The organism is Acetobacter senegalensis, assembly GCF_001499615.1.
Classification (GTDB): domain Bacteria; phylum Pseudomonadota; class Alphaproteobacteria; order Acetobacterales; family Acetobacteraceae; genus Acetobacter; species Acetobacter senegalensis.
This window is the reverse complement of the sequence record NZ_LN606600.1, coordinates 1,721,519-1,772,273: the sequence shown is the minus strand read 5'-3', so window position 1 is coordinate 1,772,273 and position 50,755 is coordinate 1,721,519. Positions and strand designations below refer to the sequence as shown.

77 protein-coding genes (3 of these 77 running past the window's edge) are annotated in these 50,755 nt (G+C 55.5%); 27 read left to right on the top strand and 50 right to left on the bottom strand.

Going from position 1 to position 50,755, the window contains the following annotated elements; translation table 11 throughout:
• The 9 genes from ASN_RS08035 to ASN_RS07990 form a co-directional block, all read right to left on the bottom strand.
• Positions 1 to 1,517 carry the 5' portion of a hypothetical protein gene (locus ASN_RS08035; protein WP_058987854.1) on the bottom strand. It extends 160 nt beyond the left edge of the window, so only the first 1,517 of its 1,677 coding nucleotides appear in the window; the start codon lies at positions 1,515 to 1,517; its stop codon lies off the left edge, out of view.
• A 5-nt stretch (positions 1,518 to 1,522) separates the two neighbouring features.
• Positions 1,523 to 2,272, bottom strand: a complete 750-nt coding sequence (locus ASN_RS08030) for a hypothetical protein (RefSeq protein ID WP_058987853.1) — start codon at positions 2,270 to 2,272, stop codon at positions 1,523 to 1,525.
• 12 nt (positions 2,273 to 2,284) lie between these two features.
• Entirely contained in the window at positions 2,285 to 2,815 is a 531-nt protein-coding gene (locus ASN_RS08025) for a phage fiber-tail adaptor protein (RefSeq protein ID WP_058987852.1), read from the bottom strand.
• Positions 2,812 to 3,237 carry a hypothetical protein gene (locus ASN_RS08020; protein WP_058987851.1) on the bottom strand — a complete coding sequence of 142 codons (426 nt, stop codon included), beginning with the start codon at positions 3,235 to 3,237 and terminating at the stop codon, positions 2,812 to 2,814. Before ASN_RS08020 ends, ASN_RS08025 begins: the two co-directional genes overlap by 4 nt.
• Positions 3,238 to 3,421: 184 nt before the next feature.
• Positions 3,422 to 4,176 (bottom strand): IS5 family transposase gene (locus ASN_RS18675; RefSeq protein ID WP_099048343.1). Its coding sequence is split into 2 segments (ribosomal slippage): positions 3,422 to 3,846 and positions 3,846 to 4,176, totalling 756 coding nucleotides; the frame shifts between segments, so codons are not numbered across the junction.
• Positions 4,177 to 4,236: 60 nt separating this feature from the next.
• The gene (locus ASN_RS08005) at positions 4,237 to 5,100 is read right to left on the bottom strand and encodes a hypothetical protein (protein ID WP_058987850.1); all 864 of its coding nucleotides are present in this window, start codon (positions 5,098 to 5,100) and stop codon (positions 4,237 to 4,239) included.
• Positions 5,097 to 5,675, bottom strand: a complete 579-nt coding sequence (locus tag ASN_RS08000) for a DUF2612 domain-containing protein (protein WP_058987849.1) — start codon at positions 5,673 to 5,675, stop codon at positions 5,097 to 5,099. The genes ASN_RS08005 and ASN_RS08000 overlap by 4 nt, the downstream gene beginning before the upstream one ends.
• 1 nt (position 5,676) lies before the next feature.
• Positions 5,677 to 6,903 carry a baseplate J/gp47 family protein gene (locus tag ASN_RS07995; RefSeq protein WP_058987848.1) on the bottom strand — a complete coding sequence of 409 codons (1,227 nt, stop codon included), beginning with the start codon at positions 6,901 to 6,903 and terminating at the stop codon, positions 5,677 to 5,679.
• Entirely contained in the window at positions 6,890 to 7,246 is a 357-nt protein-coding gene (locus ASN_RS07990) for a hypothetical protein (protein WP_058989231.1), read from the bottom strand. The genes ASN_RS07995 and ASN_RS07990 overlap by 14 nt, the downstream gene beginning before the upstream one ends.
• Positions 7,247 to 7,378: 132 nt before the next feature.
• Here ASN_RS07990 and ASN_RS19930 point away from each other — a divergent pair, with 132 nt between their 5' ends.
• Positions 7,379 to 7,720, top strand: coding sequence for a hypothetical protein (locus tag ASN_RS19930; protein ID WP_167541305.1), 342 nt, complete (start codon positions 7,379 to 7,381; stop codon positions 7,718 to 7,720).
• A gap of 38 nt (positions 7,721 to 7,758) precedes the next feature.
• Here ASN_RS19930 and ASN_RS07980 read toward each other — a convergent pair whose 3' ends face one another.
• A complete protein-coding gene (locus ASN_RS07980; RefSeq protein WP_058987846.1) occupies positions 7,759 to 8,511 on the bottom strand; it encodes a DNA/RNA non-specific endonuclease in 753 nt (250 codons plus the stop codon).
• A 151-nt stretch (positions 8,512 to 8,662) separates the two neighbouring features.
• Here ASN_RS07980 and ASN_RS07975 point away from each other — a divergent pair, with 151 nt between their 5' ends.
• Positions 8,663 to 9,145 (top strand): hypothetical protein, encoded by a 483-nt coding sequence (locus ASN_RS07975; RefSeq protein WP_058987845.1) that lies wholly within the window; start codon positions 8,663 to 8,665, stop codon positions 9,143 to 9,145.
• A 293-nt stretch (positions 9,146 to 9,438) separates the two neighbouring features.
• On the opposite strand, the gene ASN_RS07970 is transcribed toward ASN_RS07975, so the two are convergent.
• The 4 genes from ASN_RS07970 to ASN_RS07955 are packed head-to-tail and all read right to left on the bottom strand — an operon-like array spanning position 9,439 to position 12,058.
• Complete coding sequence (locus ASN_RS07970; protein ID WP_231948437.1) at positions 9,439 to 10,080, bottom strand: baseplate assembly protein; 642 nt, start codon at positions 10,078 to 10,080, stop codon at positions 9,439 to 9,441.
• A complete protein-coding gene (locus ASN_RS07965) occupies positions 10,070 to 11,026 on the bottom strand; it encodes a baseplate hub protein (protein ID WP_058987844.1) in 957 nt (318 codons plus the stop codon). The genes ASN_RS07970 and ASN_RS07965 overlap by 11 nt, the downstream gene beginning before the upstream one ends.
• Positions 11,016 to 11,324, bottom strand: a complete 309-nt coding sequence (locus ASN_RS07960) for a phage baseplate plug family protein (protein ID WP_058987843.1) — start codon at positions 11,322 to 11,324, stop codon at positions 11,016 to 11,018. Before ASN_RS07960 ends, ASN_RS07965 begins: the two co-directional genes overlap by 11 nt.
• Positions 11,324 to 12,058, bottom strand: a complete 735-nt coding sequence (locus ASN_RS07955) for a hypothetical protein (RefSeq protein ID WP_058987842.1) — start codon at positions 12,056 to 12,058, stop codon at positions 11,324 to 11,326. The genes ASN_RS07960 and ASN_RS07955 overlap by 1 nt, the downstream gene beginning before the upstream one ends.
• Positions 12,059 to 12,169: 111 nt before the next feature.
• Between ASN_RS07955 and ASN_RS07950 the strand changes: the two genes are divergently transcribed.
• Together ASN_RS07950 and ASN_RS07945 are read left to right on the top strand one after the other, a co-directional pair.
• On the top strand, positions 12,170 to 12,550 hold the full coding sequence (locus ASN_RS07950) for a LexA family protein (RefSeq protein WP_058987841.1): 381 nt from the start codon (positions 12,170 to 12,172) through the stop codon (positions 12,548 to 12,550).
• Positions 12,547 to 13,806 carry a Y-family DNA polymerase gene (locus ASN_RS07945; protein WP_058987840.1) on the top strand — a complete coding sequence of 420 codons (1,260 nt, stop codon included), beginning with the start codon at positions 12,547 to 12,549 and terminating at the stop codon, positions 13,804 to 13,806. Before ASN_RS07950 ends, ASN_RS07945 begins: the two co-directional genes overlap by 4 nt.
• 751 nt (positions 13,807 to 14,557) lie before the next feature.
• Here ASN_RS07945 and ASN_RS07935 read toward each other — a convergent pair.
• From ASN_RS07935 to ASN_RS07925, 3 genes are read right to left on the bottom strand one after another with little or no spacing between them, the layout of a single operon-like run.
• Positions 14,558 to 14,743 (bottom strand): hypothetical protein, encoded by a 186-nt coding sequence (locus ASN_RS07935; RefSeq protein ID WP_058987838.1) that lies wholly within the window; start codon positions 14,741 to 14,743, stop codon positions 14,558 to 14,560.
• Positions 14,744 to 14,787: 44 nt separating this feature from the next.
• Positions 14,788 to 15,621, bottom strand: a complete 834-nt coding sequence (locus ASN_RS07930) for an antA/AntB antirepressor family protein (RefSeq protein ID WP_058987837.1) — start codon at positions 15,619 to 15,621, stop codon at positions 14,788 to 14,790.
• Positions 15,618 to 15,947 (bottom strand): hypothetical protein, encoded by a 330-nt coding sequence (locus ASN_RS07925; RefSeq protein WP_157765150.1) that lies wholly within the window; start codon positions 15,945 to 15,947, stop codon positions 15,618 to 15,620. Before ASN_RS07925 ends, ASN_RS07930 begins: the two co-directional genes overlap by 4 nt.
• Positions 15,948 to 16,270: 323 nt before the next feature.
• On the opposite strand from ASN_RS07925, the gene ASN_RS07915 reads away from it, so the two are divergent.
• The 4 genes from ASN_RS07915 to ASN_RS07900 all read left to right on the top strand — a co-directional run bounded on the left by ASN_RS07915 (position 16,271) and on the right by ASN_RS07900 (position 18,249).
• Entirely contained in the window at positions 16,271 to 16,900 is a 630-nt protein-coding gene (locus ASN_RS07915) for a toxin-antitoxin system HicB family antitoxin (RefSeq protein ID WP_058987834.1), read from the top strand.
• Positions 16,901 to 16,981: 81 nt separating this feature from the next.
• The gene (locus tag ASN_RS07910; protein WP_058987833.1) at positions 16,982 to 17,245 is read left to right on the top strand and encodes a BrnT family toxin; all 264 of its coding nucleotides are present in this window, start codon (positions 16,982 to 16,984) and stop codon (positions 17,243 to 17,245) included.
• Positions 17,229 to 17,537 (top strand): BrnA antitoxin family protein, encoded by a 309-nt coding sequence (locus ASN_RS07905; RefSeq protein ID WP_058987832.1) that lies wholly within the window; start codon positions 17,229 to 17,231, stop codon positions 17,535 to 17,537. The genes ASN_RS07910 and ASN_RS07905 overlap by 17 nt, the downstream gene beginning before the upstream one ends.
• Positions 17,538 to 17,724: 187 nt before the next feature.
• Positions 17,725 to 18,249 (top strand): hypothetical protein, encoded by a 525-nt coding sequence (locus tag ASN_RS07900; protein WP_058987831.1) that lies wholly within the window; start codon positions 17,725 to 17,727, stop codon positions 18,247 to 18,249.
• Between the two features lie 651 nt (positions 18,250 to 18,900).
• Here the strand turns inward: ASN_RS07900 and ASN_RS07890 are convergent.
• Together ASN_RS07890 and ASN_RS07885 are read right to left on the bottom strand one after the other, a co-directional pair.
• On the bottom strand, positions 18,901 to 20,073 hold the full coding sequence (locus tag ASN_RS07890; protein WP_058987829.1) for a phage tail tip lysozyme: 1,173 nt from the start codon (positions 20,071 to 20,073) through the stop codon (positions 18,901 to 18,903).
• A gap of 32 nt (positions 20,074 to 20,105) precedes the next feature.
• Positions 20,106 to 20,813 carry a hypothetical protein gene (locus ASN_RS07885; protein WP_058987828.1) on the bottom strand — a complete coding sequence of 236 codons (708 nt, stop codon included), beginning with the start codon at positions 20,811 to 20,813 and terminating at the stop codon, positions 20,106 to 20,108.
• Positions 20,814 to 20,890: 77 nt separating this feature from the next.
• Here ASN_RS07885 and ASN_RS19615 point away from each other — a divergent pair, with 77 nt between their 5' ends.
• Complete coding sequence (locus tag ASN_RS19615) at positions 20,891 to 21,202, top strand: hypothetical protein (RefSeq protein ID WP_157765149.1); 312 nt, start codon at positions 20,891 to 20,893, stop codon at positions 21,200 to 21,202.
• 127 nt (positions 21,203 to 21,329) lie between these two features.
• Here ASN_RS19615 and ASN_RS07880 read toward each other — a convergent pair whose 3' ends face one another.
• The 20 genes from ASN_RS07880 to ASN_RS19925 all read right to left on the bottom strand — a co-directional run bounded on the left by ASN_RS07880 (position 21,330) and on the right by ASN_RS19925 (position 35,118).
• Positions 21,330 to 21,833 (bottom strand): hypothetical protein, encoded by a 504-nt coding sequence (locus ASN_RS07880; protein ID WP_058987827.1) that lies wholly within the window; start codon positions 21,831 to 21,833, stop codon positions 21,330 to 21,332.
• Positions 21,833 to 22,270, bottom strand: coding sequence for a phage tail fiber protein (locus ASN_RS07875; protein WP_058987826.1), 438 nt, complete (start codon positions 22,268 to 22,270; stop codon positions 21,833 to 21,835). Before ASN_RS07875 ends, ASN_RS07880 begins: the two co-directional genes overlap by 1 nt.
• Before the next feature lie 2 nt (positions 22,271 to 22,272).
• On the bottom strand, positions 22,273 to 23,424 hold the full coding sequence (locus ASN_RS07870; RefSeq protein WP_058987825.1) for a DUF3383 family protein: 1,152 nt from the start codon (positions 23,422 to 23,424) through the stop codon (positions 22,273 to 22,275).
• Positions 23,425 to 23,427: 3 nt separating this feature from the next.
• A complete protein-coding gene (locus tag ASN_RS07865; RefSeq protein ID WP_058987824.1) occupies positions 23,428 to 23,994 on the bottom strand; it encodes a phage neck terminator protein in 567 nt (188 codons plus the stop codon).
• Positions 23,940 to 24,335, bottom strand: coding sequence for a hypothetical protein (locus ASN_RS07860; protein ID WP_058987823.1), 396 nt, complete (start codon positions 24,333 to 24,335; stop codon positions 23,940 to 23,942). The genes ASN_RS07865 and ASN_RS07860 overlap by 55 nt, the downstream gene beginning before the upstream one ends.
• Positions 24,325 to 24,915 carry a hypothetical protein gene (locus tag ASN_RS07855; RefSeq protein ID WP_058987822.1) on the bottom strand — a complete coding sequence of 197 codons (591 nt, stop codon included), beginning with the start codon at positions 24,913 to 24,915 and terminating at the stop codon, positions 24,325 to 24,327. The genes ASN_RS07860 and ASN_RS07855 overlap by 11 nt, the downstream gene beginning before the upstream one ends.
• Complete coding sequence (locus ASN_RS07850; RefSeq protein WP_058987821.1) at positions 24,906 to 25,328, bottom strand: DUF4054 domain-containing protein; 423 nt, start codon at positions 25,326 to 25,328, stop codon at positions 24,906 to 24,908. Before ASN_RS07850 ends, ASN_RS07855 begins: the two co-directional genes overlap by 10 nt.
• Position 25,329: 1 nt before the next feature.
• Positions 25,330 to 25,665: a hypothetical protein gene (locus ASN_RS07845; RefSeq protein ID WP_058987820.1), complete on the bottom strand. Its 336-nt coding sequence runs from the start codon at positions 25,663 to 25,665 to the stop codon at positions 25,330 to 25,332.
• 3 nt (positions 25,666 to 25,668) lie between these two features.
• The gene (locus tag ASN_RS07840; protein WP_082666623.1) at positions 25,669 to 26,706 is read right to left on the bottom strand and encodes a major capsid family protein; all 1,038 of its coding nucleotides are present in this window, start codon (positions 26,704 to 26,706) and stop codon (positions 25,669 to 25,671) included.
• The gene (locus ASN_RS07835; RefSeq protein ID WP_058987818.1) at positions 26,706 to 27,455 is read right to left on the bottom strand and encodes a structural cement protein Gp24; all 750 of its coding nucleotides are present in this window, start codon (positions 27,453 to 27,455) and stop codon (positions 26,706 to 26,708) included. The genes ASN_RS07840 and ASN_RS07835 overlap by 1 nt, the downstream gene beginning before the upstream one ends.
• Before the next feature lie 4 nt (positions 27,456 to 27,459).
• Positions 27,460 to 28,818, bottom strand: a complete 1,359-nt coding sequence (locus ASN_RS07830; protein ID WP_058987817.1) for a DUF2213 domain-containing protein — start codon at positions 28,816 to 28,818, stop codon at positions 27,460 to 27,462.
• Entirely contained in the window at positions 28,815 to 29,612 is a 798-nt protein-coding gene (locus ASN_RS07825; RefSeq protein ID WP_058987816.1) for a phage minor head protein, read from the bottom strand. The genes ASN_RS07830 and ASN_RS07825 overlap by 4 nt, the downstream gene beginning before the upstream one ends.
• Positions 29,612 to 31,069 (bottom strand): DUF1073 domain-containing protein, encoded by a 1,458-nt coding sequence (locus ASN_RS07820; protein WP_231948435.1) that lies wholly within the window; start codon positions 31,067 to 31,069, stop codon positions 29,612 to 29,614. The genes ASN_RS07825 and ASN_RS07820 overlap by 1 nt, the downstream gene beginning before the upstream one ends.
• An 82-nt stretch (positions 31,070 to 31,151) precedes the next feature.
• Positions 31,152 to 32,597, bottom strand: coding sequence for a phage terminase large subunit (gene terL / locus ASN_RS07815; protein WP_058987815.1), 1,446 nt, complete (start codon positions 32,595 to 32,597; stop codon positions 31,152 to 31,154).
• Positions 32,560 to 33,084: a terminase small subunit gene (locus ASN_RS07810; protein ID WP_082666620.1), complete on the bottom strand. Its 525-nt coding sequence runs from the start codon at positions 33,082 to 33,084 to the stop codon at positions 32,560 to 32,562. The genes terL and ASN_RS07810 overlap by 38 nt, the downstream gene beginning before the upstream one ends.
• The gene (locus ASN_RS19610; protein ID WP_157765148.1) at positions 33,065 to 33,397 is read right to left on the bottom strand and encodes a hypothetical protein; all 333 of its coding nucleotides are present in this window, start codon (positions 33,395 to 33,397) and stop codon (positions 33,065 to 33,067) included. The genes ASN_RS07810 and ASN_RS19610 overlap by 20 nt, the downstream gene beginning before the upstream one ends.
• 68 nt (positions 33,398 to 33,465) lie before the next feature.
• Complete coding sequence (locus ASN_RS07805; RefSeq protein WP_058987814.1) at positions 33,466 to 34,032, bottom strand: hypothetical protein; 567 nt, start codon at positions 34,030 to 34,032, stop codon at positions 33,466 to 33,468.
• 404 nt (positions 34,033 to 34,436) lie between these two features.
• Positions 34,437 to 34,631, bottom strand: a complete 195-nt coding sequence (locus tag ASN_RS07790) for a hypothetical protein (protein WP_058987811.1) — start codon at positions 34,629 to 34,631, stop codon at positions 34,437 to 34,439.
• Between the two features lie 2 nt (positions 34,632 to 34,633).
• Positions 34,634 to 34,798, bottom strand: a complete 165-nt coding sequence (locus ASN_RS19605; RefSeq protein ID WP_157765146.1) for a hypothetical protein — start codon at positions 34,796 to 34,798, stop codon at positions 34,634 to 34,636.
• The gene (locus ASN_RS19925; protein ID WP_058987810.1) at positions 34,783 to 35,118 is read right to left on the bottom strand and encodes a hypothetical protein; all 336 of its coding nucleotides are present in this window, start codon (positions 35,116 to 35,118) and stop codon (positions 34,783 to 34,785) included. Before ASN_RS19925 ends, ASN_RS19605 begins: the two co-directional genes overlap by 16 nt.
• A gap of 202 nt (positions 35,119 to 35,320) precedes the next feature.
• On the opposite strand from ASN_RS19925, the gene ASN_RS07780 reads away from it, so the two are divergent.
• On the top strand, positions 35,321 to 35,881 hold the full coding sequence (locus tag ASN_RS07780) for a hypothetical protein (protein WP_157765145.1): 561 nt from the start codon (positions 35,321 to 35,323) through the stop codon (positions 35,879 to 35,881).
• Between the two features lie 194 nt (positions 35,882 to 36,075).
• On the opposite strand, the gene ASN_RS07775 is transcribed toward ASN_RS07780, so the two are convergent.
• The 7 genes from ASN_RS07775 to ASN_RS07745 form a co-directional block, all read right to left on the bottom strand.
• Positions 36,076 to 36,855: a hypothetical protein gene (locus ASN_RS07775; protein ID WP_058987808.1), complete on the bottom strand. Its 780-nt coding sequence runs from the start codon at positions 36,853 to 36,855 to the stop codon at positions 36,076 to 36,078.
• Position 36,856: 1 nt separating this feature from the next.
• Positions 36,857 to 37,699 (bottom strand): YdaU family protein, encoded by an 843-nt coding sequence (locus ASN_RS07770; RefSeq protein WP_058987807.1) that lies wholly within the window; start codon positions 37,697 to 37,699, stop codon positions 36,857 to 36,859.
• Complete coding sequence (locus tag ASN_RS07765; protein ID WP_058987806.1) at positions 37,696 to 38,289, bottom strand: HNH endonuclease; 594 nt, start codon at positions 38,287 to 38,289, stop codon at positions 37,696 to 37,698. The genes ASN_RS07770 and ASN_RS07765 overlap by 4 nt, the downstream gene beginning before the upstream one ends.
• A gap of 14 nt (positions 38,290 to 38,303) precedes the next feature.
• Positions 38,304 to 38,984, bottom strand: coding sequence for a hypothetical protein (locus ASN_RS07760; RefSeq protein WP_197603347.1), 681 nt, complete (start codon positions 38,982 to 38,984; stop codon positions 38,304 to 38,306).
• Positions 38,981 to 39,511: a RuvC family protein gene (locus ASN_RS07755; RefSeq protein WP_231948434.1), complete on the bottom strand. Its 531-nt coding sequence runs from the start codon at positions 39,509 to 39,511 to the stop codon at positions 38,981 to 38,983. Before ASN_RS07755 ends, ASN_RS07760 begins: the two co-directional genes overlap by 4 nt.
• Positions 39,480 to 39,767, bottom strand: a complete 288-nt coding sequence (locus ASN_RS07750) for a DUF2312 domain-containing protein (RefSeq protein ID WP_058987804.1) — start codon at positions 39,765 to 39,767, stop codon at positions 39,480 to 39,482. The genes ASN_RS07755 and ASN_RS07750 overlap by 32 nt, the downstream gene beginning before the upstream one ends.
• Before the next feature lie 276 nt (positions 39,768 to 40,043).
• Positions 40,044 to 40,496, bottom strand: a complete 453-nt coding sequence (locus ASN_RS07745) for a hypothetical protein (RefSeq protein ID WP_061488033.1) — start codon at positions 40,494 to 40,496, stop codon at positions 40,044 to 40,046.
• A 35-nt stretch (positions 40,497 to 40,531) separates the two neighbouring features.
• Between ASN_RS07745 and ASN_RS07740 the strand changes: the two genes are divergently transcribed.
• Positions 40,532 to 40,783 (top strand): hypothetical protein, encoded by a 252-nt coding sequence (locus tag ASN_RS07740; protein ID WP_058987802.1) that lies wholly within the window; start codon positions 40,532 to 40,534, stop codon positions 40,781 to 40,783.
• A 5-nt stretch (positions 40,784 to 40,788) separates the two neighbouring features.
• Here ASN_RS07740 and ssb read toward each other — a convergent pair whose 3' ends face one another.
• Genes ssb through ASN_RS20525 form a run of 3 tightly spaced genes read right to left on the bottom strand, consistent with a single transcriptional unit; the run spans position 40,789 to position 42,043 of the window.
• Positions 40,789 to 41,304, bottom strand: coding sequence for a single-stranded DNA-binding protein (gene ssb, locus ASN_RS07735; RefSeq protein WP_058987801.1), 516 nt, complete (start codon positions 41,302 to 41,304; stop codon positions 40,789 to 40,791).
• Positions 41,301 to 41,822, bottom strand: coding sequence for a hypothetical protein (locus ASN_RS19920; RefSeq protein WP_058987800.1), 522 nt, complete (start codon positions 41,820 to 41,822; stop codon positions 41,301 to 41,303). Before ASN_RS19920 ends, ssb begins: the two co-directional genes overlap by 4 nt.
• Positions 41,822 to 42,043: a Cro/CI family transcriptional regulator gene (locus tag ASN_RS20525; RefSeq protein ID WP_058987799.1), complete on the bottom strand. Its 222-nt coding sequence runs from the start codon at positions 42,041 to 42,043 to the stop codon at positions 41,822 to 41,824. Before ASN_RS20525 ends, ASN_RS19920 begins: the two co-directional genes overlap by 1 nt.
• A gap of 81 nt (positions 42,044 to 42,124) precedes the next feature.
• Here ASN_RS20525 and ASN_RS07720 point away from each other — a divergent pair, with 81 nt between their 5' ends.
• The 3 genes from ASN_RS07720 (at position 42,125) to ASN_RS19915 (ending at position 44,094) form a co-directional block, all read left to right on the top strand.
• Positions 42,125 to 42,802 (top strand): LexA family transcriptional regulator, encoded by a 678-nt coding sequence (locus ASN_RS07720; RefSeq protein WP_058987798.1) that lies wholly within the window; start codon positions 42,125 to 42,127, stop codon positions 42,800 to 42,802.
• 21 nt (positions 42,803 to 42,823) lie between these two features.
• Positions 42,824 to 43,336 (top strand): hypothetical protein, encoded by a 513-nt coding sequence (locus ASN_RS07715; RefSeq protein ID WP_058987797.1) that lies wholly within the window; start codon positions 42,824 to 42,826, stop codon positions 43,334 to 43,336.
• 329 nt (positions 43,337 to 43,665) lie between these two features.
• On the top strand, positions 43,666 to 44,094 hold the full coding sequence (locus tag ASN_RS19915; RefSeq protein ID WP_167541304.1) for a hypothetical protein: 429 nt from the start codon (positions 43,666 to 43,668) through the stop codon (positions 44,092 to 44,094).
• 26 nt (positions 44,095 to 44,120) lie between these two features.
• Here the strand turns inward: ASN_RS19915 and ASN_RS07705 are convergent, their stop codons facing one another.
• Positions 44,121 to 44,378: a hypothetical protein gene (locus ASN_RS07705; RefSeq protein WP_058987795.1), complete on the bottom strand. Its 258-nt coding sequence runs from the start codon at positions 44,376 to 44,378 to the stop codon at positions 44,121 to 44,123.
• A gap of 141 nt (positions 44,379 to 44,519) precedes the next feature.
• Here ASN_RS07705 and ASN_RS07700 point away from each other — a divergent pair, with 141 nt between their 5' ends.
• A complete protein-coding gene (locus ASN_RS07700; RefSeq protein ID WP_058987794.1) occupies positions 44,520 to 45,257 on the top strand; it encodes a KilA-N domain-containing protein in 738 nt (245 codons plus the stop codon).
• Positions 45,258 to 45,268: 11 nt separating this feature from the next.
• On the top strand, positions 45,269 to 45,523 hold the full coding sequence (locus ASN_RS07695; RefSeq protein WP_058987793.1) for a hypothetical protein: 255 nt from the start codon (positions 45,269 to 45,271) through the stop codon (positions 45,521 to 45,523).
• Positions 45,523 to 45,966: a hypothetical protein gene (locus tag ASN_RS07690; protein WP_058987792.1), complete on the top strand. Its 444-nt coding sequence runs from the start codon at positions 45,523 to 45,525 to the stop codon at positions 45,964 to 45,966. Before ASN_RS07695 ends, ASN_RS07690 begins: the two co-directional genes overlap by 1 nt.
• A 72-nt stretch (positions 45,967 to 46,038) precedes the next feature.
• A complete protein-coding gene (locus tag ASN_RS07685) occupies positions 46,039 to 47,097 on the top strand; it encodes a coiled-coil domain-containing protein (RefSeq protein WP_058987791.1) in 1,059 nt (352 codons plus the stop codon).
• Between the two features lie 74 nt (positions 47,098 to 47,171).
• Entirely contained in the window at positions 47,172 to 47,477 is a 306-nt protein-coding gene (locus ASN_RS07680) for a hypothetical protein (RefSeq protein WP_157765144.1), read from the top strand.
• Positions 47,474 to 47,935 (top strand): siphovirus Gp157 family protein, encoded by a 462-nt coding sequence (locus tag ASN_RS07675; protein WP_157765143.1) that lies wholly within the window; start codon positions 47,474 to 47,476, stop codon positions 47,933 to 47,935. Before ASN_RS07680 ends, ASN_RS07675 begins: the two co-directional genes overlap by 4 nt.
• 1 nt (position 47,936) lies before the next feature.
• A complete protein-coding gene (locus tag ASN_RS07670; RefSeq protein ID WP_058987788.1) occupies positions 47,937 to 48,770 on the top strand; it encodes a recombinase RecT in 834 nt (277 codons plus the stop codon).
• Positions 48,767 to 49,354 (top strand): 3'-5' exonuclease, encoded by a 588-nt coding sequence (locus ASN_RS07665; RefSeq protein ID WP_058987787.1) that lies wholly within the window; start codon positions 48,767 to 48,769, stop codon positions 49,352 to 49,354. The genes ASN_RS07670 and ASN_RS07665 overlap by 4 nt, the downstream gene beginning before the upstream one ends.
• Positions 49,351 to 49,722: a hypothetical protein gene (locus ASN_RS07660; RefSeq protein ID WP_058987786.1), complete on the top strand. Its 372-nt coding sequence runs from the start codon at positions 49,351 to 49,353 to the stop codon at positions 49,720 to 49,722. The genes ASN_RS07665 and ASN_RS07660 overlap by 4 nt, the downstream gene beginning before the upstream one ends.
• Positions 49,719 to 49,907 carry a hypothetical protein gene (locus tag ASN_RS07655; RefSeq protein ID WP_058987785.1) on the top strand — a complete coding sequence of 63 codons (189 nt, stop codon included), beginning with the start codon at positions 49,719 to 49,721 and terminating at the stop codon, positions 49,905 to 49,907. The genes ASN_RS07660 and ASN_RS07655 overlap by 4 nt, the downstream gene beginning before the upstream one ends.
• On the top strand, positions 49,904 to 50,590 hold the full coding sequence (locus tag ASN_RS07650) for a hypothetical protein (RefSeq protein ID WP_058987784.1): 687 nt from the start codon (positions 49,904 to 49,906) through the stop codon (positions 50,588 to 50,590). Before ASN_RS07655 ends, ASN_RS07650 begins: the two co-directional genes overlap by 4 nt.
• On the top strand, positions 50,587 to 50,755 hold the 5' portion of the coding sequence (locus tag ASN_RS20520) for a Lar family restriction alleviation protein (RefSeq protein WP_082666619.1). 8 nt of this gene lie beyond the right edge of the window; 169 of the gene's 177 nt are visible here — the first part of the coding sequence; the start codon lies at positions 50,587 to 50,589; its stop codon lies beyond the right edge, outside the window. The genes ASN_RS07650 and ASN_RS20520 overlap by 4 nt, the downstream gene beginning before the upstream one ends.
• Positions 50,733 to 50,755, top strand: the 5' portion of a protein-coding gene (locus ASN_RS07645) for a hypothetical protein (RefSeq protein WP_058987783.1). 472 nt of this gene lie beyond the right edge of the window; only the first 23 of its 495 coding nucleotides appear in the window; it begins with the start codon at positions 50,733 to 50,735; the stop codon falls past the right edge of the window. Before ASN_RS20520 ends, ASN_RS07645 begins: the two co-directional genes overlap by 31 nt.

The following is a 50,755-nucleotide window of genomic DNA, read 5'->3' as shown; positions in this document are numbered from 1 at the left end:
CCCTCATTTGCTGGTGTGTAAGCGAAGGGCGATGCTGTGACCGTCAGAGGGGCCAATTGCTCCTTGAACCCAGTGATGCTTTTAAATAGCAACGTGGGATAAGCAGCATTTGCCAGCGGATATGTGCCCGTAAACCCGTTAATCTGATAGGTCAGATTGCCTTGCATCAGGCCACCAGCATCCTGCACCAACCCCTTAAATGGTGTCCACCAGCCTGTTGCAGACCCAGATGCCTCGATTTTGAGGTTGCCGACAACCCGCGTCACGTTGATGTTGTTGGATGATTTAGCCGCAGAAAAGACCCACAGGCATTCCTGCACCAGCACATTGTTAAATACACACATATAGTTTCCGCCGAGTGGCGTAAACGCATGCACACAATACTGCATAAATACATTGTTGAGTTGCACATGCTCGCAGAGCGTGCTGCCGCTATAGTAACCGGCAATATATACATTGTCCAAAATGACAACGCCATAATTGTTGATTACGGGAGTGCGGATAGCGTTGATAGACGCGATAGACGGCATCGGGCAGTTGACGATAGGCACATCAATGTCAAACGATACGTTGTTGATCCGGGAATTGCCCACGTATTCGAAATTCAGCGCCGTGAGTGACGGCCCAACAGTTCCTACCGTCTGCCTGATGATCATGTTGCTGACATTGATCGTAATCGGATTGAGATGGGTGCTGTAATCGTTAAAAGGCTGGTCAATATGCTGGCCGTAAAAAATGGATGAGCCGTATTGGGTCGCAGTCAGTTTTGTGCTGAGCACAACACCATTGTTCGGGATGACCTGAGGTTTTTCGCTGTAACCAATCTGGGCGTAGTTATACCCCACCAGATCAACCGTGACAGGCTGCACCCACGGGCCAATATCGGGGCAACGCAAGATGGTGAACCCATCTGCGCTAACAGTAGTATCGGATGCTCCTTTATTAATATTGTATGTGCCAGACGGAAAATACGCCCGACCACCACCATTATTTGTCAAATAAGCGAAACAGGCGTTCAGCGCGTCAGTCTCGTCGTGGAGCACCTGAGCACCTGTTACCGTGGTATCAGCAGGCGCATCCAGAGTGATATTCAGCCCGTCAATACTCTCAATGGTCGCGACCAGATACCCACAGATCGAGGCAGCGCTTGCGCCCGCAACGGATACCGCATCACCAACGGCAAAATCCTCAATACTGGCAACCGTCAGTATAGATGTCCCTGCCGTGATCGTCCCCGTAGTCTGCGCCGCTGATCCAGTCGCGCCAAACTCGCGCACAGATACGTGCAGGTCACGCCAACGCATCATATCCGACACTGCACGGCTGCCTACGGTCCGAATGAGAGACATCGCAGTGACGTAGCCATCATCATTGAGGCCCGCTATACCGCCCGCCTCGTTAATCAGGCTCTTTGGGATAGCAGCCTTAGCCTGATCCAGCAGGCTGCCAAGCGTGTCGTCGCCCAGACCAACCGGTGTCGTGCCCGGAAGACCACCGGGGGGAATAAACTGTGCCATATTTATTAATTCCTTACTGCAACACCGGAGTTGTTGAGCCACTGTCCGGTTGTGTCTGTCGGGATTGCACCGTTGGGCTGGGCCAGACCGGCGATAAATTCACACCACAGTGCGTCAGTGATCTGTGTCTGGACTGTAATTGTGGTCGGCAGCCCTGCCGATGACAGCGTTGGTATGCCCGCGTTGTCGTACCATGAGCCAGGTGTAACTGGATCAATCTCTGGCAGGTTGTTAAACCACCAGTTCATTTGCGCGGGCCGAATTCCCCCGACCACAAGGGCTGGCTGTCCTATTCCTGCAGCGGAAACTGTTATTATCCCCGCATTATTCCAGCAGGTTCCAATTTCGTTTTTGTCTGTAGTCGGCAGACCAAACAGATAGGCTGTCACGTCTGCGTCCGTGATGGCTATTGGCTGTACGGTAACGACAATATTGGCAATCTGCTGGCCCTGTTGCATGACACGTCGCTCGGTCGCCTGCGCCGATGCATTGGCAATTTTGGCATCTGCTGCATCTTTTGCCGCTTGATTAGCGTATTGGCCGAGTGACGAATCAGACAAAGCCGCATTCAAATCGTCAGTTTTGACGATGTCGTCTGGCATGCCTGCGGCAACAAGGGTTCTGGGGTCAGCGAGTTTAGCCTCACCACCAAAAACACCAAAAACACCGTCAGTCGCTGCCACATCTTGAGCGGATGGCAACGACGAAATCGGCACACCACTCTGTGTGGTTGCCGTTGAGTTGGTCCCAGACATGGGCACTCCGATTTATGCGATGAGATAGGGCAGCCCGTCGTCGCCGGTCAGGATCGAGGCGCTCGGGAGTTGGATAGCATTAGGCGGGACTGGTACCCCGCCACTCATGGTAGGCGCAGGAGTTGGCACAGTAGCTGCTGTTTCGCTCGTGACCGCCAGCAGCACTTTTGGTGCCAATCTACGCCCTTGCTGAGTCACAACGTAGACAATGACCTCTTCCGTCTCGCCCGGTGTGCCGCCGCCCAGCATGATGCAGGCCAACCCATTAACGATGCTGGACCACAGTACCGTCAGTTGCGTTGGGTCTCCAGATGCAGTCGGGATATCCACGCGCTCGATGAACGCAATATGATCGCCGGTGGCATCCAAGATTTCAGACATATCAAGAGAGAAATCAAAATGGTCAGCGCTTGATTTGGGGGCCCATGATAACGTGACGATCTCTGGAACAAGCCCGCGCGTGCGCAAATTGGCAGGAGCGGCAATCGGGATAACCCGCGCGGCTGCGGGCTGCCACGTTGGCGATGGGATGGGCGCGATCATGAGGCGGGAGCCACCGGGAGGGTTGTGCTCGTGGTATCCGTGCCTTTGGAAATCGCCATCAGAGCCTTGAGATACGTCACCCACACATCCGGCGTGGCTTCGTTCAGGATGGTGAATTCCTTGCTGACCGTGGTCTGCGCACTTTCTAGAGCCACCGCTGCCCGCTGCTGCAACGTCATGCTCGTCCCATACCAGGCAGTAGAGGACACATCAGACGTACTGATAATATCCCCCGCCGCCGTCTTGATGACGGGCTTGCCGTCCGCATCGGCAGACAGCAGGGCTCCGCGATGGATTGCGTCCATGATGGCGGTGTAATCAGTATCGGGAACCTGCACCGCATCGGACGGGAGACCGCCCATACGGCTGTCAAAAAAACCGTTCTTGGTCGCGCTGTAATATGTCGTTGACGCATCGCTCATGACGGAGCAGTTCCCACGCAAAAATAGTTGATTACAGTGTCAGACAGGCTGCCGCTCGTGACTTCCCGGCCCAGAAGATGGATTGTCGATGCGTCCGTGCGCATAACCGTCACAGCATTGGCGTTACTGCCGATGTCGTTGCCAACCGCAATAATAAACTGTGCGCCAAAACTAGAGCGTGTCGTCAGTTAAGTAGGATAATGATTGAAGCGAACTGCACGGCTGCGAGGAAGGTCGATTTCAGCTTGTCGTAGCGTGTTGCGATAGCACGGAACTGCTTGAGTTTATTGAAGAACCGCTCGACAAGGTTCCGTTCGCGGTAGAGAGCGAAGTCGGTTTCCCGTTGGGTTGTTCTATTGCGTTTCGGCGGGATGACCGGAGTAATCCCGCGCTGTGTCAGCCGATCAATCAGTCTGTCCGCGTCATACGCCCTGTCGGCGAGGAAGGCATCCGGATCGATGTTTTCCAGCATCGGTTCCGCCTGGCTGATATCCGCATCCTGCCCCGGTGTGATGCCGAGTTCCACCGGATTGCCCAGAGCGTCGCAGATGGCATGGATCTTTGTCGTCAACCCGCCTCGTGATCGTCCGATGGCCTGATCCGCGCCCCTTTTTTGAGGGCTCCGGCACTATGCTGATGTGCCCGGACAATGGTGCTGTCGATCATCATGTATTCATTGTCGTGATCCGCGGCTAGATGGCGAAAGATCCTCTCAATAACACCGCTTTCACACCAGCGGCGCAGACGCCGATGCACGTTTTTCCAGTCTCCGAAACGGGCAGGAAGATCACGCCATGGAATGCCTGCGCGATAGCGATACAGCACGGCCTCCACGAACAGGCGGTTGTCCGCTGCTGTGCCGCCGACATGACCTTCACGACCGGGGAGAAGGTCTTTTATCCGTTCCCACTGATCGTTGCGTAAACCGTAGCGCCGCATCTGTTGCTCTCCCACAAAATCGGGAAAACAGTCAGCACAGGACGCCACAAAGTACAACCCTCACGTGCCATACTCAGCGCTTAACTGACGACACGCCGTAGTGGGGAGCGTTACCTTTGTTCCGGTTGTTCCATCGGATGCTGAATACGTAGCGTTGCCGCCCTGAATAAGCACGCCGCTCGGGAATTTCATCCAGAACCAGTCATTCCCGGACGAAGAAAAGGTATCGGAAAAGTTATTCGTGACCCACGTTCTGTCCGCAAACTGTGTAGTGCCAGACCAAAAAGTTCCGTCATTTCGCAGGCTGAAATAACCGTTTGAGCTGTTGTATCCGTTAACCTGGATTGCAAGCTGCGTATATTTTCCCGTCGTCTCGTTTTGCCGGAGAGTAACAATATTGCCGTTCTGGCCGGACAGAATGAGCCCGTTTGACGTATAGTTCCCGGTCGTTGACCAACTGGCAAGGCCTTTGATCGTCGTATCGCCAGTCAGGTTTCCCCCAGTAAGAGGGAGGTATCCGGAGAACAGGTTTTGCCATGTGGCCCCAGATGCGCCGGGCGTCGTCGTATTGTTGTCAGCAGTAGAGACCCAGAATGTCCCGACTACGCTACCGCTAACGATTGCTCCGGAAGGATACCCACCGATTGCAGAGGCAAAGGACGCATTGAAGGGGCCAAAATAACCGGCCTGAAGAACCTGAATGGCGCGAGATATACGGTTCAGAAAACCGTTCATATCCTGTCCGCGCGGCGGCTCACCACCCGCAGCCCGATCGATAAACGTTTCAGGGGGGAAGCCGAGAGCGATTGAGGCAGTGCCATCGCCAGCCGTTGCCTGAGTATCCGGGACGGTTGAGATATTTCCAGAAGCCGCATCCGCACCAATCAGCGTGCCAAACAGACCTAGATCATCAGTGCTTTTCATGTGCTTGCGCTCTTGATTTGATACCCGACGCCTACCCCGGCGGGGCGTGGCAGAACTCCGCTGTTTTGTATGATGCTGACTTGAACATCAGTCGGCACAAAGTCGAATACATACGTCATGGTCATGTCGCCGTTGTCTTTGATGTACGCATTCCCCTGATTGCCAAACAGCAGCATGAGGATGGCGTTGATCGAAAAAACCGACCCATCCGTGATGTTCGCCAAAGCCTTGGCGTAGATCAGTTGCCGAAACCCATCGTCAGACAGGCGGTAATTACTCGTGACTGATGATCCAGAATAAAAAGGGGCGCTGTTGAACCCCTCCTCCGTCAGGTCATTTGCTTCGGAAAAACCGAAGTATTTTCCGGACGTGATCGTCAGCACCCGGCTGACACCCACAATGCGGCCCCACACGTCCAGACCGTAGCCCTGCGCGGTGCTGAGGTTCCAGACCCGCTGGTACCAGAGGTCAATCAGGCTGGCCGGATCGAACGCTTGGTTCCAACCCTCAAGAATGGTCAGCAGACGCGGCGAGTTGGCGTATTGGGACAGGACCGTTTTTGCATAGTCCTGCATGTCATTGCACCGTGACGGTTATACCAGACGCATCCAGTGTCGGGATCTGATCAATCTGCATCTGCGTCGTGAAACCAGTCGGGCTGGCAGTAGTCCCGATTGTGATTTCCACGATCTGCACCCATGTTCCAAGCGCGGCCACCGCTGCGTAAAAGCGGGAGGCAAAGAGTTTGCCGCCAATACGCGCACGGCTACCGCCATCCTCCCCGTTGAACGCCGACAGAATTGCTGCCTGTATCTCGGTTTCTGCAGTAGCTGGTACCGCACTGGAGCTTTGCAGGGTTACGGCGATATAGACCGGAGTTGGCGTGGCGCGCGTGAATTGTACCGTGTAGCTGGGTGCGGTCCCGTATGCGCTGTTGGGATCGGATACGGTGACGGACGTTGTGCCAGTATAGCCGCACCCTGGCGGCTTTTTACGCAGAATGGCGAGGCCTATGTCCTCATCCGTTCCGCCGTTGACGCAGACAAAGAGGCTATGGGCCGCGATGGAGACGCCGCCGGTTGTGACCGCTGCGCCAGTGGCATTGTCCGTCACATAAGCGTCTGTCACGCCGGAGACGGCCTGCACAGCCCCGGAAATTGCGCCCAACGTACCAACGGCATTGGCGGCCACACTCTCCTGTCGGCGCTGCTCAAACGCGATCCGGCCCTCCTGATCAGACCCAGTGACGCCTGCCGCCGGATTGGTGACGGACGAAAGACCCGTTACGGATTGGTAGATGCTGACAGTATTAACTGGGCAGTCAATCGCGCCAGTGGTCGTGCAGGAAAATGTACCTGTGGCCGTGCCTGTAGCATTGAGCGTAATCGATCCGTCAGCCGCGTATTTGTTGCCGCTGCTGTCCTGTATCAGCGTGCCTTCTGGCACGACGGTGCCGGGGGAGCCGGTGCAGACGACTGAGACAACGGTTGCTGTGGCTCCGCGCCGCTCCAGAAAATAAAGCTGCCCGATGGCGTCCTGCATCTGTCCCGATGACCGCGCCGGGTCCACGCCATCAAACACTGCCATCATCTGGTCGTAGGCATCACCCAAGATAGCCGCCAGGGTCGTGGCGAGCTGACCCTGCGGCGTGGCGAGGTCCGTATTCAGGGCGTTGCCGAACGCTGCGTTGAGATCGGCCAGCGCGCCAGTCAGAATATCCGTCTCTGCCGGCGCGACAAACCCTGCATCCGTCAGGGATGGCGCGGGAACGGATGTGGTGCCCGTGCTGTTAGAACCCGACATTTTGCGTTGTACCGTCGCTGAGAGAAAGGAATATGGTGCCTGACAGTTGCCGTTGGGCGCTGATGGCTGTGATCACGCATTTTGCGGCTGTGACGTTCGGAACCGTCAGTGCGGCCTGCTCCGCCTGCGTGCGGAAGACCCCGGCGGACTGCGACCGCCCGAGGATCAGACGCATATACGGCAGCCCCTTGCTGGTGTCGTAATAGCACTCGCCAGCAAAAACACGGATTGCTGATGCCACGTCCTGCACAGTGGAATAAGGCTCCGACGCCACGGCGATGTTGCCAGATGCGTCCAGAACCAAATCCCACGTTGTCCGGTCAAGGAGGAGCGTGGAAGCCATTGCACCAAACAAAAAAGCCACCCCGAAGGATGGCTGGATACAGAAAATCGCTAGATTAGCTAAAATATGGCATGAAAAGGTACCGGGTACAAGGGTATTTTGTTTGAGTATCTACTGCCGGATATGGAGCCGATGATGATTCTCTATCCGCGCCACAGAAGGGGCGTAACGGTTGTTACCTTGAGCGGCAGCATCGCTCTCCTTGCTCAGGCGCCGGGAGGGGATAGCCCTCGCTTTATCAGAGCGCGCGTGTCGTCGCTGAGAACGAGCGGCTTGATGATTGTGAAGCTCTTTGATGAGGTACCAAAGATAGATCCGGCATTAGCGCGAGAGGCGAACCTAGACGACGCCATCCAGATCGTTCCCTGCGGCAGGCTTGTCCGCGTTTCAGCGCGCTACGCTTGGACCGTAGAGGACCTTGAGCCTGCAGAGTGGTATGATAAGATGTGTACCGGCAAACCGCCCTTCTGGTGATGGGCGAGCTAGGAAGGAAGCTTCTTGGCCTTCCTAGCTTACGGCGAGGGCAACCTCCAAGCCTGCTTCTTGATCTGGTCTGATACCGCAGGGAACGGATCAATCCCCGTATTGCGTATAAGTGTCGCTATGGTGACTTGAGAGCAGTGCGGGTGCTGCTGAGCATTGCGGCATACATAGGCACCAGCTCTCCCCTTGCCTGGCGAGTAGACCGCTTTCCACGTGCTCGATGGCACATATACGTGGTCATGCCCAAGCTTTTCGATGGGCTTAACGTGGAAGGCCGGACCGGTAACGACATATAGATCCCCCTCCTTCTCAGCGATATCTCTCACCCGCCGCTCCACTCTGGCCCAGATGCCTTCATTGAGGCTAGCAGTCTGCGGAACAATGTTCGTGAGGGCATATGTCTCAGCTTGGGCCAACTCCGTTGGTTGATCTCCACTTGGCGCCATATGGCCGCGATCATAGATTGAATTGTAGTAGTCCAGCAGATCGGAACTTCCGGCGAAACGCGTATCCACATAAAAGCGGCCAGTCCGCTTGAGAGACTGTGCTAACTCTACATCGTCGGACCACAGGTGTTCAGCCGCCCACAACGGGCCATGTGACACGCTCGACGCCAAAACGGCGTAGCCTCGGTTGCACAAAAGCTTCGTTCCGGCGGCAAGCCGCTTATCGACTAACTCAGGGAGGTGGTTGCCTGCGCCGAATGCAGAGCAGTTGGTTTCTTCGGCAGCAGCGTATGCAGGCACGGCGGTCAGGATGCAGGCGAGTAGCAGCGTTCTCATGCTTGGGCGCTGCCATTATTGTAAACCTGTGTAAAGGGCCATTTCAGCAATAAGCACTCAGCCATGCATACATGATAGCGAAGTCACGCTTTGTTCGCCTTACGGGACTCTGAGGGGTACGGGCAGAGTGCCGGGAAAAGGACTCTCCCCCATGAACATTATCCCCCGCGATCAATGGCGCGATGTTCTGCGCAGACTCAGTCCCTATGGGATGGCATATGTGCCAGATATCCAGGTCTTCGAAGGCATTGAAAGAGGCATGCTCTATCAGTGCCTCGCCTATCTTTCTGGCCACGGTTATATAATTAGCCATTGTTCCAGAAGCATGGACGGATTCTGGAATTGGGGAGGTGTCGAACTCACGGCCAAGGGCCTTGATTCTTTAAGTGATGACGGCGGAATAACCGCCGATGAAAAGACCATCACCGTCAAGTTGGATGGCGATACAATCAAAGCCTTGTTGTGCAAGGCAGTCGATGAAACGTCTGCGCCAGAAGCTACAAAAACAGGGATCAAGCAGCAGGTAAGGGCGATGGGAAGCGAGGCCCTGAAAGATTTAACGTCGTCTCTGATTTCGAAGGGTGTGGAGAGCGCGCCGGATTTAATTCAGTGGCTCGGTACAGCCCTCGGCTGACGTTTTCACCTTCAAAAGAAATTGCGCCCGAGAAGGTGAAGGTGGCTACGAATTCTTGCTCACCAAACAGGATCGGAGCGCGAAAGCCACCTGCTCCGACAAACGGTGAGTTTGTCATTGCCATGAGCATGGAGCCACGTCCGGTTGCCTCAAACCAAACTTTATCAAGCTGCACTAGGAGATTTGTCTGCTCAGCCATGGCGGGTCTTCCTATTTTCTGCCCAATGTGGACACCGTAGTACTAGTGCCCACGAGGTACGTGGTGATTTGGTTCTGAATTGATGAAGGCATATTTACTCGGGCGTGGACGTTGTGGAGCTACCTCCCTGCACTCCCCCGTGGACATGTTCTTCAAGGCTGATGCCTCCAGCCGTCACATCTCCAGACGCCGCTACTGGGCCAGTCACATTTACCTTGCAGTTAATGTCGCACTCGGCAGCATCAACGATGAATTTCCCCGCAGTTTTTACGTGGAAGTCACCGTTGATCCAACCGCAGTATTCCTCCGGGGCGGCGTTTAGGTAGCCGCCGAGGTAGACCGCATCCGCAAGATCAAACTGCCGGAATGAACCTGGAGCAGAAGGTTTGCGATTGATTTTGACGTTTGAAATATCACGGGCACAGATGATAGCAATTCCGATATCACCCACCGACGGATCACAGATGAAGGCCCGTTTGCCGCCTTGTAGTCGCGCATAGGGCGCGCCGTAGATCATACCGTGCGGTGTCGTTCTCCCCGCTCCGTCCTGCTGATGGACCATTGGCAGGATATCGACAAATCCAGCCGGGTTCAGGCCGTTACCGTTGACCGCCTTTACCTCGACCAGTGCTGGTCCGCCGCCCATGCTCAAAATGCGCCGGATTGCCGAATTGAGCGCGTTGAAATTACTCGCGCCATCCGATGCTTTTTTTGTCCCTGTGTATTTATCGGCCAAAGGTTGCCACCCTCCCTGCAAATTCAGGCCGCTGCGCCTCCAGCATCGTAAACCACGGTCCACCCGGCGTTTCCGTTTGCAGGTCGTGTTCAATCTTCTGCACAACCCACAAGCCATTGGAAGGCGGATACATGGAGGCCGCGCCTGCCACTTCCTGCAATTGCCCGTAATTATTGACCCACGCCGCCGGAGAGTATTCGCTTTGCAGCTTGATGGTGTCCCGGAAATTGATGCCCGGATTAAACAGCGTCTGCACCAGCACGCCGCCCTGACTGTAATTCGGATAGCCGATCATTCCTGTGTCCGCCGAGACAAGTGTGGCGGAATCCGACGCAGCAACATCCTTCGGCCAGATCGAAAGAGTGTCCATGCCGATGTGATATTCAATACCGACGGACCGGGCGCAGGAGTCAATTTGCTGCATCGCTGAGCCGGGATAATTGACGCCGCCCGTCATCACGGAATCAACGCCATGATTGGCAAATTCGAGCCCAACCTTGCCTGCAATTGCCTGCATGATGTCGGAAACCTTTGCTCCAGAGGCGAATGATGTCGGTTCGATCGGCATTGCGGCCGGGATCGCGGTAGACAGGGCCGTGACCTGAAACGCCACGTTCGGAGCGCCTGCGTAATCAACAAACGCCTCGACAATGCCGCCCGTAAAAATGGTTGGGCGTGTCGCCCCTGCATCTCCCGCTCGCACGGTGATACTGTTTGACGACTGGTCAATCACGCTGGCCTGCGCCACAGACAGGCGGTTCATGGCGCTGAGCTTCATGCCCTCGATCCGGACAGAGCACATCATTCCCGTTTCAAGGCCAGTGCTGAGAACCTGACAACTTACGCGATGGTCCATGAGGGTGATGGTTTCCGGGCTCCCGGAAAATCCGCCCTGCCTGATATCAAAATCGATATCAATTTTCTTTTGCGTGAAACTACCCGGCATTTTTTCCTGCCTCATAGATCAGGATGTAGCGACTGCCAAAGCCGGTATAGGTAGGGTCCTGCGTGCCCTGCGTGTCAAAAAAGCAGAGGTCGCCCGGCATCCCGAGATATGCGCGCCTGACAATCCACGTGCGGTCCTGACAGATGATGCCCGCGAGGATCTGCGCGCCATTCAGCGCCACATCCATATAGACGCCATTGGTGCGCTGTTGGATTGTGAGTGTGACAGCATTGCCTGATAATGGGACATTGATCTGTTGATAGGCCACGGCGCTGATGGGGATAGTGACGGTCGCCATCAGAATGCATCCAGCGGGTTGATGGCATTTTCCTGATCTGGAGTCAGGCTTTGCGTCTGCACATTGCCTCCCGTGACCATGGATTGGCCAGACGCTTCCTGTGCCGTTGCTGCCCCGGCCTTTGCTGTCATTCGTATTTCTTGCAGATAGATCCGCGCATACAGCATGGAAACGCCTCTGCGCGCTTCCCGCTCTAGAGAGTAGCCAAGGATGTTCACATTGGAATATGTGGCCTCGGGCGTTGCCACAGCATACAGGTCAAGACTGGAAGAAAGCTGACCGAGGGCCGCCGTGAACAAGGCCTTTGTCTGCGCAGCAGAGGACGGAGACGACGATAAGCCCATTGAGGACAGAAGGTCAGAAAAGATGCTGGCCGACCCATACTCGAAGCTGCTGCCGTCACACACCATCTCCACCTCATAGTGGCCCGGTATGCGACTTTTGTTGTAACTGAGGAACGAGCCGTTCTCCTGCGGGGCATCAGACGTCTGATACATGCTCTGGATATCAACCGCCCGTACGTGGCCCGAGGTCAGCACCGGCTGGTTGCTGGCGGTAAAAATCCCCCACTGACTAGCCGCACTGGTGATGGTGTATTCATCCAGAGCCGTAGCGAGGATGGTAGAGGCTGAGGCCGTAATCCCGGTCGAGACAGACTGCCCCAGCAGGGCCGGGACGCCAGCGGCAACGGGGATATCCCAGAGCGCTGGGAGTCCTATGGATGGTAGGGGCATGGGGGTAGACTCTCATATTTTGGGGATGGGTACAAGGAGAATTTTGGAGTTTCGTCTTGACTGCCCAGCGGGTACTGTTCTCTTTATGTTCTCATTATGGAGGACAGGAGCATGAGCGCATACGCAGGAGACCGGACAACAGGATTCGCCAGCCCCGCAGCAGACGCGATTGAGGGTCCGATTGATCTATCTGACGTACTGGATCTGCGCAGGCCCAGCCGTTATCCGGTGCGCGTGCGTGGCGCTACCTTTGCTGCGCGAGGCATACTGGACGGCGACGTGCTGATAGCAGACACGTCCGGCCAGCAGGTGTCCGGACAACTGGTGATTGCCTGCGCCGCTGGGCAGGTTCTGCTGGCTGAACTGCGGGCGCAGAAGGGTCGGTGGTGGCTGGTTTCTGGCGACGACAGCCGGGAGCCGATCCGCGTTGATCCGACGCAGGACGTGGATATCTGGGCCACTGTAACGGGCGTGGTGCGGGAAAAGCCATGACGGTTTACGGCCTGATTGACTGCAATTCGTTCTATTGCTCCTGCCAGCGGGCGTTTGAGCCGCGGCTGAAGCGCATGCCGGTTGTCGTTCTATCCAACAACGACGGGTGCGCTATTGCCCGCACCGCCGAGGCTAAGGGGCTGGGCATCAAGATGGGCGATGCCTGGCACCTGATCCGAAATGAGCGCAAACTTTCCGGCGTGCAGTGGTATTCCAGCAATTACCCTCTGTATGCCGACATGAGTCGCCGGGTCTATCAGGTGCTGCTAGAGCATGTGCCCCGCGTCGAGCCCTACTCTATTGATGAGATGTTTCTTGATCTGACCGGCCTGCCGGGGGATCTGGCCGAACGGTGCGAGGTGATCCGGGGGCGCGTGGAGCAGATCACCAAGATCCCAACGTGTGTGGGCTGGGGGCCGACAAAGGCCATTGCCAAACTCGCCAACTACATCGCCAAGGACCGGCCAGAAATGGAGGGTCTGTGCGACCTGACCGACGAGCGGACGCGGATGCGGTTCTATCGGAACCTGCCCGTCAGTGAGGTCTGGGGCATTGGCCGCCGACTGGTTCCGAGATTGCATGATGCTGGCATCCGTACCATTGCGCAGTTTGTAGAGGTTGAGCCTGCTCAGATTCGAAAAATCATGGCGATTACTGGGGTCCGGTTGCAGGCAGAGCTGCGTGGGGAATCCTGCCTTCAGCTTTCTGAGGTTGCAGAGCAGCGCAAAGGGCTGGCCTGTACCCGGTCCTTCGGTCAGCCGATCGCGATTTATGGTGATATGCGCGAGGCTATCGCTGGCTTTGCCGTAAGGGCGTCAGAAAAGCTCCGGGCGGAAGGTATGGACGCCGGGCATGTCTCCGTCTTCATCCAGACCAACCCGCACAAGCGGCAGGACGGATGGTACTCCAATCAGGCTGCCATAACCTGCGCGCCAACGAATAATACGCTAACGCTGATTGCGACTGCCACGCGACTTTTGCGGGCGATCTGGCGAGATGGCTACCGCTATACCAAGGGTGGCGTCTTGCTGAATGACCTTGCGCCCGCAGGACAGCAGGCGTCGCTCTTTGACGCGCCAGAAGCACAATCCCCCGCCCTGATGGACGCCATGGACTCTATCAACCGGCGCTTTGGCCGGGAGGCGATCAAGCCGCTCAGCACTGGGGTTGAGCGGGCTTGGAGGCCTCGGCAGGGGATGCTTTCGTCACGGTTTACGACGGAGTTTGGGGAGGTGATGGAGGCGCGGAGTTTTTAGAGCCCTCCACGCGGTCTTTCGACCGCCTCAGGTCGCCAGCAGCACCTATCTCGATATCAGACCGTAGGACCGCAGAACGCCCGTCAACTCAGGAGATAGCACGACCTTCCCACTCGGAGGCGTTTTAGCAAGACCCTCAAGAATGATTCTCTGGACTTCCAGCATGGCGCTGTAAGACATAATCATCGAGCTTGTTTTCGTATTTACATAGCTGGCATCAAATCTTGTGTTGAGAATATAGTCAGTAAATTCGTCAATCTTTATCTTCAACACGCATTGCGCACTTTGGACGTTTCGAAGAAGTTGGCATGCCCTCTCTCTCTTTTTGGAAACGTCAATTTGCATACTGCGACATGCACCATTATTTATTCAGGAGACGAAGTCATTCAGCCTATAACTCAGGCGTTAACACTCAAATAATACGCGTATCAAATATATAAGATTTTAGTGTAAAAAATTTTTCAGCCCTACGCTTTACCGTAATGGGAAGACAGCCTCCCGACTGCAGCACAAAAACCCCCGCAACTTTCGTCACGGGGGTCTATGTCAACCAGAAGACAGGACTAGAAAGGGGAGAGAGATGGGCCTCGGCTATCCCCTTCCTAGGGCGAGGGTGATCGCCAAGCGGAACTGTAACCGATGATCGGCATGAGTCGCAACGAAAAAAGGCGGCCCGAAAGCCGCCCTTTCCCCTGAAAACGGTATCTATTGGAACACCCGGACTCACTCTCTATTCTGCCACCGGAGTCTGTCAAGCTATGGATTTACGCTCTGCTCGTTCTGCCTGCTCCAGATCGCGCCACATCTGCATGATGGCTCGGGCGGCTGTTCTCAGCCTCTCACGCCCCTTTTCTACGGTAGTCCCATACTTTGTCCGATGCTGCGGCATGGCTTCGGCGATGAATAAAACGGCATTGGAGATTTCCCGCTCACTCATTCTCACGCCAGCGTTGCCACCCCCGAAAGGGTGGCTGGCCTGTGTCAGGCTGTGCGCGCTGGCGTTTTGGCAAAAGGGACAGGGCTGGACCCTAACCCCATCTCTTTCTGGCCCTTCACAGATTTAGGCAGAAGGTGACGGCCCGGCCCAGTGGAGAAGTAAGCGTTCGCCACGACCTCGTGGAATGACCGCACCTCTTCTTCCGCTGTATAGCTGACCGTGTAGCCCATGCGGATAGACTGGCGCATCAGGGCATTGGACACGCGCCGCACTAACCCCCTTGGGCGCTTGGTAATGCCGTAATGGTCGAGCCACCGCTTGGCTGTGCGGTGTGTGACCACGGCCACGCCGACAGGGCGCACAGCAAGAACACCATCTACTTTCTGTGAAAGCTGCTCGATCTTGGGCGTGATCTGCTTGTTGACGATACCCTTCACCATGCCGCCAAGGGCCTGCATCATGCGCTGTTCCATCTGCGCTACTGACACTGACGGCTGGATAGAAAGCGCCTGCTGTTCGCGCCAGATGAAATACCGCCGAGCCAACCGGCCCTTCTCGTTATTCTCGACCATGGAAAGTTCCTTCGCCATGTCGAGGGTGAGGCGATACTCCTTTGTCTTCTGAGGGCGAGATTTTGAGGTGTCCGGATTGGGACGGCTCAAACCATCATAAGTTTCAAAGTCTTGCCCTTCTGCAAAACCAAACTCCTCTATGCGTCCCGGCATCCAAGCGCGGAAAGCGCGTCCCACTTTTAGGCCCTCATGAAGAGCGCGGCCTTCGACGCCGAGAACAACCTTGCCGCCAATCGTCATTTCAGACGCAACGCAGATAGCGGCAATTTCAGCGAACTCTGCGGGGATGGGGAGGCTCGTGCTCATGCCCGGCCCCCTGCCTTAGACGCCCCGCGATATAGCTCTTCTAGGCGCATTTTTGCGGAGGCCAACACTTCATCGGCACGCTTTTTCGCTTCTTCTTCTGAGTGGCCGCGCTCCAAACACCCAGCGAAGTGGTTTGCGGAAACTTTGGATGCGTAAAGAATGGCCTCGACCAAAGGCTGTTTTTGCTCTTTTGCAAACTCTGCGGCCAGATATCCCAATCCGTAGGGGGTGATTTTTGGCTCCCCATCTGATCCGATATACATAGCCCCTTCTGGGCACCCAGAACCAATTGTCAATTTCGGGTTATTTGTGCTATCATCTGTCATAGCGAATATATCCTATTTGCTTCTCGAGGCAGCGGGTTCGGTCGCCAAACTTGCACCCGCTGCTCTCATCTCTTCCTGAATTTTCATTGCCTCTAGTCGGATCAATATCTCGGTATTGAGGCTCCTGGCGTTTTTCTGCGCACACTCCCTCAGCCATCTATGCAAGGCGAAGGAAAGTCGTAAGCTAGTTTTAACGCCTGTTTTTTCGTGCCTGGTGTTCATGGCTCCTCTTCGTGGCACCTAAATGATGCCGTTAATGGCACTATCTATGGCATCACAGGAGGCGTCAAGACAAATTATGAAAAAGGAGCTATGGCGGAGCTATGGAAGAAGAAACCACACTCCGATTCTCTTTGCGTGTTCCTAAGGAGCTTCATGAGCGCCTTGCCGCGTCTGCAAATGAACACAATAACTCTCTCAATGCAGAAATGCTGAGATTGCTAGATGTTGGTCTGCGACGGGAAAAAGAAAAAGTCCCAGATAAAGGCCTTGTTGAGCAACTTCTGCCTCCGGGAATGGTGTGGCGAGTAGAGCGTTTCCGTTCGTCTAATGGGCTCTCATCCAATGAGGAAGCCGCCAAACGGTTGGTGAAGTTTGCTCTGGAGGAACGAGAGTCTACGAAAGATATCCTAGAAAAACTGCATGCATCTTTCCAAAAAGAAAGAGATCTAAGGCTATTAGCCCAGAATGTAATTGCCTCGCATAGCGCAACTACAAATATTAAATATGGAAAAGATTATGTATGGTTTGAAACAAAGTCCGATGAGTCGGGTGCTATAGATAAAAAGGGAAAACTATTCTTTTCTGAGCATGGAAACGAATGGGATTCGTCAATGGATTATTATACGCCGCAACCATCAGAGACTATTAAGAAGTCCGTGGAAAACGCAAAGCCCTATAATTGGCAGACACTTAAATCAGATCCTGATCTGGACGATGAGATACCTTTTTAGGCCGGTGCCCCTGACTCATCCCATCAAATTATATATACAATATACTTGCCCTGTCCGATTTTATCGTATATACAATAATCCATGAGATACGATTGGGACGAAACAAAGCGCCAGAGCAACATCGCCAAACACGGCGTTGATTTTGTTGCCGCTGACGGCTTTGAATGGGACGTTGCTTTTGTCATGACCAGCCAGAGCGCAAACGAACCACGCCTTGTCGCTATCGCTCCGATCAATCTGCGCCTTCATGTGTTGGTTTTCAGCATTGAAACGCGCATTGTCCGCATCATCAGCCTGCGCAAGGCCAACAAACGGGAGGCAAAGCTCTATGCCGCGCAAACCTGACTTTATCATGCCGACAGACGAGGAAGATGCCCGCATCAATCAGGGTATTGCTCTGGACGCAGACAACCCGGAACTGACCGAGCGGGATTTCCGGCGGGCGGTTCCTGCTTCCGTTATTGTGCCTGACCTTGCTTCTCAGCGACGAGTGCGGGGCCCACAGAAAGCCCCGACGAAGACACTAGTCTCTATGCGTCTTGACCCGGATCTTCTTGAACGCTTGAAGGCGGATGGCCCCGGCTGGCAGTCCCGTGCAAACGATATACTCCGGGAGGCTGTTGGTTTGTCGCGCTGACGGCTGACTCCCCAACCCTTCCCAGCTATGCGCACATGGTGGGAGAGTCTCGATTTGTTCGCCTTACGGGACTCTGAGGGGTACGGGCACCGTGCTCAAAATCACTCCAGACATTCATTTCTGATAGTGATTGACGCGACTCCAAAGGTACTGGCTGCCTCACCCTTATTGCAGGGAGAGGTATTTTATGAGTGCAGTTACTGAGTGGCTTGGTGTATTGTTCGCAATGGTCGGGGCCAGCACCCCATTTGTTCTTTATAAATTGAATGGGCAAGAGAAATTACCCCTTATTGAAGCAAAAGCTCAAAGAGGAATTATTTCAGAACCAAAAGATGCCGTTAGAATTTCTTTATATTTCAACAACAGAATACCTGAAACTCTGAACATAACAGACATATATGTGAAGTCGCCTCGGGGCGTGGAAATTATGCCTATTACCTACAGCATAGGGGCAGATGGGCGGGAGCGCGGCATTATTACAATGGAACGCTGCGACAAATATTCTTTCCCGCATGAAATCGCGCGGCCATATACTGAAGCCACGCTAGTGCCTGGCCTATCCAGAATTAAATTCTACGTGGACCCTTTGCCTGCAGAACTGCGCTCCCTAACAATATCCCTGCGCATTTCGTCGAGTGCACGCACGCTCAAAAGAAGACGCTTGGCTATACCGATCAATATAACGGACGATAAAGCATATGATACGCCCTGAATAACGCCGAGAATTCCGAACATTTCTGGTGACATGGTAATTTTCCTTCAATGGAAATTTTCATCCATTCATCTGAGTACCGTAGTAACAGCGCCCACGCCGTACAAGAAAAAGTTTCCCACCCCGCAAGGTACAGCTATCTTCCATCGGATTTTGATGGGAGGTTATTTTGAAACGAGTTCTATTGTTGGTGACGCTGGCATCAATGGCAAACATAACCGCGGCGTTTGCCCAAAGTGGCCATTGGGGGAATAAGCCGGGACTTCTGCCCGGCTCTCAGGACGCATATTATAAAGATGGGTCAACTGAGATTTCCGTGTCCTCTGAGGCGGCAAACCCGCATTCGGGCCGCGCGCTTATCAGCTTCACAGAGTGGGGGACGGTCGCTTCATGCCAGCCCGGGAATGATGGAGTTTTGATAAGCGACCAAGGGAAGAGCGCCCCGTTGGAGTCAATGGGGTGCGCACCTCAAGGCCCGCAGGGAGCAACATTCATGGCGCAGCTAAGCCGAGATAATTTGAAAGTTCTACAGGGCGCTTCAAAATTATACTTCCAACAGGGAAAGTCCAGGTTGCCCATTGGAACTGACGGCTTAAAGTCGGCTCTTGAATCCATGCATTGAGGGCATGCGCGTTTGCGCATCCCCTACCCCTAAGTCAACCCCATATTAGTCTGCCACGCCTGCATACGAGGATCATTGAAGGCCGCCTTAACGGCCTTCGTGATCTGCTTGGGGTCGCCGCCGGGAACATGAAGTGTCATGTGGTTGGTGACGTTGTTTGTGGTGCCCCCACCTGCCGGAGTGGACAGCGCAGCCCCCACAACGCTTTTTTGCGAAGACAGATACTCGGCCAAAGCCCCCCTCTTCTCTACCTCGCCATCCTGATCTTTTGGCCGCTCGAAATATCGGGAGACAATGGCTCCTGCCATACCTGCGTCAGTGGCTTTTCTGAGATAATCTCCAGCCTGCTTCTCGGTGTGTGACAGTTCCCAGTTTGCAAAATCCATCTGCTCTTTGGTCGCTGCGTCCCGATCCTTAACGGACTGCATGGTGTGCCCGTAGCGCGCGGCGTATTGCGCCTGACGGTCTCCATGCCACTGGAAAAGCCCGTATGCGCCGCCATTGTCCCCAACAGAAAACGGATCAAGATTGCTCTCAGACATGGCGTTGGAGAGGAGGCCCATTGCCTGCTCCCTGCTCCACCCCATACCCACGGACATATTGGCAATCTTGATCATGTCAGCAGGGTCTGCCGTGCTGATAGCCTTGCGTGCATTCTGCTCCGCGTAAGAGCGGCCCATCCCTACTTTCGACGCAAGATTGTCCAGGAATGACGCGCCCGGCACATTGCTATCCATCCAGCCGCCGATGTTGTCATTCGGGTCTGCGGCCTCAAGCCCTTTGTGGGCAACATACCCCACGCCCGCCGCTGCAATCAGCTTAGAAATGCCACCCAACCCCGCACCGCTGGCTGCGGCCAAGAGCTGCACATTACGCAGGACCGCAAGGAATTTTGAGCCTACCCACAGGGCAAATAGTAACTCAACAGCTTTTGCCCATCCCCCGACAAACTGGGCTGCGCCATCTGCGCTCTGACCAAAAGACTTTATTTCCTGACCGACTTTATTCCAGTCAATCGCCTTGATGTAATCCCACCAAGCCTTAATCTCTAGACCGATCTTCTCCCAAGTTACGCTCTTGATAGACGCCGTTAGCTGATCTGCGCCCATCTTAATGTCCGCCAGCCATGCGTCAGAGTTTGAGCGCACGAAGCCACTAAAAAGATCCATAACTTCGCGCACCTCGGGGCTGAGGTCAGTCATGATGGAGCGACCAAACGCCTCAGACTGCGCCGTCAGTTTGGTCCAAGATTCGAGGAGTTTAGCAGACTCTGTAGTATCACGCTCCGTCGGCGCATACTTCTGCAAAGACGCATACAGCTTCTGGATATGCTCCGGCCCTTGCTCCAGCAGGTTGATGAACCCCTGAGAGAACCCGGCCTGCGAACCGAGGGCCGAGAACAACTGCGGGCCAAGGCGCTGCGCTGCGCTGCGCGAGCAAGGTCGGGCATCAGGCCGTTCATGTCGCGCAACTGGCCGTTCGCGCCTTCCAGCCGCACGCCCATCTGGCCGAACACCATGCCCAGATTGCGCCGCCCGTCGATTGTCTGGAACTGAGACACCAGAGAGCCGAGGGAGCCGGACACATCCTCAGCAGAGCCACCAACAGCCTGCGCCGCCTTCTGCCACGCTGTCAGGCTGTTGACTGACACACCAAGGTTACGAGCCATGTTCCCTGCGGCTACGTTGGCGCTGGTCGTGTCACTGATGAAGGCCTTGAGCGTCTTGCCAGCGGTCAGAACTGCAAAGAAGGCCAAAGCTTTGCGCTCCAGAGAATGGAACGCATCACCCGCCGTATTGGCGGCTGTGGCAACGCCATCGCCCATCTTCGCAGCGCTGGTCTGGACGCGCTTAAACGCCCCCTCAGCCTGCTTCTGCCCCTTCACGACGGCCTTGGCGTCCAGCCCCAGAGAGACGACGAGGGCATCAATTATGGTGGGCATGCGTACGGCTTTCGGGGGGGGTGATTTGGAAAGACTCTGAACTGTCTGCCACAAACATTCAGCACCATTGTTCGAATTTGGATGAGGATGATATGTATTTCTATTCGCCTATAAACCCAAAGTCTGCATATTTTAATAAGGGAGATGAAGTTATTCTTTTGGGAAATCAGAGTGATAACTGGCAGTTTTCTGATTTTTACAGGGCCGCAATTGAAAGAACTGATGGCAATGGAAATATTACCGTCATTAATATCGAAAAATTAAGCCTATTGGTTGGAGAAATCCAAAAAGATGTTAATTTTAAATCAGGCATTCAAGTCTCAATCCATACTAATTCAACTACTCTCCCTGCCAACTACATTTGGGAGATATCTCCAGTACGGAAATAATCCTCCCATGCTCTCTATATGAGTTACCTATTAAACCTTTTCACAACAGCAATCTCCAGCAGGTCTTCAAAGCCCTCGCTATCATAAACCGTCTGGAGATCGTGGAGGCTGGCGACGCCCTCGCTGATTACGAGGGCGATACGCTCACTGATGTTTCTGCATCGGGCGACGGGGCGCTGTTTCCCATTTGCAGCAGCAGGGACAGCAGGGAGAACAACTGGCCGACGCCCTTGAAAAAATCCACGTGCAGAGCGAAGGCTTCCTTCTGGAGCCAGCCCACTGTGGGAATTTCCTCAATCTGGTCGGTTCTGGCGGCCAGTTTGAACGGGATGGTGACGGACGGATTGGCCGGGTCCGGAACATAGGCCACGCACTCAAGAAGCTGGTCGATCAGCTCATCCATGCGGGCCGGCTCCATAGCGCCGAAGATGCCGACGCCAGCCGCCGCGACTTCCGCAAGGCCTCCGCCTTCCGTCACTCCGGGAATGGCGCCACCCCCGCCGATGGCCGCCTGCACCGCATGCCGCCCCCATTTGTCCGCCTCATAGGCAGACATGCGGGTGATGATGAACACCTTGCCCTTGTCCGCGCCCTCATGGGGGCACGTGACGGTTTTCTGTTTCAGCGCCATCAGATTGCAGCCGGGACAACCCGCTCCCAACGCACCTCAAAGGCCCTGGCCTCCAGAACACGGGCGGCGGACGGGATCTGCACGGCAGAGCGCAGGTATCCCCGCGTCAGGGTGTATTTCTTGCCGATCGCAGGAAGCTGGATCACCGCGCCAAGCCGGTAGATTGTACGGGCCTGATCCTGCGCCGTGATGATGCTGTCAAACACCGAGGCCTCGTCGCTGCTGGCCTGCAGGCTGATGGTCTGGCTCACCGCATTGGCAACCCAGCCTACGTTCAGATACCCGTCAACCGACATGGACTCTTCGGCCAGTTCCCGCGCCTCGGTTTCAAAAGCACGGTCGGCGGCAAAGTTTTTCAGAGTGAAGGGTGCGTTAAACAGGCCCGGCACCGTGATCGTATAGATCGCGTTGGCCGAGGTAATCAGAAGATCAGACATGGTTACTGCACCTCAACGCTGCTCATATTGATGGACTGCACGCTCTGGCCGTCGGAGTACCAGAACTGCGCGGGCGGCGTGGTGCGCTTGACCCGGTAGGAGGCCGGAGCAGTGGACACATTGGGTTTGAGATACCAGCCCTGAGACTGCACAGTATCTGCCGCCGTGGTGTTGCCAGCGGCGTTATTAATCTGCTGTTTCTGGGAGGCTGTCAGCGTTACGCCAGACTGCACCGCACCAAAGCTGACAGCGGTGTTGATGGTGTCCTGCAAGGCCGCCTCAACCAGCGTGTCGCCCTCAGTGTTGTACGGGATTTGCCCGTTGTTCAGCAGCAGGTTGACCAGATCAGTCGTGAAATTCGCGTTCATCCAGATCTGGTTGACGTAGCTGTCAGCCCACAGGAACGCGCCAGAGACCGCCCCGTTATCAAAAAACTGGAAGGTATCGCCCTTATTGGCATACGCACCGTAGAAGCTATAGCCGTTGGCCAGCAGCGTTGCTGCGGTCGTGCCATCCGTCACGCTCGGAATGACGTTGGCGCTCTGGATCATGTCCAGATTGCGCCTGCCGCCTGCTGTGCCGAACGGGAGAGAGGCCATCCATCCGAGTGCCAGAGCCGCAGCGTTCGGGTCTTTATAGACCGCCGTGATGCCGCTGAGTGTCGTTCCCTTGAGCCATACACCAAACGCGGTGGTGCTGCTGGCTGTGGTCGCCTCGGTATCCGTGTCCCACAGAACGCCGAAGATGGTGTTGTTCTGCGCCGACACCCATGTTGCGAATGCCTGCTTGTCTGCCAGAACAGGTTCAAACGCACACGTCACGCCATTCCACGAGGCGTTGGCCGCCAGCAGCTTGGCGAGTTCGGTTGCCATATCCCCGCCGGTTTCCGGGTACCCACCGATCAGGAGCCGCGCCGGGGTCTGGGTCGCGTTGGTGTAGCCGCTGAAATAGACCGCCGCCATGGCTGCTTCCGTTGAGGATGCGCCAAAGGCCGTGGCGACTGAGGCCGCGTCGTCATATTCCGTCACGGTGCCTTCTGCCACGACGCTGACGGTCTGGGTCAGGATCAGGCCCGTGAGGTTATTCAGGCCACCACCGGCAGACAGAACGCCCGGCGTGACCTTGACTTTTGTTGAAATGGGGATGCCAGCCACGGGCTACTCCTTTGGGGGATAGGTTGTATCGACCTCAAGCGTGTCGATGGTGAGTTTGTCGGCGAACTGCTGCGGAATGCGGGTGGTGATGTTGGCCTGCAAAATCAGGTCCACACTCCAGCAATCCTCGTAGTTTTTCTCGGCATTAATGAAGCCAAGCTGCCGGATATCGGATGTGTGCAGCGGGGCAATGGGCAGACCGGACGCGGCCAGAGCATCCACTGCACTCAAATCGCGCCAGAGCATCAGAACGGATTGGATCAGGTTGCCAGAACCCTTCCCGAACGCGGATATCTGCATGGAGATGCGCGTCTGCTCGACCACCACGCGCTCCGTATCCGTGTAGGACCAGCCGTTGGTGGCGATGCGCTCCCGGCCAATGATGGTCATGAGCATAAACGGGCCAATGGGCGCGGGCACATCGTTGAGCTGCCCCTGCCGGATCGTTATGGAAAACGGCAGGATAGATGTGATCCACGCCTTAACCGCCGTGTAAATATCCTTCTCGGACGGCGTTACGAGCAGCCCAGGGGCGGTGATGTTTGGCGGGTCACTAACACTTTGCACCATTCAGCATCTCCCCATTCCTCAAGGGATTGGGTCACCTTCCAGTAGGAATTGTAAAACTTGATGAGGTCGCCGCCATATTGCAGGGGTCGGTTCAGCGCCTTGATGCCTCCCCGGATATAGACCGCCCGCATGTCAGCCTGCTGGTTGAGGTTTTCGACCTGTTGCAAGTCCTGCCCGGTCAAGGCCTGCACCTCAATCCAGATGCGCGCCACGATGTATTTGGGCTCGACCTCACCAGACGGCGTGTCCTGCACCCCATCGCTGGCGAACAGATCAGCAGGAATGCACGGGTTGACCGCGCCGGTCATGCGACCCGCTATGCCGAAGAGGTTAAGACTCACTCGGGCCGTCCTTTACTTCATGCGTGACGGACTGGAACATACGTCCTGTGTCAATGAGGGGCCGGTTAAAGCCTTTTTTCCTGATGGTGGACGGTTTATTCTCTGGGCCGATGCGCTTTATTTCGTCGCGCATTTGATCCGACATCACGCGGCCCATGACGTTCAGAGACTTCTTAACCGAAAATTTTGTCTCCACCAGAGCATCGCCCAGCGCTTTCCCCCAATCTGCCTGATTGTTGACAACGGTATTTCTCATAAATGGCCGTGCCGGAATGGTGATCACATGCGACGGAACCGTGTGGGTGGTGGCAAAGTTTGACTTGTTGCGCCTGACGAATTTCCCGTTCTTGTTGAATGACCCGTCCTTCGCGACAGAGCGGTAAATTTCGGTCTCATGCTCGGGCACCTCGACGGTGCCACCGAATTCCTGCACGGACGCGATGTAGGCAACTGGCTTGCCGTCTGGATACGTCGCATCCTCAAAGAAGCCCACATCCACATGCCCGCCCTTCTCCACCTTCTTGGCGAGGTTGGTCAGAGCACGCTGGAGCTTGTCGCCCCCCTTGATCTTTACGGCCATGTCTGCCTCTGGATTCTGCGTGTGTGGACGTATCGCGCCGTGCGTAGCCATAGCGTGGCCTGCCAGAACGCAGCCCCATACTGGGTTTGCATAAACCACGCGGCTGCCCCCGGCTGGCTGCCCATGTCCGTGCTGACTGAAACGGAACCCCGGCTTGCGCTGGCTACCCGGCCGACCATCCCCGCCCCGTTTCCGCCGCTGGATGCTGGCAGATTCAGATAGGCGATGTGGGCGACCAGCATGTAGAGATAAAGCGTGCGCTGCGCCACGTTACGCACAGGGCTGCATTCCGTATTGTCGAGGTAGAGTTCTGCCTCGGCAAAATACAGTCCAGCCAAAGGCGCAGCCACCTGCTCAGCAAGGTCGGGGTAGCGGGCCGACCATGTTGCATAATCGAAGACCGCTACCGCCATTTTACTTACTGCCTGCTTTTGTCACGCCCGGTGCTGGAGCATCGGGGTCAAGAGGTTCTGCCCCGGTTTTGATCCCCGCCTGCTCATTGGCCTGTGCCGTGGCCTTGGCCACCGTGCTCTGGGCGAATACGAGACCCTTTTTCACGAGGTCACTATCCTTGTGCTTCGCGTGCCAAGCGTCCCACAGATCAGACGGCACGGAGCTGAGTCCATATCCCCCGATCACGTTGGAAGAGTTCGCGCCGGAGAGAATTGCTTTACTCTCCCCAACGCGCAGAACGACGCCGTTTGGCAGTTTGCAGCCGACGGTTACGGGGTTTGATGCGGTACCGCTCATGGCTTAAATCCCCGTCATTGTTGCAACGCCAAACGGCAGGTAGATGATCGCGCCCCACGTGCCCTGAGAGAGTTTCTGTTCCCAGCCAGACGGCGCAGTGACGACGGAGTGGGTGCGCAGCTTTTCGGTGAAGGCGGCTTCAGCGACCTGCTGCCCCTCGATCTCCTTGGCGACAGCAATCATGGTCTGAACCGTCATGCCAGCGGCATCACCAAACTCTACAGCCTGGACAATGCTGATGTTGGCATACTGCTTTTTAAGCAAGTCGAAGGCTGACAGGCCGTACTTGTTCGACAGGGTCATGACACCCGCGCGGGTGGGCGACATGCCGAGAGTAATCTCGGAATCCGTATCGACATAACCAGCGGACTGCGCACGAAGCTGGGTGATGACGGCAATGCAATCAGCCAAGATTTCTTCCGGCTCTGCCTTATCCCATGACGTACCACCGGCGGTTTTCACGCTGGCGACTTCTGCGGCAGGCAGGCGCGGGTCGTTCAGGTAGCCGTAATTCCGCAGCCCCTTCACGCCGTAAAAATAGGTCTGGTTCTGGAACTTGTTCAGCTTCAGCGCGGCAGACTGGCGCAGCTTGGCAACCCACTGGATGCGGGCCGCCCCTGCCATTTCCACTTCCCGCTCACCCCAACGGGCAAAGACCTGATAGTGGTAGGACTGGCGGTCCGGGAAATTGGCGTTGAGGTCAACAATGCCGTTGTTGTTCCAGTCACCATAGCTGACCGTCCGCCCCGTGCTTTCGATCATCGGGAAAATGGCCGTCGGCGTGATCCAGTCGCCCTTTTTTACTTCCCCCGCAATCTCCGCGCCGCGCATCGGAGAGAACACCACGTCGATCAGCTTGGGATCAACATAGGTCGCCATGAACGCCGGGATACCAGCGTTGGCCGTGGTGGAGAGAGTGGGCGCGGCGTCCATCGCCATGGCGTCAGACGCGAGAATGTCATTGGAGGGCAGAATGTGCGCGCCCTCGGGCATGACAAAGCCCCGCTGCTTCAGAAGCTCAAATTCGGTGTCATAAGCCATTAGCCACGGCTCCATGTGCTGATTGTGATCGTTTCGCCCGCGCTACCGCCGAGCGTGACGTAGAAGTTTGTTTCGACAGCGCCCGTGACGGTTGCTCCTGCGGCGCCGGTGGACAGTGTGCCGTCCGTGGTGGAGGCAAAGACTTTCTGCCCTGCTGTCGCTGCGGTCGTGGCCGCGGCAAAGTAATCACCGGCGGTCTTGAGATCGACCATGTAGCCCTGCGGCATGACCATGGTGGCCTCGTCGTAAATGTCGGAGATCCATGCACTGCGGTCGTTGAACACCAAGCCGGTGGGTGCGCCTGCTGCGGTTGTGCTGCTGGTGCCGGTCACGTTCAACGTCAGACCTGACCCGCTCCCGTTTGTGGTTGTCGCAACGCCGGTTGCTGTTGGATCTGTGCTCTGTGCAGTGGCGCTCTGGAGCGTCACGGCGGTCACAACGCCACCGGTTCCGATTGTGGACACCGTGGCCTTGCCGCCAGCAAATGCCGCCGTATCGCCAACAGCGTAGCCTGTGCCGCCCGCGCCAACAGCCAGCGCCGTGACCGTGTAGGAGGTCGTAGAGGCAGGCGGTGCATTCAGCACCGTCCCGTCACCCTGATCCCAGCCGAAGGCGGCAATGGTGCAACCACCGGTGCCCGCCACATACGCACCTTCCGGCGGAACGGCGCTTGCATCCGGGTTGTTGGACGCGAATGTGCCAGGCACGCCGTAGGCGAGTTCCTGATTAACCTGATTCTGAAAAGGCATCTGATTACCCTGCAATCTTCACGGCCTTGAGGCCGGGGTGGTTGTCGAGGAAGGACGTGCCTGCCTTGCTGTCAGCCGCTAGAACCGGGCGCTTTTCGCGCTGGGCGTTGGCTGCATGCTGGCGGAACATTGCACCGTATGCGCTGGCCGGGATGCCGGAGAGGTCATAACCAAGCTGACGCAAGGCGAACCGATGCACGCCTTCCGCGCTGTCCATGGTCACAGCCCCCACGAAAGGCTCGACTTCGGCCTGCGCGGCGACAAGAGCGCGCATCGCGGCCATAGTTTCGGCCTTAGCCTCGGTTTTGGCCTTGCTGATCGCGGCGTCCATCGCAGCTTTCGCCCCGGCAGATTCGCGCTCACGGTCGAGACGTTCTTTTTCGGCCCGCTCGGCATCGGCCTTGCGCGTTGCTTCTGCTTCACGCTGCCGGTCAGCCTCGGTCTGCTCTTCATCCTCAGCAACCGACGCAAGAGCGGAAATCATCTTGTCAATTTCATCGTCGGAAAAGCCAGCCTCGCGCAGTTTGGCGCGCCGCTCCTCCTCGCCATCATCTTCTGCTACGTTTTCCGCACCTTCGGTTGAGGTGTTTTCAAACAGAGCCAGAACCTGATCCATAATTTCATCAGGAACGCGACCACCGAGCAGATTACGTAGCGTTTCGCATGCGTCATCCTTCGCGGTTTTGTCATCCATGTCTTCGTCCATAGCCTTCTTGCAGGCTTCCATATCAGCATCTTGCGCAAGAAACGGGCGCAGCTTTGCAAGAAGGGCACCCTGCTTGTTCTTAGGAATTTTCTTCATGTTTGGATTTTCCAATTGTGCGTCTGCAACCAGAACGTCTGGACCAGCGCGGCCACTGGGAACGACAGCGACGTGCGAACCCACAATGTCGCGCATCACGCCGTCGTATTTCTCCCCCTCATATTCACCGGGGGTCATGTCGGCCCTGTACCGGTAGGCGCTTGAAAGCTCCCGCTGCTCTCCGGTCTTGATCCGGTCGATGGCGTCACCGTCCCAGATCACAAGGCTGTTCATCAGGTAGGGCGCGTCAAACGTCGCCTCATTGCCGGTCGTGCCAACTACCAGATCACGGCGCGGGTTGGCCGCTGTGACGTGGTAATGCTCTTCCAGCACCGGCAGGCCGTTGAAGCTTGACGCGGCCTTTTTCAACTCGTCAGGGTCACGGAGCATCTGGTAGATGCGCTCCGGGTCCAGCCCAAGTTCACGGTTGCTCGGAATTTCCCTACCCATGTAGGGGCAGATATTGGCCTTACTGATGGGCGTTGCGGCCACACGCAGGCGTCCTTCAGCGTCCGTCGTGCGCACGCTGCCCATACGATCATACGCGAGTATGTCGGTCATTCGTCGTTGAACCCTTTGAGGATTATCCTGCTCGCACACCGGCAGTTCGGCTTTTGCCCGGGCCATATGCGCTCGTCGTCAATCAGCGCGCCCTCACGCACGTCAAAGCGCAGCCGCTTACGACCCGCCTCAACATGACTGTGCCGCGGGTTTCTCCCGCCCGCAGAATGCACCCACTCGGCCTCGAACAGGCCGGTGTCTATCTGGCGCTGCCGGTTGATGGCGCTGGTGACTTTGGCGTTCTGGTCGCGCGCAATGTTGGCCGCACGCCTGCGGGTGATGCCAAGACGCTGCTCCAATCCCTTGGTTAGCTCGCCCAAGTCTCCGCCATGCGCTACGGCGCGCAGAACCATCTGGTTGACATCACTTAGGTGCTGCTCTCCAACATTTTTGATCAGGAGGACGTTTTCTTCAACGCAAGCCTTTATCGCGCCACTTACATCCTTATTCGGATTGAAATTGACCGTGAATCCAGCTTTCTTTTTCAGTTCTGATTTGAATGTCCTGTCCACATTCCCCTGCGCCTGCTGCACAAACGCCGGAGCCAGATGCTGAGAGAGCGAATTGAACTTGAGCCGCCACTTTGCCGTCAGTTGCGTCATCAGTTTTTGCAGATCGGTAGCTGGGTTTGCATCCTGCGTGATCTGGCTCTCTACGCGCCGGTAACGCGCGCGAAGCCAGTAGCGAAGACTGGCTTCCATTTCGTCTATGAGCTTGTTCAGTTCACGCTCATAAAACGCCCCCACCCCGGCGCTTGGCCTTATGGGCTTTAAGGATTTGGGTTTGGAGGCCATTACACGCCGTCATTGTCTGTGTGCGCAGCCGGGTTCCCGAACAGGCTTACGCCGCCATTTTCGGGGTCGCGTCCTTCCTGCTCGGCCAGCGGCTCATACCCGCCACCCTCCAGATTAGCCCCGTCGAAGAGTCCGTCTTCATCCGAGCGCAGAGCCGTCCGCACCTCGTCATTGCTGGCCGCGCCGATCTCCACATAGACCGCCCGCGTATCCGCGTTGGTCTTGGCAATGGCCGCTTTGGCAGCCTCATCCAACTGCCAGAGCGGGACAAAATTGAAGCTGATATCTGGATCTATCTCACCCCAGATATTCAGCATGCAGGCGTGCATGACTTTGGTCAGGTTGGCGCGGAAGAATGATTCCTGATAAGCCGCAACCCTGTCATACCAGACCCGGATTTCCCCCTCAGATGAGGCATTGAGACCGGACGGAGAGATGCCGGAGAACTTTACGAGCGGCTCCTGCGCTGCAACGCAGACCTGCTCCAACGCTTGGTTTTGCAGTTTATCCAACCCAGCCAGATTGGCGGAGAGGATCTGCAACTCTTCCTTGTCTTTGTCAGTCAGAAAAACCCCGCGATTGTCGCGGAATTTCATAAAGTTTTCGATGCGGTTGATCAGGCCGCCGATACCAGCCTGCTGATAAACCGCCTGCATCTCGGTTTTAAGATTGACGATGGAGCAGCCGTTAATCAGGTCTGATACAGACTGCCGGGTGCGGACCCAGTTATCAACATACGGCTTGGCAAGTTGCGTTAGCGCGATGCCGCCAAAATTGTATGTCGGGGCCAGAATGGGCGGCACTTCGCGCGACACAAAGCGCAGCAGGCGGTCTTTATGGACAGTAGCGCCCTGCACCCACCACTTTCGGGGCACGTAAAAGTCTGGCCGCAGCGGGTTGCTTGAGTTGTATTCGTTCGGGCTGGTCCAGATAGGCTCAATAGCCACAAGCGCCTTGAGCGATCCTTTCTGGAAAGTTTCTGGCGTCAGCAGCAGGGGATTGGCGAGCTTCTTATCAAGCTGGCCCAACCCAGTATCAAAGAAGAGTTGGCCGATCCCATAAAAGCCGTCGAATTCCGCCATCGTCTTGAAGTGGTCACGCACAGACAGGCGGACGAATTCAGCCTCAAGCTCGCTAATGCGGTCAGCCTTGGAAGATCCGCTTTTACCCCGGAACTCAATCCATTCCCGTGTAGCCTCATCCGCCAAGGTGCTTACAATGTGACGGTATTCGACGCGCTGCGCCATTTCAGCGAGGCGCGCATACCCTAGGAACGTGGTCCCGTCAGCAACAGCGTTATTGAGATACTGCGCAATGTCCGCCGGGTATGCACTGTCCATCGCCACAACAGCATCTTTTGGCACGACGCCAGGCAATGGTTTTACGGGGGAGAATACAGTCGTTGCACCAGACCGCACACGAGCCACCTCACGAGAGTCCGTGTCCGTCATCGTCATGACGCTGCGCTCTGGGCGCACCAATGCAGGCTCGATCCTCGCAGGCGGCGCGGGTCGATTGCGACGGAAGAACATTTTGCCTCTAAATTTTATTCAAGTCGTCCCGGCTCAGGATCATGGGATCACTAGCCTCGCACAGAACCGAAAAAGCCCCTGCCGCAGCATCCACCTGATCGTCATGACCCCCTGCAGGAAACTGCCCCAACTCGTCGAGGAACGTCCTATTCCACGGAGCCCGCACAAGAGAGACGTTCCCTGCGTTGGCCTGAGACGAAAACGGCGCGGCTCTTGTCGCTTTGTCGCCGGTTTCGCGTTCTGCACGAACCCGATAGCCAGCCAGCATGCGGATAAAGTATTCCGCCTGCGCTTTCCCTGCCTGCCCCGGGTCCTGCGGCAGAACAATCTCTACATTGGGGCCATCGAGCGCAGCCGTGTTTTTGATGGCGGCCTCCACTTCTTGAGGATCTCCACGAAGCCGCGCTACATCCAGAATGGTAAACCGCCCGTCATTGTAGCGAGCCATCTTGACGCCAACAGTCCAGTCAGGATCACGGGTACCAACCTGACGCGTGGCAGCCAAATCCCACCGCCTGACAATCGTGCCGCCCAGTGGGGCCGCATCCAAGACGGGAAACATCCCGGTTTTGAATAATGTGCCTTCACCGGGCGTCGGCTGCTGTTGATACAGTGCTGACCACTCACGGGGGCCAATTGACTTGCGGATGGCCTCAAGCTCAGAGAGCCCGAACACATCCGGCCATAGAGGCTGCCCGATCTCACGATGAAGCGCATCATCAAAGCTGTCGGCAATAGCCGGGAGCGACAACACATCCCAGCTTTCGCCGGTCCCGTTCTGCATCTCATCAAGCAAGCGCCCAGCCAGATCGTCAGGATGCCAGCGCGTCAGCACCAGCACGATAGCGCCTCCCGGCATCAAGCGGGTACGAAGAACGGACCGGTACCAGTCCCATACAGCATTACGGACAGTGTCGCTCTCGGCCTCCTGGCGTCCCTTAATTGGATCGTCAATCAGCGCGACATGTGCGCCCTTGCCGGTAAGTGATCCAGAGACGCCCGCTGCCGTGTAAACGCCGCCCTTACTCGTGTGCCATTTGTCGCGAGCAGCACTATCGCCCGCCACGCCCACGCCGGGGAACAGGACCGCAAACTCACTGGATGCCACGGTATTTCGGGCATGCCGCCCAAAGTCCTGCGCAAGGTCCGCGCTATAGGACGCCGTGATAACCTGCTTGTCAGGATTGCGACCCAAGAACCACGCCGGGAAGCGCTTGCTGGTAAGCTCAGATTTGCCGTGCCGTGGCGGCATAAACACCATCAGGCGCTTAATCTCGCCGCGTTCTACAGCATCCAGCTTATCGCACAGCAGCCGGTGCTGTGGCCCAACCCGGTAGCCGGGCATCGTGTATTGCGTGAAAGCAAGACAGCCTGATCGGGCTGCTATACGGCGGGAAAGTTCAGTGCGTGCTCTGTTAGTCGCTTTCCCCGAGAAGGCCTTTGAGTTCTTCATCCGTCATGTCTTCAATCTTTTTGACGGTGCGAACCTCAGTCTTATCCACAAACATGCCCAAGTGACGGCCTATCTGCGTAAGAGACCCCACCTTATCCCAGAGTTTTATTTTGTGGACGTATTCAACCTCGCCATCACCCAAGTTCTTCGTGACAACTTCCACGGAAGAAAGTGCCGCTGCTGCATCTGCGTCCAAGGCGCTGAGCGGCCTAAGATTGCCATCCTCAGTGAAAAGGCTTCGGATATCGGAAAAGCCTATCTTGGCGAACTCTTGGAGCACTCGATCTTGTGTGATTTGCGTGCGCTTGGACCGGGCATTTTGCGCTTCAGAAATCGCGTTTTGAATTTCAACATTCTTCAACAATCTCTGGCCGATAGAATGAGCAGTTTTCTCGCTATATCCAGCCCGAATAGCAGCCTGCGTGGCATTGAGATCAACAAGGTATTCCTCGACAAACCGGCGCTGTTTATCGTTCAGTCCGGCCATCCCTCAACCCCCACCCATCCTCAAAAGCCCTCATCTGGGCCTCGCGCTTAACTGCCGCGATAACCCGAGCCATAGTCGTTCCAGACAACCGCCCGACAACAACACCACCAGTCGCTGCCTTGGGCCAGCATCTTATGCGCGCATCAGGCCGCAACCCAGCATCAGCGCACTCAACCATTGAGAGAGGCACATCAGCGCGATGCCATGTTGTCTCAGTCGTCGCAATCACGCGACAGACATACGAAACGCCATGTATCTCACCAAGGCACACCGCATCATGACGCCGGAAGCGAATGACGGAGCCAGTGAGCATCAATTGTCCAGAAAAAGAAAAAGCCGCTCAGTGGCGGCTCACAAACACACGTATTGCAACGATAATGTTTAACCTACCTGAAAAGGTACCGGGGTACAAGCCTCTTTTTCACGCCTGCGTTCCCGATCAACATTACGATAATACTCGGACAACTGCTCCAGCAATAAGGCGCATTGGGCGGCAATCTTCTTACGGGCCAGATCGGTTGAGACGCGCGGGAACATGCATTCGCCAATCTTGCGGAATGACATCTTATCAACCAGCATTGCCCGCAACCGTGTCTCAGAGCAGACGCCGAGCGCTTTCCTCACATCATACAGATCACCGACCGCGTCAGCCCGCGTCATCAACCACGATAGATCATCATGCCTGATCTCGGTATTTGGCACGTGATTTTCGGAAAACTCTTTGTAGCCATTAAACGCGAATTGCCAGACACAAAACCACCGGTCAGCAGCATTGGCTGCGTCTTGGGAAATATCACCCGCAGCCAACATAGCATCAACCACTGTCTGCTCTTTAGCAGGCTTCCCGGGTGATGATTTAAACGCTGACTTAGCCGCCCTCTCCACCGTCGGCCCATTATCCTGAGCACGCCGGATTTCGTGGCGTGGCTTGCTGATAACTTTTTGCATATCACCGACCCTCTGGGATTACATATTCGCCGCGGCAGTTATACCTGCCTTGGGTAAAATCGCTCGGCGCAGGAAATGCCTCTGCTACGCCAGTGATTTGTCTGTTCGCGTTCGAGTGGTGCCTTTGATCGGCAGGACCCTTTGAGTGCGTCCAAAGGATATCTCCTCCCTTAAGGGTGATACGCTTTATTTCCGGACGATCACACTTGGTCATTTGGGTTCCAGAGACAACGCATATGCACTTGCCCTCTGGCTGGGACCAAACACCTCCAACACATCAACCCCAGCAACCCGCGCAGCTTTTCTGGCGAGCGCTTTCCCCCGCTTTGACCGCGCAAAAAATTGGAACATCAGCCTATCCCCGGTTTCCGGGTCGCGATCGTTCGAGACAATGATGTATTTTTTCATACCCGCATCTCCACACGCTTCATCTGCGCCATTAGGTTTTTGATTGCTCTGCTGTCGCTCGGTGTTACTGACCCGAACAGAAAAGCGCCGCTGTCATGCCGCCATTTGACGTGGCCACCATTCGTGATCTGCGCGACCCACCCACGCTTTTTGACGGCAGCTAGGATCTGTTTGACGTGACGACTGGGCATGCTCATTTCCTCGCCTCCTCCACCGCCACCTTCTGCGCCTCAGTCAACGGCACCCCATCCTTGGCCTGAGTAGCCGCACACGCCACCGCCCAATTCCGGGCTGGCGCATAGATGCTGGCGTTGTTGGGGTGGCGGCAGTCGGTAGGTTCGGTCAAATCGTCCGCCATCTCTCAAGCCCTTTCCAAATCGCATTGACTGCCACTGGGTGCCCGGAGCGCAATGGCTCTCGTCGCCTTGATAGCAAATCGATTTCGGCACTCTCTTCGTCGGGAGTTTCTGTAACAGCAGAAGCCTCTTTCTTGGCATCCCGAACACGCAGCAAAACCTGCCGCACACCCTCCATGCATTTGCCTGTGTGCAACCCAATCTTGCGCAGCGACAGGCCTGCCTCACGCAACGCAAGTATCCGCTGCACATCATCCGCGCTTGTGCGGTATGTTGCGGCCTTGCGAGACAAGATTTCACGATTGGAGGTTTGCGCCTGCATCCCAAAATAGAATCACACCCCCCGCAAAAAGTACAGGGAAAAGAACCAACATCCTGCTCATTTATGCGGAGTAATTTTGTGAGCCCCCCCCGCTTTCTGCGGTGCGTAGATGTGGCCAAATGAAACAGCTGCTATCATGGCTAAATGGCGCTATAGTGAGATAGATGATTTGATTCATCCTAAAATTCCGTGGGATATATAAATGAAAAACTGTCTTATTTTCGTCTTTTCAGCTCAGGCAATAGTAATAATTTCCCTCATTGCATTTATAGTTCCATCAACCATAACCTCAGATCTAGGTGACCACGCCACATGGAGCGGGTCTATAATATCATTTTTTACAATGATATTTACTGCGGCCATTGGATTTTACGCCTACACCATTGCGAAAGAGCAAAACAAATCCTCCCAAATCTCATACATGACTGAGATGCTTCGCGCCCTAGCCAATCAATCTAACGAAGCGGTTAAATTGGCGCACTGCAAAATGAAAAGCCCATCTGAGGCAGATGAATACCCAAACATCGAAAAATGTTTATCAGACCTTACTACCGCAATCATAAAAGCATCAGAAATAATAAATAAACTACATCCGAATGACTTCGATTTATACAGAAACATGTTCTACTCAATGATAGACTCATCCGTCTCTACTGAAATTATGGAGAAAAACATACTAACCGATCACAAGTCCGCGATGATGGGGGAAATATCAAACTCATATGACCGCGCAAAACGCATGGTTGAGCCATTCAAAAAATAGCCCCAAATCCTCCTCCTCCGTCAACCCCGGCTCGCTCTCGTGTAGCGGGACCGGGTGCGGCGTGACTGGCGGCCTGTGGGGCTCTGGCTCGGGCCATTCGTGCCAGTCTAGGGTGTCGCCTCTGCTGTTCTCACACATACCCCTAAAATCCCCTACGTTGCCCGCTGAGTGCGGTCTGGTTCCCGTACAACGATTTACCGTGCAAACACTTGCGCAGCACTGTGCGCCCTTCCTGTTGTCTCTTTCCCGTATGTAGCCATAACCTGCGCCTCCAACTGCGCAATGAGCGGCTCTAACCACACGCCCTGCGTTGGGTCCGCCGCCAACTGCCTGCAACACTCAGCCAGACGTTCTGACACGCTCGGTTGTGGCTCTACGGGACGGCGCTGCTCCGGCTCTGCATCCGTGTGCCCCATCGACTTGCGCCATTCAGCCATCTGCCGTGCCACGGCTGCCCGTTCCTCGGCGCTCACACACTCTTCGCGCTTCCCTGCCCGCTCAGCCAATCGCACGATGCGGCGGCATCCCTCGATGTTGCGGCGCAGCTTGTCGGCATAGGGCTGGAGGTGGGCGTAAAGCTCCGCAGGGCTAGGCCAGAACTTGCCTTGCGGGCCTTGGGTGACCCACGCCTTGCGCGTCTCCGGCGTCCAAACGGCTGCTGGCATGTCACCGCAGATTTCGCAAATGGCGCTAATCTTGGCTGCGCTATCGGCTGGATCAGTCGGCGGGTTTACCGTCAGCGGGATCAGTTTTTTCACCCACGCCGCGATGATGATTTCCTGCGCCGGAGCGTTGGCGTTCTGATCTCCCGCGATGGCCCTTGCCTCGGAAACGAGAGCAGGCGTCAAGTCACGGGCTGTCATCGGGACGCCCCGCTGCACCGCTGCGATGAGGGCTGACAGATCGGCGGAAGGCTCAACGGGCGCAACCGGCAACGCCATGGCACCAGGCTGGATTTTGGCAATGGTGGTCATGTCACACCCCCTCGATGTCGGGCACGTTGGCCCACGTTTCGGCTGCAAGCTGCTGGCGGGATTTTGGCTTTGCTCCCGACGCTCGATGCCTCACTGCGGCCTCGCACCATGCTTGCGGTTCCGCTGGCCTAAGGTCCGACGCTTGGCGGATTACGTCGAGCACACACGCCGCGTCGTCTCCGCCGAGCTTGAGCCATCGCCCGATCAAGGCCCTGACGTTCCGCTCCGGGAGCCCGGTCATGTGCCGGATGCGCTGAGTGCCGTCCGTGAAAAGCTGCGTTCGGGCATCGAGAGAATTCTCAGCCTCACCGATTGTCCGCGCTTCGGCCTCAGGCCCCGAACGAAGTGAGGGATCTTCTGAACGTAGTGAAGAATGTGATGGTGAAGGTGACACGGACGCGCATGACGCGCACGTATCACCCTCTTTGTTAGCGTTTTGTATGTTCAAATCGCCTACTTTTGTATCTACATTTGTAGAACTTTTGTTGTCGTTTTGAATGTCTTTTGCATTGGACCGATCACGTCTTTGTTGGACCGCGTCGCGCCGTTTGTTGCTGACAGACTGGGCGTGCGCCAACTCCTTATCAGCTCGCTTCTGATGCAGCAGTCCGTCATCCTCAGTGGAGAAAAATCGCTTGAGCGTCGGCCATATTGCCTTGTCCCATGTCTTGCGGTCAGCGCGCGCGATAGCTGCCAGTTCGTCCATATCAGCAGGCAGAGGCCCTTGCCGCCAATACTCCATCATGAGAAGGAAATACGCCCCATGCTGGAGTGTCGTCAGGCGCATGGTGTCGGCCAGATAATCACCGATATAAACGGGCATCCATGTTTTGATTTTGCTCATAGTGGACGGCTCCTGACATGCGCCCAATCCAGCCACTCAAAGACAAATTTGTGACGTTTAGGCATCTGCATATCGATGCCTACGGCTTGTAACGCTTCGATCTGGCGGCGCGGAATAATGCCGTATGCGGGGCTTTGCCGGGTCATAATCATATGCCGGAACTCTTCAACAATTTTGTCGCGCTTCGCCGAATTGCACTCCCAGCAAGCCAGAAGAAGGTTGGGAGGCAAGTCACTTCCGCCTTTGCTTTGCGGGAGCATATGGTCAATTGAGCAGTTATTTGCAGAATGAAGGGACAGCCTCTTTCCGCAGTATCCGCATACGCCGCGCTGCCTTAAGAAGATCCATTCACGGAATTTTTCCTTAAATGAAAATCCATAGCATTTTCTTGAAACGACTTCCGACATTGAGAAATCCGGAACGCTGCTTTGAAAAAGCTCCAAATCCACATCATAATTCAGGGTGTCGAGCCAGTAGCTATCAAGCCCAGAAACATCGGCCTTTCCGCTTTCCAGCAGAAGATATGAACGCTTCCATAGAGAACGCCTGTTTTCATCGTCCATTGGAAATGCTAGATTTTCATCAGCCATGCATTGAGTTCCTTTCAAGCACTGGTCAGAAGGCCGCCCGGTTCCCCCGAACCAGCGGCCTTCGCCATATTAGCAGGGTTGCGGAGCGTTGGGTACTCCACAGGGGTGGGAATCTCCTGGAATAATGGAGATGTTTTGCAATCTCCTCCCCATTGCTGCGCCATAGCATCGGCAATGCCCTGATATGTCTGTGAACGCAGTTTCCCTCTATCAGCAGATGGGGGCATCTTGTGAATGCGCGCCTCACGCCCAGGCACGACATTGGTGGCGCGAAGAGGCGGCAGACCTATAAGCCATAGGCATGTGGCTTTGGTTTCGCCGTGCCCAAACATCCACGGCTGAATGATCTGGTCTGGCCTGCGCCACAAGGTGGACATGATGCAGACCGGGTTCTCGATTGCGATTTTCGGTATCCCGCACTTTGCCAGCTTAAGAAAAAATGAGGCAGATGCTTGCTGTCGGCCATCCATCCGCTTGGCGGCAAAATGCCGCACCCCTGATACAGACAGATCCGTGCAAGGCGGATGGAAAATGGCCATATCCCATGGGTAGTCCAGAACATCCCGCACATCGCCCTGGTAATGCGGGCCAGGGCGCTCTGTAGGCAGCAGGTCGCACGACATGGCATCATGCCCGCGCTCGATAAACGCATCACGGACAATGCCGCTGTATTCGCAGCCGATCAGGATTTTCATGCCGGAACCCCAGTATTCTCCAGAGCACGAATACCAAACAGACCCAGCATAACGGCCTCTGCCCTGCCATCATCTTTCACGCGTGAGAAAATCCCCGCATTGGCAGGGAATAATTCACATGCGCGCTGACGTGCGGCCCCTTTGTCTGCGGGGCAGCCCATTCCCCTCTTCCAGTCCTGCGGTCTGATTTTTGTCATGGGGATGCAGAGGGCTGAACAAACGCCCTCAATCACGCCTAGACCGCGCCCAAAGGCAAACGCGCCCACGGCCCCCTCACCTGGCCTTACGGAAACATTCTCCACAAATAGATGGTCTGGCGCATGAGCCCGTAAATGTGCGGCAAGAAGTGCTGGGTTAATCACGCGCCGAGTGGTGCGCCCTACCTTCACATAATCAATCGGCATATCCAGAACCTCAATGATCTGATGCCGCCAGTTGAGGAATGCGATTGCACCGCCAGCGCCCGGGTCGATTGCTGCTATGATCTTCATTGCGTCACATCCCCAGCGCGCGGCGGTAAACGTCAAGCAGCGTTTCCTGCTCCTCCAGTTCGCCCGGTTCCTGCTTTCGCATACGGATGATCTGGCGGATGACTTTCACGTCAAAGCCCGCAGATTTGGCCTCTGTGAAGATGTCTTTGATATCGCCAGCCAGCCCTTTTCGCTCTTCTTCGAGGCGCTCCACGCGCTCTATAATCGACCGCAGCCGATCAGCCGCAATTCCACCTACAGCCGCATCATCGCCGCTGGAGAATTCGTTGTGTGTGCTGGGAAATTCGCTCATCGGTTCATTCCTTTCCGTGCTGGCACGCACATGGGCCGCACGATGTATCCAAGGGCGTTGATAAGGCTCTCGGGGATTGTCTCAGACGCGCCTGATAACACTTTCGATATCACTGGCTGCGGTATTCCTATTTTGCGAGAGAGGGCGCGTTGACCGCCTGCCAGATCCACACGATCGGCAAGGCGGCTGCGGATTTCCTCAACCGGAAACGGGGTCATTCTCCACACTCCCGCGCCAAAGCATCAGCCTGCGCCTGCATCCGATCGGCCTTTTCATTCAGCCAGTTAGCCCATTCCCTATAGTGCAGGGCTCGGCGCATTGCTCGGCAAGCGCGTTTTCGAATGACGACAATTCGCCACCGCAAAACGAAGTTCCCCATTTTTCTTCCCATTCATCATTTAGGGCACGGTAGATGGCGGCTTCCTGCTCGGCCTTCTCCTGTAAACGCCCCAGATTGCGGTGATAGGCGGCCAGCATCCGAAGGAAAACTTCGGCTGTGATCGTGATTGGCTCGCCGTAGTAAATGCTCTTCGCCTGACGGTCTGAAATCTTCAGGACAGATGCCAGACGATGAATTATCTCTTTGACGCCGAGGCCTGCCCCGAACGTCTTAACGATGGTTCGGGCCATGGTCTGGGCATCCTGCGTGACTGAATCAGTCATGTGCATTGGACGCTTTTCCAAAATGGCGGAACGATTTTCCAAAATCTTCTTCATCAACTGCTCCATTCTCTGTTTTGCGAGAACGGGAGACTGGAGAAACAATGGAGAAGGAGACTGAATTCGGAACGGTGCAGGTTGGTGGCGAGTATGTCACCAACCCGTTTTCACCGCTCGATACAGCGGACACAGCACCCGGCAATTTACACCTTGCCTCACCGTATCTGGGCATCTCACTGCTCAGGACGGCGCGGCTCTGGTCACGTCTGCACCCATGGGCAACCGTAGGCCAACGCATCGCGCTGGCCCAGGAAGTCGCCAAGGAGTTAGGGGTGGACGTGGGGTGCATTGGGTGAGCGGCCTAAAAAGGTATTTCGTCGTCGAGATCAGAGCCGCTAGCAGGCGCATCCCAACCGCTGCGCTTATCCAAGCCGCTATCGTATCCAGTGTTGCTTTGGCGATGCTGATGGCTGAGGGGCTGAGTGCGAGCACGATTGCCATCGCTGTGGGCGTTCTCACTATCCTGACGGCTATCGAGCAGCACAAGTTCACCACGGAATTTTTGCAGCACAATCTCGGTCGTGTAGCGATCCTGCCCGGACTGATCTGTCCATTTCCGGGTTTGCAGCGCACCTTCCAGATAAACCTTGCGGCCTTTGCGCAGAAAGCGTTCCGCCACATCAGCCAGCCGTTCATTGAAAATCACCACACGGTGCCATTCCGTGCGTTCACGGCGCTCACCAGACTGGCGGTCGTTCCACGTGTCACTTGTTGCCATGGTCAGATTAACTATCTTCTGCCCGCTCTGGCTGGTGCGCACTTCTGGATCTTTGCCCAGATTGCCCACGATGATGCATTTGTTTACGGAGCCACTCATGCGGATACCCGCCGCTGCATAGCTGATTTATGGGAAGACGCCCCATACTTCGCCAACCAAATAGCAGCATCTAGACGGACAATGTCTGCCCATGGCGCAAGGGGTTCTGACTGTATGCGTTTTATCTCTTTATCAATGGTAGCGCCGGGCCATGCTGCCGTAGCGCGAACCCGCACTGGAGTTACCTCACGCTTAATCCAATGGCGAACAGAATGCTTATTACGGCCAAGCAGAAACCCAATGTGGGAATACGGCGCCGCGTATTTTCTTAACGCCCGCGCAAACACAATCTCCTGCGTGGACCAAGGCCCATCGCTCATCTTGTACACGACACGCCCCGTCATTTTCCAATATTGTAGGCAGAAACGCGCAACGCTCTGGCAAACAATTTCAATTTGTGCGTTGGTAATAGTCTTTTTCTTCGTAAGAGCCCCACGCGTCATTCCGCAGTCACGCTCAATAAAGCTGATCAGACCGCGCTTTCTCTTGAGCGCTTCATATCTGGGACATGCTGTCATCACGCGCGCTCCTGGGCTGGGGTGCGTTTGGGGAGCAGTTCGCATAGCGGGAGCTTCAAGGCCTCACTCAGCGTATGGACGTGATGCGCGGGCACTATCCGCCACTGGCTAACTGCCTGCGGTGTTACGCCAACAATCTTAGCGAGAGCGAGCACGCCTCCCGCTTGATTGATTGCCGCCTGCACGCAAGGCGGCCTTTTTGTGTCTCGGTTTCTAGCCATGCCTCAATGTAAGCCATGCTTTCATTGTAAGCAAGTATTTCTTACGTGGGTAAGCGCGAATGCTTAGGGTATTATGAAAGAATGTCTTTCAAAGATAATCTTCAGGCGTCTATGGACGCTGCCGGAATAGGGCCGACCGACCTTGGAAGCGCCTTGGGAATATCGTCTCAGGCGGTCAGCCAGTGGCTCTCAGGCAAAACCCATCCAACAGGGAAGCGCCTGAAGGAAATAGCTGAGGTTCTCGGCACTAGCTGGGAAGCCCTGCACGCTGACGCGCCCAGTGCGGACAAAGCGCTTCCCTTGCGGACCACGCATGCCCCAGCGTCGCATGTCGCGATACCAGAATATGATGTAGTGACATCGGCGGGCCCGGGGGCATTGCCGGAGCTTTGCTCACCCGAAGATGGACTTCGGCCTGCAGAATATTGGAAGATTCCTCGCTCGTATATCTCGGCCTTCTCGGACGTACCCGATAAGCTTGCCATCATCCGTGTGGCTGGCGACAGCATGGAGCCGGAGTATCAGGCTGGGGACCGAGTGCTGATTGATACGTCGCACCGCGCGCCCTCCCCTCCTGGCATATATGTGCTGTGGGATGGATACGGCCTTGTTCTCAAGCGTCTAGAGCTTGTCCCCGGCATGGAAGAGCCCCGCAGAGTGCGGATTATGAGCATCAACCCTGCTTATTCTGCCTACGAACTCACGCTTGATGAGATTGCAATCAATGGCCGCGTAGTCGGCAAGTGGGCTTGGAAGTGAAGATGGGCGGATCTGCAATCAATGACTGAAACCACCTTATGCGCTCTCGATGCCATTATACTCGCCCCAAAGCAGATATCTGGCCGGGTGCATTGGAGCAACGAGGATAGGCCGTCCAGCGCATTTTCATTCTCTGCTGCCCTGCGTCTCAATGACGAGCCTCTGAGCGGCCTTAACTTACATGGATATGCTGCGAGCGATGGTCCAGTCGGCTGGTTGAATCTTATCCTTACGGCAGAAAAAATTCCCCTTGAGAGGTTGAGTTACCTTCCGTGTCGTCCACACACCAATAAATCTCCAGAGTGGGCACCGGCATATCTTCATCGGCAATACTTTGCCGCCCGGGTCAACCGAAGATACGCTTGGGGGGATAACCGCGTGCTTCCCCACGATAAGAAGAGAGAGATCGCTTCGCTCGTTGAAGAGAATTTAGTAGATGCCGCCCATGCTATCCGCTATGCATTGAAAGCTATGAACATACAGGGGGTCGTGCCGGAGCCTGAATTCCAGCCGACGCTTGGGTTATTAATATGAGCAACCACTTAAACGTTGCCGAGCTTTTAAGTCCGGTTTTTTCTGGCATTGAATCGCAGGGGGATGCTGTCCGCATCCAGACACACTGTCTTTACGCAGATGGCCAAGGGGTTGTCGTCACGTTATTTCGTTCCGGGGCAAATTCTTGGGTAGTTACAGACGCAGGGGATGGATGGAGCGTTCTCCGAGACCATTTCATCACCCCATCACCTCGATCAGCGGCTAAACGAGCTGATGCGATAAAATGCAACCTCGGAGTTTCGTATCATGAAGGAGAGTGGAGCGTAGAATGCTGCTCTCACGATCAGATTATTGGATCAATCTTATTGGTGGCAAACGCCTCTCAGGCGTGGGTGGAAAAGATGTTCGCGGCTAATGCAGTTCAAGGTCGGGCAGAAGCCGTCGAAGAAAAACTGCACAACATGCTTAAGGATGCTTTCGGAGAGAAGCGCATCGAGCGTGGTTCGCGAGTTCGCGGTTTGAACAAAACCTACGAAGTCTCAACCATAGTAGCGTTACCCCGGAAGCAGTACGCCGCGTTTGAAGTCGTGACGCCCTTTATGGCGTCCATCTATCCCGCATATACCAAGTTCTCGGATATTTCTCATGCCGACAAGAAGCCCGCCCTTATGGCGATGGCGTTGGAGGGAATAGATACTATCTGGAAGTCAGATGATCTTGCGCTTCTTCAGAGCTCTGGGGCGATCCTCATTGATGTCGATAAAGGGCTCCCCAGAAACATCGCTGCTCTCGCATAGCCCCGCTCCGGCGGGTTTTCTATTCCCTACTCCACTTTCCCCGGCACATCCCCCACACTCCCCAAAATCTCAGGCTCTCCGTAGTCCCCCGCCTCTTCATCGACGGTCATGCGGACAGCCTGAGCCCCGGCTACGCTAAGTAGCCCTTCCCGCACCTTCTCAATCCTGCGTAACGCATCCTCGGTGTCCCGGCACGCAACAGGCGTTCCTGGCTCCAGCGTCGTGCGCTTGCCGGTCTTTTTCCACACATAGGGCTGGAAGATGATTCGTTCGGTGGCGGCCATTTGTCAGATTCTCCGGTCATGTTCTACATTTGTTCCATACCGGTAAGCCGACCTTCCCAGCAATGTAAGTTTTTCTTACTTTTTCGCTTGACGTGTAAGTAAGTATTTCTTACGTTGATCCCATCACCACGGAGATGGGCAATGACCTCAACACTCTCAATTCTCGGAACGACTATCCGGCAGGACGCAGAAGGCCGGTTCTGCCTGAATGACTGCCACCGGGCATCTGGTGGCGCATCCAATGACGCTCCTGCACAATGGCTGCGGACCGATACCGCTAAGAAACTGATAGCGGAATTAGAAACTATGCAGAATTGCACAGTTTCCGAAACTACCGGAAAACAGGTAGTAACCGAGCCGGGCCGCAATGGCGGAACCTATGTCGTCAAAGAACTGGTCTACGCCTACGCGATGTGGATCAGCCCCGCTTTTCACTTGCAGGTTATCCGCGCTTTCGATGCGCTGGTGACAAAGGGCCTAAAGATTGTTGAGCCCCTCACCCGCGAACAGCAAGTAGCTCAAGCCCTCCTTCTGTCACAGGACATTATCCGCGAAAAGGATGAGCAAATCGCCATCCTCGCTCCCAAGGCAGAAGTGGCCGACAAGATCTCCGGCAGTGACGGCCTCTATACACTGAACCTGTCAGCCAAAGCTGCGCAGATGCCACTGAACCAGTTCACACGCATCGCACACGCCAATGGCTTCATCTTCAAGCAGAACGGAAAGTGGAACGCCTACTCTGACAAAGTGAAGGCAGGACACTGCTACGTAAAATTCCACTCATATCGCGACCGTGATGGCGATGAACGATTTAGCCCACAGGTGTTTTTCACGCCGAAGGGAATTGAGCGCATCGCAAGAATTAGTGGTCAGCACTGAGGAACATAGCAATGAACACACAGGTCGAGCAGACGGCTGCTCCCATAACACCACACTGGCGCGACATCCTCGAATACAGCGCAATCTGGGCTCTCTACACGCTGGCAGATGGCGTGGAGATCGTGTGCAGCTTCCTCCAAACTTGGTGGGCTGGCTATGCGCGCGCCGTGTTTGTCACCACGCTCGCTGGACTAGGTCTCGCGCAGTGGGACTGGTTCATGACGCGGTTTTGCCTCACCTGCGCTTGGCTTGTGGAGGCTGTGTGATGGGGGAAGCTAAGTTCACTCCGGGGCCTTGGGCTTGGTTTGGTAGTGCTGGTGGCGCGCCAGACATATATCTCGCCACAAACCATTCAGGCCGACGCTACGTCATGAGCTTCCGGCGTTGGGGCCTTAACGGCGCTCAGCCCTGCTTCCAGCCGGAAGGTCGTGGCATGAAAAAGGCTTCTGATCTCCTGCAATTTGAGGTTGGAGACAGGTCTATTGTCGGTATCGATGCTGCCAAAAAAGACACCAGCGTTTACCGGTATCAAATCCGTGGGATTGCTGCTCCAGATGCCCACCTGATAGCCGCTGCGCCAGAGCTTTATAAGGCGTTGAGTGATCTGGTTTCGTCTCTTGAGTGCTCCGATACAGACCTTTTCATCTTACGGGAAGAAATCAAGGTTGCTCGTGCAGCCCTCGCAAAAGCACGTGGGGAAACCCCCTAACACCCCCGCGTCACCCGGTTTGCGGACCGGGCTTCGTGGCCGTATTGGCCGATCAATATTACCGAGGCAATAATGCAAAAAGAACTTACACTGGATACTGTGGAAACACTTGTACCGTCTATTGTTTTTGCCGAAGGCGGTGTGGAAGATGTTGTCTCAAGGCTTGAGGCATATGTCCGTGCCCTGCCACTGGATGCCACAACAGAAAAAGGGCGCAAGCACATCAAGTCTGTGGCTTATGATGTGGCGCGCTCAAAAACTGCCCTGGATAACATGGGCAAGGAAGTGCAGGAGTCTGCAAAGGCAATTGTCGACCGGGTTAATGCTGATAGGCGTGTAGTAAAAAACCGCCTTGATACTTTGCGTGATGAAGTAAAAGCCCCGGTTGTCGAGTTTGAACAGCGCGAGGCAGCCCGTGTTGAAGGGCATCAAATCGCAATTCGCGATATTGAGGCTCTGGCCCGGTTCGATTTCGCGCCGGATGAAGCGACTGTTTCTGCTCGTCAGTCCGAACTTGAGCGCATCTATGGTCGCGACTTCGAGGAATTCAAAGAGCGCGCAAAGGTGGCGTTTGAGCAGTCCGGAGTAAGCCTGTCTGCGCATGCCGAGGCAGCAAAGGCGCGCCGGGTTCAGCAGGAAGAGGCTGAGCGTAAAGCTGCTCTGGCCGCAGAGGAAGAGCGTGAGCGCCTCGAAGCGGAGCGTATCGCCCGCGAAGAGCGTATCGCTCAGGAGGCCGCAGAGCGCAGCCGCGTGCAGGCTGAGCAAGCCGCGCAGGCAGAATGTGAGCGACTTGAGCGTGAGGCTCAGGCAGCGATTGCGAGAGAGCAGGTAGCCGCTCAGGCAATGAAAGAGGCGCAGGCCCGCGCTGAGCGTGAAAAGGTCGAGGCCGCAAGGCGTGCGGAGGAAGAGAAAGAGCGCGCCGTACAGGCAGAGCGTGAGCGTGTTGCCGCTGAGAAAAGGCAAGAGGAAGCCGAGGCGAAGCGACGGGCTGCTGACAAGGCCCACAAGAGCGCGGTCAATAATGAAGCCCTACTTGCTCTCGTGGAAGCTGGAGCATCTGAGAGCGTCGGAAAGGCGATTGTGACAGCCATTGTGCTCGGAAAAGTCCCGCACGTTTCTATCCATTACTGACACAGCCACACGCATCGGGTCTCAGGTAGGCCCGGTGAAGTGGCCGTGTTGGCCGATTGTTTCCCAACGGGAGAATGAAAATGTCACAGACATTGGAGCGCGAAAGCGTGCGCCGTCTGGCTCCTATTCCACAGATGGAGCCGCCTAAGGTCAGTTCATATGCTGAGCAGCTTGATCAGGAGGCGCGGGCAGATGAAAAGAAGCTTGAAGCATTTGCGGATATGCTGAAGGCAGCACACAAACAGGCAGTCTTTCTATTGAATAACCTTCACTTTGGGAAGGAATTGGATGGCCTCCCCGAAACTGTGCGGGGCTTAGCTATCTGCATTGCCAACACAGAGAAAGACGATATCGGAAAGCTTTGGGAATACCAGTCGTGACCGATCCCATACTCAAGGCAGTTAACCAGATCCACGCCGACAAAATGCGGCCTGCTCTGCTGAAGTATAACGAGTGCATCACGGCCATTCGTGTAGAGGGTGCCAATACTGATGCATGCGCGCTGGAAGAAATTGCCGCACTGGAAGAGGTCGAGCGGCAGGCCAAACATGCGCGGGAACTGCTTCGTGCTGAACTGGCCCTACGCATGCAGGAAGACGGCGTAACCGGGTTTCATAGCGAAAACTGGCAGGCCACGCTGCGCCAGCCCGCTCAGGATGTGCGTGTGACGGATGAAAAGGCTCTGAAGTCCGCACGTCCTGAATTGTGGGAACCGCAGCCTGACAAACTCAACAGAACGGAACTGAAGAAGCTGGCGAAGAAAGAAGAAATCCCCGGCGTAGTTCTCAGCAATGGTGGCGCTCCCGTTCTGGTGGTGAGCGCGAGAAAGGACGTTTGATATGAGTGGTGCACTGACGACAACAGGCGGCTTTGCAATCGATGGGATGCAAGGAGCCATGAACCTGGCCAAGGCCATGGCTTCTGCAAAGATGGTACCGCAGCATTTGCAGGGAAGCCCCGGTGATTGCCTGATGGTTATTGAGCAGGCAATGCGCTGGCAGATGTCACCCTTTGCTGTGGCGCAAGCAACCGCCGTTGTGCGTGGTAAGATGTGTTTCGAAGGCAAGCTGGTCGCAGCGGCTATCCAGACCAGCGGAATCCTTGAGGGGCGCTTACGATACGATTTTGAAGGGGCTGGGGATAAGCGCAAGGTTATTTGTTCAGGCCAAATACGTGGCGAAGCAAAAGAACGCTCAGTAGAAGTAACGCTCGAAAGTGCGAAAACGAACAATGAATGGTGGACAAAAACGCCTGACCAGATGCTGACATATCACTCAGCGCGAGTGTGGGCGCGGCGGCATGCTCCAGAAGTCATGTTGGGTGTGTATTCGCCTGACGAGTTTGATGAACCACGCAACCAGCGGCAAGCAATCGATGTAACGCCGGATGCACATGTAATCCCGGAACCACCTCCCCAGCGCGAACTGACAGAAGAAGAGCGCCACGAGCGATATGTCACGCTCTACACAAACCGCGCCAACGCATGCGCAAACACAGAATGCTGTGATGGCCTGTGGAAGGCGTGGGATGAGAAAATCGACCAGGCGCGTGAGATGGGAAAACCGATCCCAGCGAAAACAGTCGATGCCGTGCGCAACATCATCTCAGAACGGACTGAGGCTTTTCGTGAAGAGGCATATACGAACGCTCCTGTGGATGAGGTGCCCGCATGATACTCTTCTACGATACGGAAACAACCGGTCTTCCTGACCGGTTCGCACCCCTCAATTCGGAAAAGCAGCCACGGTGCGTGCAGATTGCCGCAATCCTAACGGATGAAAGCGGCGCTGAGCAGTCCTGCGTCAATCTGGTTATTCATCCTGATGGCTGGACAATCCCAGATGCTGCCGCCCGTGTTCATGGCATCACAACCGAAAAAGCCAAACTGATTGGAGTTCGTGAGGCAGTTGCTGCTGCCGCTTTCTATGACCTGACCTGCAAGGCAGATCTGGTGGTTGCCCACAATGAGAAATTTGACCGCCAGATCGTACGGATAATGTTTGAACGTCTTGGTCGTGGTTGGGCTTTTGACAAACCAGCCTACGACACTATGGAAGCCGCGGCCCCTATCGTGAACCTGCCTCCAACCCCGCGCATGGTTGCCGCTGGCATCGACAAACCGAAGGCACCAAAGCTGGAGGAATGCATTCAGCACTTCTTTGGAGAGAAGCTTGATGGAGCACATGACGCGCTTGTTGACGTTCGTGCCTGCGCGCGTCTGTTCTTTCATCTGAACCCAGAAGGAACACCAGCATGACCCAGACGAAACTACAAATCCTAGGCCCATACACGCCTGATCATGAGGGGCCGTTTTGCACACGGGATGGGCGGAAGGCACGCGTTATTTGCACTAACAAAAAGATCAACTTATTAGATGATTGTTGCGTAGTTGCTCTAGTCGCAAATGGATCGAAGGAGCTTACTGTAGATTACAGCCAAAGTGGAAGATTTGCCATCAACGATCATCCATACGACCTCATGAACGCCCGAGAAGTCCCTGTGGCGCGGGAGTTTTGGATTTATGACGATCGCATTTTTGCGTCAGAAGCAGCAGCTAAAGCCAACTGCTATTGGACACATAGAATTATCCACGTCCGCGAAGTCCTGCCGGGAGATGGGGAATGACATTTCCAATAGGGGATTTTCTCGATCTTCTCTGCGAAGTTGATGCAGATGAGAATGTTTTTGTTTCCGTAGATCGAAAAATAATCACGCGGTCTTTTTTGGAAGAACTGCGTAATGAAAATGAGAATTTTGGTTCGGTAACAATAGATGAACTTCTGGATTTTTTCGAGGAAATGGACAAATGACCGACAAACCCACAGGCGTATTCGTGCGGCTGCATAATGGGGCACTGAACGAAGAGCAGATTGCCAAGCTCTGCAACCCCAAGCGAACCATGACAGAAAGCCTCCTCGCCATCGGCACCCCTGTCACGGGCGGGGAGTTGGATATTGTATGCTCGATAGACGAAGATATCCTGCGCGACGTACGGGAACTTGATGATGATGACGAAGAATATGTCACGGATATGGTTTTTAAACCAAACCCTGACGGCGTTGATACTGTTCCCCTCGTCCGCCAGTCAGACGCCCTCGCCAAACTTGCCGAGAAGGACGCGGAGATTGCGCGGTTGAGCACAGCACTACAAAGTGAAGATATCGGGTTCACCCAAACGATAAAAGAGAGAGACGATGCGGAAGAAATCATCGCTGAAATGTATCAGGCGGTGATAGGGGGTCCTCCTGAATGGAGTGGCAGCTTTGGGCATCGTGATGCTGTCGAAGACATTGTTGATTATGTCCATGCGCTGCGCATGAGAGCAGTTCAAAAAGCAGGCGATACCCACCTCAACAATATCGCTACACTCATAGAGCGCGCGCAGAAGAATATTTCCATTGCTCACGGCGGACGGAAAATGGCTCGTACTATCGCGCCAATTCTAGGTGAGATCGAACAAGAGGTCGCAATCCTGAAAGGCCCGGAAGCATGAGTGAGAGAGCAGCGCCATGTCCGTTCTGTGGGAGTGAAGATATTTCGGCTCCACATCCCGGAGATATTAATACGTGGGCAGTCTGTTTAACCTGTATGGCCGAAGGGCCTGTAAAAGATACCGGGCAGGAAGCGTTAGACGCATGGAACACCCGCGCAGGAGAGA

Excerpts from the sequence above, each read along its gene's own strand:
- ASN_RS08030 (WP_058987853.1), bottom strand. The coding sequence starts at position 2,272 with ATGTCTGGGACCAACTCAACGGCAACCACACAGAGTGGTGTGCCGATT.
- ASN_RS08025 (WP_058987852.1), bottom strand. The coding sequence starts at position 2,815 with ATGATCGCGCCCATCCCATCGCCAACGTGGCAGCCCGCAGCCGCGCGG.
- ASN_RS08020 (WP_058987851.1), bottom strand. The coding sequence starts at position 3,237 with ATGAGCGATGCGTCAACGACATATTACAGCGCGACCAAGAACGGTTTT.
- ASN_RS08005 (WP_058987850.1), bottom strand. The coding sequence starts at position 5,100 with ATGAAAAGCACTGATGATCTAGGTCTGTTTGGCACGCTGATTGGTGCG.
- ASN_RS08000 (WP_058987849.1), bottom strand. The coding sequence starts at position 5,675 with ATGCAGGACTATGCAAAAACGGTCCTGTCCCAATACGCCAACTCGCCG.
- ASN_RS07995 (WP_058987848.1), bottom strand. The coding sequence starts at position 6,903 with ATGTCGGGTTCTAACAGCACGGGCACCACATCCGTTCCCGCGCCATCC.
- ASN_RS07990 (WP_058989231.1), bottom strand. The coding sequence starts at position 7,246 with ATGGCTTCCACGCTCCTCCTTGACCGGACAACGTGGGATTTGGTTCTG.
- ASN_RS19930 (WP_167541305.1), top strand. The coding sequence starts at position 7,379 with ATGATGATTCTCTATCCGCGCCACAGAAGGGGCGTAACGGTTGTTACC.
- ASN_RS07980 (WP_058987846.1), bottom strand. The coding sequence starts at position 8,511 with ATGAGAACGCTGCTACTCGCCTGCATCCTGACCGCCGTGCCTGCATAC.
- ASN_RS07975 (WP_058987845.1), top strand. The coding sequence starts at position 8,663 with ATGAACATTATCCCCCGCGATCAATGGCGCGATGTTCTGCGCAGACTC.
- ASN_RS07965 (WP_058987844.1), bottom strand. The coding sequence starts at position 11,026 with ATGCCGGGTAGTTTCACGCAAAAGAAAATTGATATCGATTTTGATATC.
- ASN_RS07960 (WP_058987843.1), bottom strand. The coding sequence starts at position 11,324 with ATGGCGACCGTCACTATCCCCATCAGCGCCGTGGCCTATCAACAGATC.
- ASN_RS07955 (WP_058987842.1), bottom strand. The coding sequence starts at position 12,058 with ATGCCCCTACCATCCATAGGACTCCCAGCGCTCTGGGATATCCCCGTT.
- ASN_RS07950 (WP_058987841.1), top strand. The coding sequence starts at position 12,170 with ATGAGCGCATACGCAGGAGACCGGACAACAGGATTCGCCAGCCCCGCA.
- ASN_RS07945 (WP_058987840.1), top strand. The coding sequence starts at position 12,547 with ATGACGGTTTACGGCCTGATTGACTGCAATTCGTTCTATTGCTCCTGC.
- ASN_RS07935 (WP_058987838.1), bottom strand. The coding sequence starts at position 14,743 with ATGAGTGAGCGGGAAATCTCCAATGCCGTTTTATTCATCGCCGAAGCC.
- ASN_RS07930 (WP_058987837.1), bottom strand. The coding sequence starts at position 15,621 with ATGAGCACGAGCCTCCCCATCCCCGCAGAGTTCGCTGAAATTGCCGCT.
- ASN_RS07925 (WP_157765150.1), bottom strand. The coding sequence starts at position 15,947 with ATGACAGATGATAGCACAAATAACCCGAAATTGACAATTGGTTCTGGG.
- ASN_RS07915 (WP_058987834.1), top strand. The coding sequence starts at position 16,271 with ATGGAAGAAGAAACCACACTCCGATTCTCTTTGCGTGTTCCTAAGGAG.
- ASN_RS07910 (WP_058987833.1), top strand. The coding sequence starts at position 16,982 with ATGAGATACGATTGGGACGAAACAAAGCGCCAGAGCAACATCGCCAAA.
- ASN_RS07905 (WP_058987832.1), top strand. The coding sequence starts at position 17,229 with ATGCCGCGCAAACCTGACTTTATCATGCCGACAGACGAGGAAGATGCC.
- ASN_RS07900 (WP_058987831.1), top strand. The coding sequence starts at position 17,725 with ATGAGTGCAGTTACTGAGTGGCTTGGTGTATTGTTCGCAATGGTCGGG.
- ASN_RS07890 (WP_058987829.1), bottom strand. The coding sequence starts at position 20,073 with ATGACTGACCTCAGCCCCGAGGTGCGCGAAGTTATGGATCTTTTTAGT.
- ASN_RS07885 (WP_058987828.1), bottom strand. The coding sequence starts at position 20,813 with ATGCCCACCATAATTGATGCCCTCGTCGTCTCTCTGGGGCTGGACGCC.
- ASN_RS07880 (WP_058987827.1), bottom strand. The coding sequence starts at position 21,833 with ATGGCGCTGAAACAGAAAACCGTCACGTGCCCCCATGAGGGCGCGGAC.
- ASN_RS07875 (WP_058987826.1), bottom strand. The coding sequence starts at position 22,270 with ATGTCTGATCTTCTGATTACCTCGGCCAACGCGATCTATACGATCACG.
- ASN_RS07865 (WP_058987824.1), bottom strand. The coding sequence starts at position 23,994 with ATGGTGCAAAGTGTTAGTGACCCGCCAAACATCACCGCCCCTGGGCTG.
- ASN_RS07855 (WP_058987822.1), bottom strand. The coding sequence starts at position 24,915 with ATGGCCGTAAAGATCAAGGGGGGCGACAAGCTCCAGCGTGCTCTGACC.
- ASN_RS07850 (WP_058987821.1), bottom strand. The coding sequence starts at position 25,328 with ATGGCGGTAGCGGTCTTCGATTATGCAACATGGTCGGCCCGCTACCCC.
- ASN_RS07845 (WP_058987820.1), bottom strand. The coding sequence starts at position 25,665 with ATGAGCGGTACCGCATCAAACCCCGTAACCGTCGGCTGCAAACTGCCA.
- ASN_RS07840 (WP_082666623.1), bottom strand. The coding sequence starts at position 26,706 with ATGGCTTATGACACCGAATTTGAGCTTCTGAAGCAGCGGGGCTTTGTC.
- ASN_RS07835 (WP_058987818.1), bottom strand. The coding sequence starts at position 27,455 with ATGCCTTTTCAGAATCAGGTTAATCAGGAACTCGCCTACGGCGTGCCT.
- ASN_RS07830 (WP_058987817.1), bottom strand. The coding sequence starts at position 28,818 with ATGACCGACATACTCGCGTATGATCGTATGGGCAGCGTGCGCACGACG.
- ASN_RS07825 (WP_058987816.1), bottom strand. The coding sequence starts at position 29,612 with ATGGCCTCCAAACCCAAATCCTTAAAGCCCATAAGGCCAAGCGCCGGG.
- ASN_RS07820 (WP_231948435.1), bottom strand. The coding sequence starts at position 31,069 with ATGACGATGACGGACACGGACTCTCGTGAGGTGGCTCGTGTGCGGTCT.
- terL (WP_058987815.1), bottom strand. The coding sequence starts at position 32,597 with ATGAAGAACTCAAAGGCCTTCTCGGGGAAAGCGACTAACAGAGCACGC.
- ASN_RS07810 (WP_082666620.1), bottom strand. The coding sequence starts at position 33,084 with ATGGCCGGACTGAACGATAAACAGCGCCGGTTTGTCGAGGAATACCTT.
- ASN_RS19610 (WP_157765148.1), bottom strand. The coding sequence starts at position 33,397 with ATGCTCACTGGCTCCGTCATTCGCTTCCGGCGTCATGATGCGGTGTGC.
- ASN_RS07805 (WP_058987814.1), bottom strand. The coding sequence starts at position 34,032 with ATGCAAAAAGTTATCAGCAAGCCACGCCACGAAATCCGGCGTGCTCAG.
- ASN_RS07790 (WP_058987811.1), bottom strand. The coding sequence starts at position 34,631 with ATGCCCAGTCGTCACGTCAAACAGATCCTAGCTGCCGTCAAAAAGCGT.
- ASN_RS19605 (WP_157765146.1), bottom strand. The coding sequence starts at position 34,798 with ATGGCGGACGATTTGACCGAACCTACCGACTGCCGCCACCCCAACAAC.
- ASN_RS19925 (WP_058987810.1), bottom strand. The coding sequence starts at position 35,118 with ATGCAGGCGCAAACCTCCAATCGTGAAATCTTGTCTCGCAAGGCCGCA.
- ASN_RS07780 (WP_157765145.1), top strand. The coding sequence starts at position 35,321 with ATGAAAAACTGTCTTATTTTCGTCTTTTCAGCTCAGGCAATAGTAATA.
- ASN_RS07775 (WP_058987808.1), bottom strand. The coding sequence starts at position 36,855 with ATGACCACCATTGCCAAAATCCAGCCTGGTGCCATGGCGTTGCCGGTT.
- ASN_RS07770 (WP_058987807.1), bottom strand. The coding sequence starts at position 37,699 with ATGAGCAAAATCAAAACATGGATGCCCGTTTATATCGGTGATTATCTG.
- ASN_RS07765 (WP_058987806.1), bottom strand. The coding sequence starts at position 38,289 with ATGGCTGATGAAAATCTAGCATTTCCAATGGACGATGAAAACAGGCGT.
- ASN_RS07760 (WP_197603347.1), bottom strand. The coding sequence starts at position 38,984 with ATGAAAATCCTGATCGGCTGCGAATACAGCGGCATTGTCCGTGATGCG.
- ASN_RS07750 (WP_058987804.1), bottom strand. The coding sequence starts at position 39,767 with ATGAGCGAATTTCCCAGCACACACAACGAATTCTCCAGCGGCGATGAT.
- ASN_RS07745 (WP_061488033.1), bottom strand. The coding sequence starts at position 40,496 with ATGGAGCAGTTGATGAAGAAGATTTTGGAAAATCGTTCCGCCATTTTG.
- ASN_RS07740 (WP_058987802.1), top strand. The coding sequence starts at position 40,532 with ATGGAGAAGGAGACTGAATTCGGAACGGTGCAGGTTGGTGGCGAGTAT.
- ssb (WP_058987801.1), bottom strand. The coding sequence starts at position 41,304 with ATGAGTGGCTCCGTAAACAAATGCATCATCGTGGGCAATCTGGGCAAA.
- ASN_RS19920 (WP_058987800.1), bottom strand. The coding sequence starts at position 41,822 with ATGACAGCATGTCCCAGATATGAAGCGCTCAAGAGAAAGCGCGGTCTG.
- ASN_RS20525 (WP_058987799.1), bottom strand. The coding sequence starts at position 42,043 with ATGGCTAGAAACCGAGACACAAAAAGGCCGCCTTGCGTGCAGGCGGCA.
- ASN_RS07720 (WP_058987798.1), top strand. The coding sequence starts at position 42,125 with ATGTCTTTCAAAGATAATCTTCAGGCGTCTATGGACGCTGCCGGAATA.
- ASN_RS07715 (WP_058987797.1), top strand. The coding sequence starts at position 42,824 with ATGACTGAAACCACCTTATGCGCTCTCGATGCCATTATACTCGCCCCA.
- ASN_RS07705 (WP_058987795.1), bottom strand. The coding sequence starts at position 44,378 with ATGGCCGCCACCGAACGAATCATCTTCCAGCCCTATGTGTGGAAAAAG.
- ASN_RS07700 (WP_058987794.1), top strand. The coding sequence starts at position 44,520 with ATGACCTCAACACTCTCAATTCTCGGAACGACTATCCGGCAGGACGCA.
- ASN_RS07695 (WP_058987793.1), top strand. The coding sequence starts at position 45,269 with ATGAACACACAGGTCGAGCAGACGGCTGCTCCCATAACACCACACTGG.
- ASN_RS07690 (WP_058987792.1), top strand. The coding sequence starts at position 45,523 with ATGGGGGAAGCTAAGTTCACTCCGGGGCCTTGGGCTTGGTTTGGTAGT.
- ASN_RS07685 (WP_058987791.1), top strand. The coding sequence starts at position 46,039 with ATGCAAAAAGAACTTACACTGGATACTGTGGAAACACTTGTACCGTCT.
- ASN_RS07680 (WP_157765144.1), top strand. The coding sequence starts at position 47,172 with ATGAAAATGTCACAGACATTGGAGCGCGAAAGCGTGCGCCGTCTGGCT.
- ASN_RS07670 (WP_058987788.1), top strand. The coding sequence starts at position 47,937 with ATGAGTGGTGCACTGACGACAACAGGCGGCTTTGCAATCGATGGGATG.
- ASN_RS07665 (WP_058987787.1), top strand. The coding sequence starts at position 48,767 with ATGATACTCTTCTACGATACGGAAACAACCGGTCTTCCTGACCGGTTC.
- ASN_RS07660 (WP_058987786.1), top strand. The coding sequence starts at position 49,351 with ATGACCCAGACGAAACTACAAATCCTAGGCCCATACACGCCTGATCAT.
- ASN_RS07655 (WP_058987785.1), top strand. The coding sequence starts at position 49,719 with ATGACATTTCCAATAGGGGATTTTCTCGATCTTCTCTGCGAAGTTGAT.
- ASN_RS07650 (WP_058987784.1), top strand. The coding sequence starts at position 49,904 with ATGACCGACAAACCCACAGGCGTATTCGTGCGGCTGCATAATGGGGCA.